Source organism: Ruegeria sp. S263 (genome assembly GCF_056780525.1).
On the sequence record NZ_JBQUVJ010000003.1, the window covers coordinates 114,689 to 172,359 of the forward strand.

58 protein-coding genes (2 of these 58 running past the window's edge) are annotated in these 57,671 nt (G+C 55.5%); 29 read left to right on the forward strand and 29 right to left on the reverse strand.

Features of this window, described 5'->3' with window-relative positions:
* Positions 1-718 carry the 5' portion of an AEC family transporter gene (locus ACT2B1_RS19170; protein ID WP_481669255.1) on the reverse strand. Its footprint begins 212 nt before the window's first position, so 718 of the gene's 930 nt are visible here — the first part of the coding sequence; the start codon lies at positions 716-718; the stop codon falls past the left edge of the window.
* Positions 719-864: 146 nt separating this feature from the next.
* On the opposite strand from ACT2B1_RS19170, the gene ACT2B1_RS19175 reads away from it, so the two are divergent.
* Complete coding sequence (locus ACT2B1_RS19175) at positions 865-1,482, forward strand: TetR/AcrR family transcriptional regulator (RefSeq protein ID WP_171125690.1); 618 nt, start codon at positions 865-867, stop codon at positions 1,480-1,482.
* 133 nt (positions 1,483-1,615) lie between these two features.
* On the forward strand, positions 1,616-3,361 hold the full coding sequence (locus tag ACT2B1_RS19180) for a sugar phosphorylase (protein ID WP_481669173.1): 1,746 nt from the start codon (positions 1,616-1,618) through the stop codon (positions 3,359-3,361).
* Here ACT2B1_RS19180 and ACT2B1_RS19185 read toward each other — a convergent pair.
* A complete protein-coding gene (locus ACT2B1_RS19185) occupies positions 3,345-4,574 on the reverse strand; it encodes a glycosyltransferase family protein (protein WP_171125694.1) in 1,230 nt (409 codons plus the stop codon). The genes ACT2B1_RS19180 and ACT2B1_RS19185 overlap by 17 nt on opposite strands.
* Positions 4,575-4,593: 19 nt before the next feature.
* Positions 4,594-5,355, reverse strand: coding sequence for an HAD-IIB family hydrolase (locus ACT2B1_RS19190; protein WP_481669174.1), 762 nt, complete (start codon positions 5,353-5,355; stop codon positions 4,594-4,596).
* 306 nt (positions 5,356-5,661) lie between these two features.
* Between ACT2B1_RS19190 and ACT2B1_RS19195 the strand changes: the two genes are divergently transcribed.
* Positions 5,662-6,756: a M24 family metallopeptidase gene (locus tag ACT2B1_RS19195; protein WP_481669175.1), complete on the forward strand. Its 1,095-nt coding sequence runs from the start codon at positions 5,662-5,664 to the stop codon at positions 6,754-6,756.
* 82 nt (positions 6,757-6,838) lie between these two features.
* Here ACT2B1_RS19195 and ACT2B1_RS19200 read toward each other — a convergent pair whose 3' ends face one another.
* Positions 6,839-7,516 (reverse strand): GntR family transcriptional regulator, encoded by a 678-nt coding sequence (locus ACT2B1_RS19200; RefSeq protein WP_481669256.1) that lies wholly within the window; start codon positions 7,514-7,516, stop codon positions 6,839-6,841.
* A gap of 343 nt (positions 7,517-7,859) precedes the next feature.
* Between ACT2B1_RS19200 and ACT2B1_RS19205 the strand changes: the two genes are divergently transcribed.
* Together ACT2B1_RS19205 and ACT2B1_RS19210 are read left to right on the forward strand one after the other, a co-directional pair.
* A complete protein-coding gene (locus ACT2B1_RS19205; RefSeq protein WP_171125699.1) occupies positions 7,860-8,723 on the forward strand; it encodes an SGNH/GDSL hydrolase family protein in 864 nt (287 codons plus the stop codon).
* Positions 8,724-8,745: 22 nt separating this feature from the next.
* Positions 8,746-9,630, forward strand: coding sequence for an SGNH/GDSL hydrolase family protein (locus tag ACT2B1_RS19210; RefSeq protein WP_481669176.1), 885 nt, complete (start codon positions 8,746-8,748; stop codon positions 9,628-9,630).
* On the opposite strand, the gene ACT2B1_RS19215 is transcribed toward ACT2B1_RS19210, so the two are convergent.
* From ACT2B1_RS19215 to ACT2B1_RS19235, 5 genes are all read right to left on the reverse strand, one after another.
* Positions 9,627-10,019, reverse strand: coding sequence for a hypothetical protein (locus tag ACT2B1_RS19215; protein ID WP_481669177.1), 393 nt, complete (start codon positions 10,017-10,019; stop codon positions 9,627-9,629). The two genes, ACT2B1_RS19210 and ACT2B1_RS19215, sit on opposite strands and share 4 nt — an antisense overlap.
* Positions 10,020-10,100: 81 nt before the next feature.
* Positions 10,101-10,502, reverse strand: coding sequence for a DM13 domain-containing protein (locus ACT2B1_RS19220; protein ID WP_171125759.1), 402 nt, complete (start codon positions 10,500-10,502; stop codon positions 10,101-10,103).
* A gap of 241 nt (positions 10,503-10,743) precedes the next feature.
* Entirely contained in the window at positions 10,744-11,718 is a 975-nt protein-coding gene (locus ACT2B1_RS19225; RefSeq protein ID WP_481669178.1) for an NADPH:quinone oxidoreductase family protein, read from the reverse strand.
* A 27-nt stretch (positions 11,719-11,745) separates the two neighbouring features.
* Complete coding sequence (locus tag ACT2B1_RS19230) at positions 11,746-12,951, reverse strand: acyl-CoA dehydrogenase family protein (RefSeq protein ID WP_481669179.1); 1,206 nt, start codon at positions 12,949-12,951, stop codon at positions 11,746-11,748.
* A gap of 171 nt (positions 12,952-13,122) precedes the next feature.
* Complete coding sequence (locus ACT2B1_RS19235) at positions 13,123-14,145, reverse strand: AraC family transcriptional regulator (protein ID WP_171126802.1); 1,023 nt, start codon at positions 14,143-14,145, stop codon at positions 13,123-13,125.
* 455 nt (positions 14,146-14,600) lie between these two features.
* Here ACT2B1_RS19235 and ACT2B1_RS19240 point away from each other — a divergent pair, with 455 nt between their 5' ends.
* Both ACT2B1_RS19240 and ACT2B1_RS19245 read left to right on the forward strand, forming a co-directional pair.
* Entirely contained in the window at positions 14,601-15,239 is a 639-nt protein-coding gene (locus ACT2B1_RS19240; protein WP_371808195.1) for a GNAT family N-acetyltransferase, read from the forward strand.
* A gap of 96 nt (positions 15,240-15,335) precedes the next feature.
* Entirely contained in the window at positions 15,336-17,105 is a 1,770-nt protein-coding gene (locus ACT2B1_RS19245; protein WP_371808196.1) for an adenylate/guanylate cyclase domain-containing protein, read from the forward strand.
* A gap of 60 nt (positions 17,106-17,165) precedes the next feature.
* On the opposite strand, the gene ACT2B1_RS19250 is transcribed toward ACT2B1_RS19245, so the two are convergent.
* The 14 genes from ACT2B1_RS19250 to ACT2B1_RS19315 form a co-directional block, all read right to left on the reverse strand.
* Entirely contained in the window at positions 17,166-18,056 is an 891-nt protein-coding gene (locus ACT2B1_RS19250) for a pentapeptide repeat-containing protein (RefSeq protein ID WP_171125711.1), read from the reverse strand.
* Between the two features lie 153 nt (positions 18,057-18,209).
* Positions 18,210-19,505, reverse strand: coding sequence for a gluzincin family metallopeptidase (locus ACT2B1_RS19255; protein ID WP_481669180.1), 1,296 nt, complete (start codon positions 19,503-19,505; stop codon positions 18,210-18,212).
* 41 nt (positions 19,506-19,546) lie between these two features.
* Positions 19,547-20,851, reverse strand: a complete 1,305-nt coding sequence (locus tag ACT2B1_RS19260; RefSeq protein ID WP_481669181.1) for a TfuA-like protein — start codon at positions 20,849-20,851, stop codon at positions 19,547-19,549.
* A complete protein-coding gene (locus ACT2B1_RS19265; RefSeq protein ID WP_481669182.1) occupies positions 20,848-22,053 on the reverse strand; it encodes a YcaO-like family protein in 1,206 nt (401 codons plus the stop codon). The genes ACT2B1_RS19260 and ACT2B1_RS19265 overlap by 4 nt, the downstream gene beginning before the upstream one ends.
* 202 nt (positions 22,054-22,255) lie before the next feature.
* Positions 22,256-24,463 (reverse strand): hybrid sensor histidine kinase/response regulator, encoded by a 2,208-nt coding sequence (locus tag ACT2B1_RS19270; protein ID WP_481669183.1) that lies wholly within the window; start codon positions 24,461-24,463, stop codon positions 22,256-22,258.
* Complete coding sequence (locus ACT2B1_RS19275; protein WP_171241336.1) at positions 24,456-25,634, reverse strand: FIST N-terminal domain-containing protein; 1,179 nt, start codon at positions 25,632-25,634, stop codon at positions 24,456-24,458. The genes ACT2B1_RS19270 and ACT2B1_RS19275 overlap by 8 nt, the downstream gene beginning before the upstream one ends.
* 43 nt (positions 25,635-25,677) lie before the next feature.
* Complete coding sequence (locus ACT2B1_RS19280) at positions 25,678-26,361, reverse strand: response regulator (RefSeq protein WP_171125722.1); 684 nt, start codon at positions 26,359-26,361, stop codon at positions 25,678-25,680.
* Positions 26,362-26,500: 139 nt separating this feature from the next.
* Entirely contained in the window at positions 26,501-28,267 is a 1,767-nt protein-coding gene (locus ACT2B1_RS19285) for a PQQ-dependent methanol/ethanol family dehydrogenase (protein WP_171125724.1), read from the reverse strand.
* A gap of 254 nt (positions 28,268-28,521) precedes the next feature.
* Entirely contained in the window at positions 28,522-29,061 is a 540-nt protein-coding gene (locus tag ACT2B1_RS19290) for an SEL1-like repeat protein (protein ID WP_481669184.1), read from the reverse strand.
* A gap of 76 nt (positions 29,062-29,137) precedes the next feature.
* Positions 29,138-29,929, reverse strand: coding sequence for an ABC transporter permease (locus tag ACT2B1_RS19295; protein ID WP_171125728.1), 792 nt, complete (start codon positions 29,927-29,929; stop codon positions 29,138-29,140).
* The gene (locus ACT2B1_RS19300) at positions 29,926-30,645 is read right to left on the reverse strand and encodes an ABC transporter ATP-binding protein (protein ID WP_171125731.1); all 720 of its coding nucleotides are present in this window, start codon (positions 30,643-30,645) and stop codon (positions 29,926-29,928) included. Before ACT2B1_RS19300 ends, ACT2B1_RS19295 begins: the two co-directional genes overlap by 4 nt.
* The gene (locus ACT2B1_RS19305; protein WP_481669185.1) at positions 30,642-31,094 is read right to left on the reverse strand and encodes a cupredoxin domain-containing protein; all 453 of its coding nucleotides are present in this window, start codon (positions 31,092-31,094) and stop codon (positions 30,642-30,644) included. Before ACT2B1_RS19305 ends, ACT2B1_RS19300 begins: the two co-directional genes overlap by 4 nt.
* 21 nt (positions 31,095-31,115) lie before the next feature.
* Positions 31,116-32,078 (reverse strand): YVTN family beta-propeller repeat protein, encoded by a 963-nt coding sequence (locus ACT2B1_RS19310; protein ID WP_171125734.1) that lies wholly within the window; start codon positions 32,076-32,078, stop codon positions 31,116-31,118.
* A gap of 5 nt (positions 32,079-32,083) precedes the next feature.
* Entirely contained in the window at positions 32,084-33,250 is a 1,167-nt protein-coding gene (locus ACT2B1_RS19315; RefSeq protein ID WP_481669186.1) for an ABC transporter substrate-binding protein, read from the reverse strand.
* Between the two features lie 159 nt (positions 33,251-33,409).
* On the opposite strand from ACT2B1_RS19315, the gene pedF reads away from it, so the two are divergent.
* The 6 genes from pedF (at position 33,410) to ACT2B1_RS19345 (ending at position 39,416) form a co-directional block, all read left to right on the forward strand.
* Complete coding sequence (pedF, locus tag ACT2B1_RS19320) at positions 33,410-34,090, forward strand: cytochrome c-550 PedF (RefSeq protein WP_171241342.1); 681 nt, start codon at positions 33,410-33,412, stop codon at positions 34,088-34,090.
* Between the two features lie 17 nt (positions 34,091-34,107).
* On the forward strand, positions 34,108-35,004 hold the full coding sequence (locus ACT2B1_RS19325) for a substrate-binding periplasmic protein (RefSeq protein ID WP_171241343.1): 897 nt from the start codon (positions 34,108-34,110) through the stop codon (positions 35,002-35,004).
* Positions 35,005-35,075: 71 nt separating this feature from the next.
* Entirely contained in the window at positions 35,076-35,633 is a 558-nt protein-coding gene (locus ACT2B1_RS19330) for an SRPBCC family protein (protein ID WP_171125740.1), read from the forward strand.
* A gap of 24 nt (positions 35,634-35,657) precedes the next feature.
* On the forward strand, positions 35,658-36,143 hold the full coding sequence (locus tag ACT2B1_RS19335; protein WP_481669257.1) for a (2Fe-2S)-binding protein: 486 nt from the start codon (positions 35,658-35,660) through the stop codon (positions 36,141-36,143).
* A 25-nt stretch (positions 36,144-36,168) separates the two neighbouring features.
* Complete coding sequence (locus ACT2B1_RS19340; protein WP_171121281.1) at positions 36,169-38,529, forward strand: xanthine dehydrogenase family protein molybdopterin-binding subunit; 2,361 nt, start codon at positions 36,169-36,171, stop codon at positions 38,527-38,529.
* A 95-nt stretch (positions 38,530-38,624) separates the two neighbouring features.
* Positions 38,625-39,416, forward strand: a complete 792-nt coding sequence (locus ACT2B1_RS19345) for an FAD binding domain-containing protein (RefSeq protein WP_171121282.1) — start codon at positions 38,625-38,627, stop codon at positions 39,414-39,416.
* A gap of 39 nt (positions 39,417-39,455) precedes the next feature.
* On the opposite strand, the gene ACT2B1_RS19350 is transcribed toward ACT2B1_RS19345, so the two are convergent.
* Positions 39,456-40,343 (reverse strand): FAD:protein FMN transferase, encoded by an 888-nt coding sequence (locus ACT2B1_RS19350; protein ID WP_481669187.1) that lies wholly within the window; start codon positions 40,341-40,343, stop codon positions 39,456-39,458.
* Positions 40,343-42,406 carry a 4Fe-4S binding protein gene (locus tag ACT2B1_RS19355; RefSeq protein ID WP_481669188.1) on the reverse strand — a complete coding sequence of 688 codons (2,064 nt, stop codon included), beginning with the start codon at positions 42,404-42,406 and terminating at the stop codon, positions 40,343-40,345. Before ACT2B1_RS19355 ends, ACT2B1_RS19350 begins: the two co-directional genes overlap by 1 nt.
* 198 nt (positions 42,407-42,604) lie before the next feature.
* Between ACT2B1_RS19355 and pqqA the strand changes: the two genes are divergently transcribed.
* From pqqA to pqqE, 5 genes are read left to right on the forward strand one after another with little or no spacing between them, the layout of a single operon-like run.
* Positions 42,605-42,712, forward strand: coding sequence for a pyrroloquinoline quinone precursor peptide PqqA (pqqA, locus tag ACT2B1_RS19360; RefSeq protein WP_170537497.1), 108 nt, complete (start codon positions 42,605-42,607; stop codon positions 42,710-42,712).
* Positions 42,713-42,738: 26 nt separating this feature from the next.
* Complete coding sequence (gene pqqB, locus ACT2B1_RS19365; RefSeq protein ID WP_171124980.1) at positions 42,739-43,626, forward strand: pyrroloquinoline quinone biosynthesis protein PqqB; 888 nt, start codon at positions 42,739-42,741, stop codon at positions 43,624-43,626.
* Positions 43,623-44,351, forward strand: coding sequence for a pyrroloquinoline-quinone synthase PqqC (gene pqqC, locus ACT2B1_RS19370; protein ID WP_171123175.1), 729 nt, complete (start codon positions 43,623-43,625; stop codon positions 44,349-44,351). The genes pqqB and pqqC overlap by 4 nt, the downstream gene beginning before the upstream one ends.
* Complete coding sequence (pqqD, locus tag ACT2B1_RS19375) at positions 44,348-44,635, forward strand: pyrroloquinoline quinone biosynthesis peptide chaperone PqqD (protein WP_171123177.1); 288 nt, start codon at positions 44,348-44,350, stop codon at positions 44,633-44,635. The genes pqqC and pqqD overlap by 4 nt, the downstream gene beginning before the upstream one ends.
* Entirely contained in the window at positions 44,632-45,711 is a 1,080-nt protein-coding gene (gene pqqE, locus ACT2B1_RS19380) for a pyrroloquinoline quinone biosynthesis protein PqqE (RefSeq protein WP_171123179.1), read from the forward strand. Before pqqD ends, pqqE begins: the two co-directional genes overlap by 4 nt.
* Before the next feature lie 21 nt (positions 45,712-45,732).
* On the opposite strand, the gene ACT2B1_RS19385 is transcribed toward pqqE, so the two are convergent.
* Entirely contained in the window at positions 45,733-47,082 is a 1,350-nt protein-coding gene (locus ACT2B1_RS19385) for a tetratricopeptide repeat protein (RefSeq protein ID WP_171124984.1), read from the reverse strand.
* Positions 47,083-47,251: 169 nt separating this feature from the next.
* On the opposite strand from ACT2B1_RS19385, the gene ACT2B1_RS19390 reads away from it, so the two are divergent.
* From ACT2B1_RS19390 to ACT2B1_RS19415, 6 genes are all read left to right on the forward strand, one after another.
* Positions 47,252-47,392 (forward strand): hypothetical protein, encoded by a 141-nt coding sequence (locus tag ACT2B1_RS19390; RefSeq protein WP_481669189.1) that lies wholly within the window; start codon positions 47,252-47,254, stop codon positions 47,390-47,392.
* A gap of 21 nt (positions 47,393-47,413) precedes the next feature.
* Entirely contained in the window at positions 47,414-48,586 is a 1,173-nt protein-coding gene (gene gntH / locus ACT2B1_RS19395) for a guanitoxin biosynthesis MBL fold metallo-hydrolase GntH (protein WP_481669190.1), read from the forward strand.
* A 46-nt stretch (positions 48,587-48,632) separates the two neighbouring features.
* A complete protein-coding gene (locus ACT2B1_RS19400; RefSeq protein ID WP_171124988.1) occupies positions 48,633-48,896 on the forward strand; it encodes a hypothetical protein in 264 nt (87 codons plus the stop codon).
* The gene (locus ACT2B1_RS19405; RefSeq protein ID WP_481669191.1) at positions 48,847-50,625 is read left to right on the forward strand and encodes a hypothetical protein; all 1,779 of its coding nucleotides are present in this window, start codon (positions 48,847-48,849) and stop codon (positions 50,623-50,625) included. Before ACT2B1_RS19400 ends, ACT2B1_RS19405 begins: the two co-directional genes overlap by 50 nt.
* Before the next feature lie 4 nt (positions 50,626-50,629).
* A complete protein-coding gene (locus ACT2B1_RS19410; RefSeq protein WP_481669192.1) occupies positions 50,630-50,803 on the forward strand; it encodes a hypothetical protein in 174 nt (57 codons plus the stop codon).
* A gap of 75 nt (positions 50,804-50,878) precedes the next feature.
* Positions 50,879-51,892: a HupE/UreJ family protein gene (locus ACT2B1_RS19415; protein WP_481669193.1), complete on the forward strand. Its 1,014-nt coding sequence runs from the start codon at positions 50,879-50,881 to the stop codon at positions 51,890-51,892.
* A gap of 2 nt (positions 51,893-51,894) precedes the next feature.
* Here ACT2B1_RS19415 and ACT2B1_RS19420 read toward each other — a convergent pair whose 3' ends face one another.
* The gene (locus ACT2B1_RS19420; RefSeq protein ID WP_171124994.1) at positions 51,895-52,743 is read right to left on the reverse strand and encodes a Rossmann-like and DUF2520 domain-containing protein; all 849 of its coding nucleotides are present in this window, start codon (positions 52,741-52,743) and stop codon (positions 51,895-51,897) included.
* A gap of 210 nt (positions 52,744-52,953) precedes the next feature.
* Between ACT2B1_RS19420 and paaA the strand changes: the two genes are divergently transcribed.
* The 5 genes from paaA to ACT2B1_RS19445 are packed head-to-tail and all read left to right on the forward strand — an operon-like array spanning position 52,954 to position 56,557.
* A complete protein-coding gene (gene paaA, locus ACT2B1_RS19425) occupies positions 52,954-53,949 on the forward strand; it encodes a 1,2-phenylacetyl-CoA epoxidase subunit PaaA (RefSeq protein ID WP_171124996.1) in 996 nt (331 codons plus the stop codon).
* Positions 53,950-53,953: 4 nt separating this feature from the next.
* On the forward strand, positions 53,954-54,244 hold the full coding sequence (gene paaB / locus ACT2B1_RS19430) for a 1,2-phenylacetyl-CoA epoxidase subunit PaaB (RefSeq protein ID WP_171124998.1): 291 nt from the start codon (positions 53,954-53,956) through the stop codon (positions 54,242-54,244).
* The gene (paaC, locus tag ACT2B1_RS19435) at positions 54,244-55,014 is read left to right on the forward strand and encodes a 1,2-phenylacetyl-CoA epoxidase subunit PaaC (protein WP_171134986.1); all 771 of its coding nucleotides are present in this window, start codon (positions 54,244-54,246) and stop codon (positions 55,012-55,014) included. The genes paaB and paaC overlap by 1 nt, the downstream gene beginning before the upstream one ends.
* A gap of 5 nt (positions 55,015-55,019) precedes the next feature.
* Positions 55,020-55,478 carry a 1,2-phenylacetyl-CoA epoxidase subunit PaaD gene (gene paaD / locus ACT2B1_RS19440; protein WP_171125002.1) on the forward strand — a complete coding sequence of 153 codons (459 nt, stop codon included), beginning with the start codon at positions 55,020-55,022 and terminating at the stop codon, positions 55,476-55,478.
* Between the two features lie 11 nt (positions 55,479-55,489).
* Positions 55,490-56,557, forward strand: a complete 1,068-nt coding sequence (locus tag ACT2B1_RS19445) for a ferredoxin--NADP reductase (protein ID WP_171125004.1) — start codon at positions 55,490-55,492, stop codon at positions 56,555-56,557.
* Here the strand turns inward: ACT2B1_RS19445 and ACT2B1_RS19450 are convergent.
* On the reverse strand, positions 56,554-57,162 hold the full coding sequence (locus tag ACT2B1_RS19450; protein WP_481669194.1) for a TetR/AcrR family transcriptional regulator: 609 nt from the start codon (positions 57,160-57,162) through the stop codon (positions 56,554-56,556). The genes ACT2B1_RS19445 and ACT2B1_RS19450 overlap by 4 nt on opposite strands.
* A 4-nt stretch (positions 57,163-57,166) precedes the next feature.
* Positions 57,167-57,671, reverse strand: the final stretch of a protein-coding gene (gene paaK, locus ACT2B1_RS19455; RefSeq protein WP_171125008.1) for a phenylacetate--CoA ligase PaaK. The gene runs 806 nt beyond the window's last position; only the last 505 of its 1,311 coding nucleotides appear in the window; its start codon lies beyond the right edge, outside the window; it ends in the stop codon at positions 57,167-57,169.

A 57,671-nucleotide genomic window follows, 5' to 3' on the forward strand; every position in this document is an offset into this window, starting at 1 on the left:
CACAGGCAGGATGTACCACCAGTTTGCAAAAGCTGAGCCAACCCGCGATTTGCACGCGTTCCGCCGACTTGCTGGCCAATGACGCGCCAATTGCAAACAGGGCTCCGGGCGTCGCGGCACCACCCAAAATTGTCAGAAAGTCGTTCAGTGGTACTGGGACCGGGACTTGAAACGCAGACCACAGCATCCCGGCCGAGATCGAAACGATCATGGGGTTCTTTATCAGCCCAACAGCAATCAACCGAAACGTAGACGGGGTCAGCCGCCCATCCCGCCCTCCGTTGATCAAGATGACGATCAACGACGAAAAGACGACAAGATCCACTGTGAGGACCAACATAACCGGCCCGATTGCGGCCTCGGTGAACAGAAGCGCCAGCATCGGCAGGCCCAAAAAGCCAACATTGCCAATGGCTGCGCACTGCGCTTCGACGGCCGAAGTGGGGATGTCCAGACCTCTGATCCAGGCAACGAATGTTGCCAGCGCATAGACGGCGAAGGTGCCCAGAAGGTATCCCAGCACCAACTTCGCATTGAAGATTTCAGCAAACGGAAGCGTGGCGGCAAATCGAAACAGCATCGCCGACAACGCAAAATAGAAGACAAATTTTGTTAGATACGCTGTTGCATCTTCCGAGAAAAAACGGCTGCGCCCGGCCCAATATCCAAGGCCGATGATCGCAAAGAAAGGAAGTGTGCGCAGAAAGATATCGACCATGGCCAGAGTGTTAGCACGGTTTGAACTGGCGGCAAGCCCGCTTGCCCAAAGCGGGTCCGGTAGTTCACCCAAGGGAGTTTCTGCGAGAATCGTTGAATCTGAACTGAACGGTTTATAAACTTGGAACCTGCAGCCAAGGAGAAACAATGCCCGAGTCAGCCACCATCCTGCGTACAGGTCGCAAATTCGATCAAGTGGTACGCGGTGCCCGTGAAGTATTCATGGCGGATGGTTTCGAAGGCGCAAGTGTGGACGATATCGCACGCGCGGCTGGTGTCTCAAAGGCGACCTTGTACAGCTACTTTCCTGACAAACGCCTTTTGTTCATGGAAGTTGCTCACACCGAATGCAGCCGGATGGCTGAAAACGTCTTGTCGATGATCGACGATTCCAAACCAGTGCGCGAGGTGCTGACTGTAGCTGCAACCCAACTAACTACTTTTCTGGTGTCCGAGTTTGCGCAGCAGGTTTTCCGCATTTGCGTGGCCGAACGCGACAGGTTCCCGGAATTGGGTCAAGCATTTTATGAGGCCGGTCCGCAAAACGGCGTCCGGCACTTGGTGGAATACTTTAGGAAGGCCGTTAATCAAGGCGAGCTTGCCATCGACGATTTGCAGATCGCCGCAGAACAATTCTCAGAGCTTTGTAAAGTGCGCATCTGGGCCCGTGCCGCATTTGGCATTCAGAATAGCTTTTCCCAGTCTGAAATCGACGAAGTGGCGCGGCAGGCAGTTGATATGTTCATGACCCGCTACGCTGTGTGAGCCTTCTGTTACCGGTTACATGTCCAAAAAATGTGCAAGGTGGTGCAGGTTGAGTCAAAGAACCGCCGTTCGGTTTGACAGGCTGACCGTTCTGGAAAACCATCAGGCGGATGCAGCGAAGGGCCTGTGACTCTTGACCAGTGATAATACCAGCTTCTCCCGACGCCTGATTGACCTGCTTGTTCAGATCTACCCTGACCATGATCAATCGGAATTGGCGCGACAGGTATCCGATGCCTTTTGGCCGTCCAATACGCACAGGCGCAAACAAGGCCGCAAGCCCGGCAATAAGTTGTGGTCAGAGAACGACAGCGTCCTGATAACCTATGGTAACTCGATTGAAGATCAGGCGCACAAACCCCTGGACCTGTTACACGATTTTCTCGTTCGACACCTGACCGGGGTGGTCAACGGCGTTCACATCTTGCCGTTTTTTCCCTTCACTTCGGACGACGGGTTCGCTGTTTCCGATTACTATAGCGTCAGCACTCAGCTTGGTGACTGGACGGATATCACGCGTATCGCGGACGATTTTCATCTGATGTCCGATCTCGTGTTGAATCATGTCTCAAGCCAGGGCGCGTGGTTCACCAACTACCTTCAGGGCAAATCCCCGCACGACCGGTTCTTTTTTGAAGCGTCACCCGAAGATGATCTGTCCGAGGTTGTGCGCCCCCGCACCACGCCGTTGCTGCGGCAAGTGGAGACCAGCGAGGGTGAGAAATACGTCTGGTGCACGTTCAGCCACGATCAGGTCGATCTGGATTTCTCGAACCCCGAGGTTTTGGTCGAGATGTTGCGGATTATCCGTCTGCATATCGACAAAGGCGTGCGGATATTGCGACTGGATGCGGTGGCTTTCATCTGGAAGGAAATCGGCACCAACTGCATTCACTTGCCACAAGCCCATGCGATCGTGCAGCTTCTCAGGTTGCTGTGCGACTATGCAACTGAAACACTTGTACTGCTGACCGAAACAAACGTCCCGCGGACCGAGAATCTGAGTTACTTCGGCAACCGGAACGAGGCGCACGCCGTTTACAATTTCCCGCTGCCCCCTTTGATCCTGCACGCAATGCAGTCAGGCACAGCGCAATATCTGAGCGAATGGCAAGCCGCGATGCCTCCGGCCCAGTTGGGCTGCGCGTATCTGAATTTCACCGCCAGCCACGATGGGATCGGGATGCGTCCGGCCGAGGGATTGCTGCCGCCCGACGAAAAAGAGCGCATGATCGACACGGTGCGCCGCATTGGCGGGCTGGTTTCGATGCGCGCGCTGCCTGATGGGCGCGAAGAACCCTATGAGTTGAACTGCGGCTATTTCGAAGCCATGGCCGAGACATTTCAAGGCCCCGATCAATACCATCTGGCGCGGTTCATCTGTTCACAGACCATCGTGATGTCTTTGGAAGGGATACCGGCCTTTTACATCCATTCCCTGCTGGCCACACCCAATGATCACGAGGCTGTTGCGCGGCGGGGCATGAACCGGGCAATCAACCGGCATCGCTGGCATTACCCTGACCTGCTGGCAAGGCTGGCCGATCCGGGGTCAAATCAGGCGCTGGTGCTGTCCGAATTGTCCAAACGTCTGCGCCTGCGGGCGCAACAGGCGGCCTTTCACCCGAACGCCACGCAATTCACCCTGCGGTTGGATGATCGCGTCTTTGGCATCTGGCGGCAAAGTCTGGATCGCAGCCAGTCGATCTTTGCGCTGCATAATGTCTCGGCCGAGCTGGTCCACGTCAGCCCTGCCGAGATCAACATGATTGCCGAGGAAACCTGGACGGACGCCCTGACTGGAGAAATCCTGGCCACCAACGGCCCCGATATTGTGCTGGCCCCGTATCAGTGCCGCTGGATCACGAACGCGGGCTGAATTCGTCCAGGTCGTCGGACACCGCCGCCTTGAGGCGCAGCAGGAATTCAGGATCAGCCGAATGGACCCTGTTCCATGTGGGAATGAACGGCGTCTCGTGCGGGTTGTCCAGAAACACCTGCCCGGCGCGAATGATATTTTCGGCGAACAGTTCGATGGATTTCTCTTCCTTGTGGCGGTCCAATTCCAACCCATTCATCTTGGCGTCGGTGTAATACCCTTCGAGCAAGTCCAGCGCCGAGCGGTAATAGGTCGCCTTGAGTGTACGGAAGGTATTGGGCGTGAACACCGTGCCGTCGGCGGCCAGTTTGCGGAAGATCGCCTTGCAGATATCGGTGGACATGCGCGACAGGCCACGATTTGCGTCCTCGGGGGACAGCTCCTGATGTTTGTGGTCATAATTGTCGGCAATTTCGACCTGACAGACGGACTTCGGGGCCAGATTTCGCCACGCTTCGGACAGCACTCCGATCTCAAGCCCCCAGTCGGAAGGAATGCGCAAATCGGGCAGGGTAGGGGTGCGAATTGCAAACTCACCCGACAGTGGATAGCGGAAGCTGCGCAGATAATCGAGGTAATCCCGGTCCCCGATTACCTTTTTCAACGCGATCAGCAGCGGACTGACCAGAAGACGCGTCACACGACCGTTCAGCTTGCCGGACCCGATACGGGGGTAAAACCCTTTGGCCATCTGAAACGGAAAGGTCGGGTTGACCACCGGATAAACCAGCCGATCCAGCATCTCGCGGTTATACGTGACAATGTCGCAATCGTGAATCGCCATAACGGAACTGTCCGCGCAGGCCAGAAGATAGCCGATACAAGACCAGACATTCTTACCCTTGCCGGGTTCCTGCGGCGCAAGGCCCAAGGCTTTCAGATGTTCCTGAAGATGCGTCAGACGAGGGCTGTCATTCCAGATAACAGCGTGGTTTTGCAGCAAGTCGGCAAAGAACGCACGGGCTTTGCGGTACTGTTCTTCATCCGCTTGGTCCAGGCCGATGATGACGCGGTGAAGATACGGGACCTGCGACAGTTCCTTGAGGATACCAGCGAGGGCCGGCCCCTCCAGCTCGGAATAAAGACACGGAAGGATCAGGGTGATCTTGCGGGTCTGTGCAAAGACCGAAATCTCATGTGACAGGTGACCACTGGGTCTGCTGCGCAAATTGTGCAGCGTCGTTATATTTCCGTTCTGATGGAAGTCTGCCATGTCGTTCGCCTTGTTTTTGTCAGAACTCTGCAGTCAGGGTCAGGATGGCCTCCGACCAACCTTGGGGACCGTTGCTGTCTGTCCTGAATATGCGTCGTTCGATATGAGGTGGAAAAGGCGGAATGCCCGGCCCATCCGGATTTGCAACCACGACGCCTTGATCCGCAGCCATTAGCATTTCGATGTCATTTGGCGCGTCACCCAAGGCGATTGATCGGCTTGGTCTTAGCTGCTGAACAACTTCCCTTAAGGCGTCCGCCTTGGTTTTTCCGAAGGATACGGTCAGGAACCGCCCCCCGCGACGGGCAAAAAGACTCATGTTGCGCGCTTGTGCTACGAAGTGGTCTAACTCGGCCTCCGTGCCCATCCACAGCCCGGGCTCGCTGAATTTCCGCGTTCGAGCACGGGCGGCTTGAACGGGGTTGAGCCCCGTCGCATCTGCCACATCCTGATCGGACATATCGCCAAACCCGACAAATCCCGTGGGCAGTTGGGAAAGCGCCGTGCGCAAGTCCTGATAATGGTCACCTTCAATATCGGGCGCATCGGGCCATAGGATACCCGCCCCATTTTCGACAATTGCCGGCATTCGCGTAACACCAAGTTCCTGCTGCAGCGGTGCAATCTCTGCCGCTGTTTTGCTGCTGGCCAATACAAGCCCCGCGCCGATTTCCGACAAGCGTTGAAGTCCCGACTGAGCAGCCGCCCAACTATAATTGTGATGATCCAGCAGCGTCCCGTCGAGATCAGAGAAAACCAGCAATTTTGGGTCGGCGGTCATGGGGAAGGGCGATCAATTCGTTCTCTCATTGAGTGGAAGTAAAAATCCGTGACCATCGGAAGTAAATCCATTCTGGCCAAATGCGCGTCAAACCCAAATCTTACGCCCAATATTTGGGCAATTGCGTGGCGGTCGCTATCTGGCTCGGTATTGAGTTTTAACCATGGGCACTTTGGGCACGGGTCCAAAACACACCCTCTGGGCAGTTACATCTTCCATGGTGTAAGTGTCCCAACAGTTGCAGATTATTGGCAAGGGCTGCCCGATACGGCGGCTCGGCCTTACTATCTTGGGAGGTCGGCGCACATGCCGAATTTGTCGGAATACAGTAAACTGGCAAGGGAAATGTCAGTAGATGCCATTGCCCTTGTACCGGGCCCTAATTTCACCCGCGCATTGGGCAAACCTTTCATGAGCCACGAACGGCCCTTTGTGGTCATTATCCCGGCTGAGGGCACACCGGCTGCGATTGTGCCCAATCTGGAACTGGGAACGTGGGAATTGGTCGGTTTTGAGGGGGCCGTCTTCGACTGGATGGACCAAAAGGGCTATGACAGCGCCTTTGCTTCATTGGCCGCTCATATGCCCCTGAGGTCACTTGCCGTTGAAGGGCAAGTGATGCGGGTTTTCGTGTCCAAGGCCCTGACCAATGCGATGCCCGACTTGCAAATCGTAGATGCCGAGAGCGAGATTTCCGGTTTGCGGATCATCAAGACCGACGCCGATATTGCCGCTTTGCAGGCTGCAATTGATATCTCGGAACGCGCGCTGGAACGTGTGATTTCAGAGGTTCGCGTCGGGCAAACCGAGAAACAGATCGAACAGGCGTTGATCCAGGCGCTGTTTGCTGAAGGCGCCGCGTCGTTGGCTTTTGCACCGATTGTCGCCGCCGGAGACAACTCGGCTCAACCACACGGCAAAGCCCGCGCGGATTATCAGATCAAACCCGGCGATGCGCTGCTCTTCGACTTTGGCGCGCGCAAAAACGGTTTTGCGGCGGATATCACGCGTACATTCTTTGTTGGCGAGGTTTCGGACGAGGGTAGGGCGGTTTACGACACAGTCCTTCGCGCGAACCTCGAAGGGTTCAAGGCCTGTTGCCCCGGCGCGAGCGCCCATGACATCGACGACGCAGTTACAAATGTGCTCGAGGCTTCGCCCTATGCCAACCGGATTCGCACCAAGACGGGTCATGGTCTGGGTCGCGACGTGCACGAAGCGCCATATATCATGCGCGGGAACCACCAGAAAATCCTGCCGGGCATGGTTTGGACCAACGAACCGGGCCTGTATGATCTGGGCAATTTTGGTGTTCGGATCGAAGATGATGTTCTTGTGACCGAGGATGGTTGTCGGTCGCTGACCAGTTTTCCCAAAGATCTTACAATCATAGGCCGCTGACACTTGACTGGTTCACGAAACGTGTTGGAATGACGGGTCGCTCCAAGTGGCCCGTCAGTGTCCTGTGAGCTGACTATTCAGATTAACTTTCGGCTTTGCGGGTCGCGATGACCATAGCCAGCAACTGTTCCTTGGTGCGCTGGATGTGGTTCGTCAGCAGCGCGCAAGCAGCCTCTGCATTGCGCAACCGCGCCAGTGCCAACAACTGACGGTGCTCCGCTTTGGCTGGCTCTCGCTGTTCCATCACACTCAGGTGCATCCGCACATAACGGTCAGATTGCAGATTGACCCGTTGCAGGAATTCGTTGGTAATCCCGCGCTCAGCGGCGGAATATAACGCCCTGTGATACTCGTAGTTCAGACTGCCCCACCGCCCGACGTCATATGTTTCATAGGACTTTTCCATTTTGTTCAACAACTCTTCGCAGATGACGAAATCCGCCTCTGTCATCTGGGGGATCGCCCGTTTGAAAAGGTCGACTTCCAACAGGATTCTAAGGTCGAAAATCTCTCCGATTTCCGAAAGGGAATGAGTTGTTACACAGGCCCCCCGATTGTTAGTCAGTTGGACCAGGCCCTCGGCATCCAGCCGCTTGAGCGCCTCACGTATCGGCATGCGGGATACGTCATATTCCTCTGCCAACGCTTCTTGCCGAATGGTTTCACCTTCCACCATCTCTCCGCTCAGGATACGCTCGCGCAGGTCGTTTGTGATGACATCAGGCAAACTTTGGCGATGAATCGCGCGGGTTTTTGGCATTGGGATGGTCTCTGGCATTTCCACTTTGTATCCAAAATACGAAAGGACGCCACAATATCCAATAGCCTTTAGTTTCATTGCCTTTGTTATCGAGCGGCTTTGCCCAGAAGCATTGGTAACCATAGAGTTGCAGGCCTTCGTGAATGGCATGGAATATGGGCATGTCCCTTAATCCGACCAATCGGACACCCACCTCCCCCCTCATAGAACCCCAGCCAGATCATCACGGCAGGCGCAGTGGAAATAACCAGGTATTGATTGGTATTACACTGCACAATCCCGCATTCTGGCGCGAATGACCGGGCATGGTCCGGCTGCGGGAACGACTGTTGAAGGTGATTGTGTGACTTTGTTCAGAACATCAGTATTCGGACTTTGGCTGGCCGCCGTTTCAGCCCTAAGCGCACAGCCCGCGGCGGCGCAACCGGATATTCTGATCCTAGGGGACAGCCAGATTTCGTTCGGGGCTGGCAAAGAGTACCTGAGGTTCTTCGATGAGCTGGCGGATCGGTGCAGGATGACGCCTGAACGCAAAAGGGCACTGGGTAATCTCGGCAACCGCGAGACTGCCGCGATTGGCGTCCGCTCGACATCCTTGCAGTCATGGACAACGCCCAAGGGGGCCGCAAAAGGTGCGATTTGCGATGTCGACAAGAAATTCGGGGTCAATGCCGGGGCCTATGGTATCGAAGGCAACCCTGACCGGGTGTTCATTCAGATCGGCAAAGACAACGCCTATCAGTTCTGCAAACCCAATCAGACCGCGTTTCAGGCGATGTTTGACGACGGGTATTACAGCCCCGAATTGCTGGTTCTGACCTTTCTGGGCAATTCATCCGATCGCTGGGCGAATTCTCCTGATTTGGCCCAACAGGATGCCCGCCGCACGCTGGAACAAATTCCGGACGACATTCCATGTATCTTCATCTCAAGCGTGCCGGTCTATCTGAAAAAAACCAACGACAAACGAATGAAGGCCCAAACCGCGATAGCCCGCGCCTTGCGGCAGGCGGGAACGCAATGTGCCGTGGTTGAAGGGTTCAACCGCAAGACACGCGCCGTGATTGAAGGTCAGCCCGCTTATTTCCGGCGCAACGATGCGGGCAAGGTCAAGGACCCGCACCATCCAAGCCGGGCTGCGGTCCGGGCTTTTCTTGACATTAACACGGCCGAAATCTGCAACGCTGTATTTTCGGCCGTGAAGTAGAGGTAAAGACTGCAGGGGGGATATGCAGGTGTTCAAAAAGATGGTCGCAACTGTTTGCGCTTTGGCCTTCACCACTCTGGGGGCAAGCGCAGAGGATTTTACCTCGCCCGAGATTCTGATTATCGGGGACAGCCAGATATCCTTTGGTTCGGGCCCGGCTTTCCTGGAGTTTTTTAGCGATATCAAGGACCACTGCCACCCCAATGCCCGGCAGAAAAAGCACCTTGAACGCCTTGGGGAAATGCGGGTCGGGGTGATAGGTGTCCGGTCCAGTTCAATCGACTCGTGGACCGCCCGGTCGGGGCGGGCAAAGGACACGATCTGCAAGGTAGACCCGAAATGGAACGTGAACGCCGGTGCGTACGGGTTCGTGAACAAGACCGGCAACAAGTATGTGCAGATTGGCAAGGGAAAGGAATATCAGTTCTGCGCGGCCAAAACCTCACCGCTCGAAGAGATGCTGCGGGACGGGTATTATGATCCAAAACTGATCCTGATGTCCTTTCTCGGCAACTCGGCCAAGCGGTGGGCTAACAACCCCGAAGCCGCCGTACGGGATGTTGAACGCCTGCAAGCGCAACTGCCTCCCGACCTGCCGTGCATTTTCATGACCACAGCGCCCGCTTACAAGAAGAAGATCGTAGATTTGCGGCTGCGGGTGCAGAAGAATCTGATGGATGCGTTCAAGGTCACGGGACTGCGGTGCACGTTCGTACCTGGTGCTACCCCCGAAACGGTTGCGGCCAACCAAGGCAACAAGCATTATTTCCGCCTGAACAGGAACGGCATGGTTAAGGACCCATACCATCCAAACGAGGCGGCTGCGAAAAACTTCTTTGCGCTGGAAATGGACCAGATATGTTCAGCCATTTTCGACCAGATCGAACCAACCAGGGAACAGAGCTAACCCTCTGATCGACCCGCTTGCTTGCGTGGCGGGACGGCCGCCAGAATGACCGTCCACCCAAGGATGCCCTGCCCGTGGGCGCTTAGGTTCTGCTCATACGAGAAAATCAGAATTTCCAACGGCTTGAGAGGGTCGCGGGGCGGCCAGATCACCCATTGCAAAGGCAGATCGGGAATGACCAACCGATAATACATGTAATAGATTTGCGGCGACAGCCACACGAACAGCCAAAACAAGAAAAGCGCCCCGAATAATCGCACCCAGATCGGGAAAGGGCGCAAGGCACGACGTGCCAGAAGCACCATCAGCAGAAAAAGAATGGCGCTTAACAACGCCAGTCCGACCTGCCCCCAACCTGACAAATCAAAAAAGGAGTCCTGACGGTACAAACCTGCCCTCGCTGAGTGCTGGGTAAAAGGACGAAAACCGCCCACCTTGGCGGGCGGTTTTACAATGCCTTCAAGGACCGCTTAACTCAGCGGGGCGACCGCCAGGATCACAGTGAACTTCTCACAATAGATATACAACTCGTTGTACTTGGATGTGTCGATCCCGGTCGGGATTTTAAACGAGGCTTCGCCCTTCTTGACGGTCAGCTTGTCGTGAATTTTTGAACCATTGGCATAGGTCTCACCATTGCCGAAGCCGATCTTAATGTCCGGTGGGTTCTTGCTGGGGTCAAAGACATAGTCGCTTTTGAGTGTAACGGTATCACCGGTGACCGAGACCGTCCCTTTCACGTTATAGCCACGACGCCCAGACAGGCTGCCGGTGCGTTCCTTGTCCCCGGCAAATGCAGCAGGAGTTCCAAGTGCGAGTGCGGCTGTTGAAGCAAGTCCCAGCTTCATGAATTGGCGGCGTTTGATCGTCATGGCGCATGTCCTATCCAAATCTAAGATGGAAAGATTCTGAGCAGACTATTTGCGCTCTGCCAACTCACATCGCATCGAGGGAATTTGAGACTCTGAAACAAATCGGATCTGTTACCAAACCGCTCGAACCAAATCCTCGTCCCTGAAGAATTTCTCTTCAATTCGCGATAGATCGTCGACCGAGCGCGACCCATCCGATCCTCGATGTATATTAGCCAAACTTGTAAAGTGGCTGGAACACCTAGATTTGCAGAACAATACGCCCGATCACTTCACGCTCATTGAGAGATCGGAAGGCTTCAGATGCGTCCTCCAACTTCAAAACGCGATCAATAAGTGGGCGCAGTTCACCTTCAGCAATCCAGTTCATTATCTTGTCTGCTGCATCCTTGGCTTCCGACGGGAACTTCTCGGCCCATGCACCTTCGAACACTCCAACCACCGAGAAGCCTTTGAGCAGAGGCAGGTTCATCGGTAGGTTTGGGATTTCCCCGCTCACAAACCCAATTGGCGTGATGCGCCCGCCCCACCGCATGGATCGGGCAATCTTTACAAAGGTGTCTCCGCCTATCATCTCAAAGCAAACATCCAACCCTTTTCCGTCTGTAAGGTCTTGGATCTGTTGGCGCAGGTCGCCTTCGCGCATATTGACGACTGCATCGGCGCCTGCCTCCTGCAGCGCACTCATTTTGGCGGCGTCTCCGGTTCCTGCAAGGACGCGCGCACCAAGCATCCGCCCCATGTCAACGGCAGCAAGTCCAACCCCGCCAGTGGCACCCGTGACCAACAGGTTCTCACCCGGTTGCAGCGCGCATCTTTGGGCCAAAGCGTGATAGGCTGTCATGTAGTTGTGCAAAACGGTCGAAGCGACCGTAAGGTCGACGCTTTCGGGTACTTTCGCGCACTTCCAGTGTTTGGTTGCAGCACGTTCCGCGTAACTGCCGTGCCACATTTGCCCGACGACACGATCACCTGGTTTAAAGTCGGTGACCTCGCTCCCGACCTGTAAGACAATGCCTGCCGCGTCCGTTCCCGGGACATAAGGCAACTCTGGCCTCAGTTGATAACCACCTTCCGCCATGAGCTTATCCATAAAACTCACGGCGGCGGCATGCACCTCGATGAGAACTTCATCGGCTGCTGGAACAGGCTCTGGCGCTTCGCCAAGTTCAAGCGCATCAGCGCCCTCAAATTTCGAACATAGGACAGCGCGCATAGCCCAAACTCCTGTATGTATAGCGTACTATTCCGCCGCTAGGATTGTATCGTTTTTGTCAGTTTCGCCATACCCCTTTGGCACAGGAAGGTCCGGCAGACCAGCCGCACGTTTTTGCAGCGCTCTACCAATCACGACGCGGCTGATTTCGGTTGTTCCGTCAACGATCCGCAGCATCTGCGCCAAGCGTGATAGTCGATCCAGCCCGTAAGGCTGCAAAAGACCCATCCCACCCAGAACCTGGGTGCAAGTGTTCGCAGCTTTTACTGCAGCGTCGGGGACAAAACGTTTGGCATGTGCCGCCATAAGTGGCCCCTCAGGGGTGCCAAGGGCTTCGGCTGCCTTGCGGTAAAGCAGCTTGGACGCTTCGAGATCTGTTGCCACCTCTCCCAGCATCCACTGAATGCCGTCAAGGTCGAGGTTCTTGCCGCCAAACATCTTGCGGTTCTTTGAATAGGACAGCGCAGTATTCAGCGCGGCCTGCATCAGGCCACAACACCCAGAAGCGATCGAAACCCTTGCGATGTCGATCGCCGTCAATGAGCCCTGCAAGCCTTGGCCAATTGGAAGAATGATATTGTCTTCGCTGACCACGACGTTGTCTAAATACATCTCGGAAATCGGCAGGAAGTTATAGGATGGTGTATCATAAATTGGGCCAAAGCTGATACCTGGCGCGTCTGCCGGAATCGCGATCATGGCCATGTCCTTATGACCAGGCTCATCCGAGGTTTTGACAACGGTAAAGTAGATATCGGCCTCAGTCGCCAAGCTGACCCACGCCTTAGCGCCATTGATAGTCCAGGTGCCGTCACTGTTGATTGTTGCACGGGTGTACATCTTCATCGGATCAGACCCGGACTGCGGCTCTGTCAGCGCGAAATTCGCAAGCTTGCGACCTGAAGTCAGATCGCGCGCCCATTCCTCTTTGAACGCGTCGGTCCCGTATCCACAACCTGCAAAAGTACAAATGTTGTGCATGGAAATCGCAAATGCGTAAGCTCCATCGCCTGTTCCCAATTGTTCATAAACCTGAATACCCTCGGACAGCGGCAAACCCTGTCCGCCCCACTCTTTCGGTGCGTAGAGGCCAGTCAGACCAGCCGCACCTGCCTTGTCAGAGGCCGCGCGAGGCCAAGCCCCGTTTTTGTTCCAGGCATCAACATTAGGCAGGATCACTTCACTGGCGTGATCGCGCGCGGCGGACAAGAGAGTTTCAAGATCAGACGACATGGCCTTGGTCCTTTCAGTTGAACGCAAATATCCAATCTCGCCACCACCATTGGGCGAAGCAAATCGGATTTACGCAGTAAGATGTGCTTTGACCGCTAGGTAGCAGCACAATTAACACCTACTCCATCTCGCGCGGTGACAACCGATTGTCCAAAAGTGACAAATCTTTGCCTAGAGTAGAGCCCGCTGCCGATACGAGCTTGGTGTCGCCCCTGTCCACCTGTGAAACGCCTTGTGGAAACTTGCCGCGGAAGAAAAGCCAACGTCCTGAGCAATAACCTCGATACTTGCATCTCCAATTTGCAAGCGGCGAATTGCGATATCCCTGCGCAACCCGTCTTTGATGGCCTGAAAGGACGTTCCGTCAGCGTCCAACTTACGGATCAAAGTGCGCGGCGTCATGCCAAGCGCCTTGGCGGCCCCTGCCAAATGCGCGTCCTGCCAGCTCGATTGGTTCAGATAGGCGCGGACACGCAAAGACTGAGTGTGCTCTTGCGAATGCGTAAAGACCCAGTCGCGCGGCGCATTTTCCAGGAAGCGATCCAGATCATCGGTACTGCGCGTATTCACCGGCCCCAGCGAAGCTTTGGCAAAGCGAATTGATGTGGAATTTGCATCAAACGTGACAGGCGCGGGGAAAATGACGGCATAGTCCTCTTCGAAAGAGGGGCGCTCAAATGCGAAATCGACCCGCTCCACGGCGACCTCACGCCGGGCCAGCCAAGACAGAATCCCATGGGCAAGCTTAAGGATCAGCATATGGCCAAAGCGCTGCGCAAGGGCGTCTGACCGGGGCACAAGGCGCAGTGCTATGGTATCCTCCGCATCGACCAACTCGAACCGGTAGTCATCAAGCAACAGGTTCCAGAATGTCGAAAACCGGTAAAGCGCCGACGACAGCGAGGTTGACTCGCGCACCGATGTCAGCAGGTGTTGCAAGGCACGTGGCCTTATTGGACGCGACCAGAGCCCCATCATCTCATCGCCGGTTTCCACAGCTGCCAGTTGGTACAGGCGAACGATCTGCTCCAGAGTCACTCGACCCAACGGGGCATTGTCGCCATATGAGATGCCGGATCGGGCGAGCAACGAAGCAAATTGATCCGGCTCACAAAGGGCCTGCAACGCCACAAGCCAATCAAGAATGAAGCTGCTTGAGACTGTTGAAAATGAAGGTTTTTGGTCGCTGATTATCACTGAATGACAATAGCAACGAAAGCCAAGGGCTAGAACCAATATCCTTGGCGGCCCAAACCCGCCGTGCACAAATTTGCCCCAAAACGGCACGCACGAGATCACCGGCGTTGCGAAACCGTGCATCCTACCTTTGCATCCGGGCATTCCAGTACCAATAGGCCTTCAGTCCGGTTTTGCGGCAGATGCAAGAATTTCACCTACAACTTGCAGCGTTCCCGACTCGCTAGTTCGCCTCATGGGTACCGTTGGGCATGTCGGTTCGGAATTTGAATTTTCGGAGTCCAATGCAGGGCGCAATAGCCCCGTTGAGTCCGATCAAACAAAGTTTCATCTTGATATCTAAGGACTTTAGGGGCTTCTTACCTGCCACATGTTTCTGCCTTCGTATTTGCAGAATTTTTGTGCTACTGTCGCCAGAGTCATTTTTTGTATTTTATTCAAAGGTTTTTACAGTGCAGGACAAAACGACAGGAACATTCAGGCTGCGCCCAGTTGAAAAGTCCGATCTGGAGGTCATCGCGCCGTGGTTTCAGGACGTAGAAGATTTGGCGCTGTTTGACCGAACATCGCGCATTCCCTTCAACCAGTCGCAAACCGAAGAAATCTGGAAAGATGCCTTTTCCCCTGACAACCGCTGCAAATGCTGGTTCGTGGTGGAATCCAGTGATGGTAAGGCGCTTGGGATGGCGGGGATCGAAGCAATATCAACCGTCAATCGTGACGCGGTCATTGCCATGTTTGTTGAGAAGAACGCCCGACGCCTTGGGATCGGGCTGCGCGCAACAGCCTTGCTGATTGATTTTGCATTTCGGCAGTTAGGTTTGAACCGCCTTACGTCCTACTACCGCGTGGACAATCAAAGCAGTCGGGACTTGGTGGCAAGGGTCGGATGCCAGATCGAAGGAACCATGCGGCAGGCATGGTTCGCAGACGGAAAATTCCACGACATGATCGTGGTAGGAGTCCTGAACCAAGATTGGATGAAACATCGAGAAACACTTGCGCAAGAGTTGAGCAACGACATCGTAGTGACCTTTGGTACAAGCGCACCTGGCGCTTGGTCATGGCCTCCTCAGGGTGCGGGCTCCTGACCAAGGCATCCGAATGACCCAAGCAGTCGAAATATTTGAAATTAGGTATATGTTGAACAAGTGGTTTCAGCAGAACCTACCAAATGAGAAACGCCAGTGGACACCAACAATCTGAACGTTCCCATCACACAAAAGCTCGGGGCTGTCCTGTTCGCCGACGTTGTCGGATATTCTCGCTTGATGAGCGAGAATGAACTGGACACGTATAACGCTTTGAAATCATTGCTCTCCAAGCTCGAAGTCACGTGCGCAAAATATAATGGCCGCGTGATTGAAGTGCGCGGTGACGGCATTCTTGCACTGTTTGAAACGGCCACAAGCGCGGTGGAATTTGGTGTGGAACTGCACCAGATCGCGAGCGAGCATAACCACACGCGATCCGAGAATCAGCGAATCAAATTTCGCGCGGGCGTTCATCTAGGAGAAATCCTTATCGACGAACGCGGGATTCATGGCGATAACGTGAACATTGCGGCCCGACTTCAGGAAATAGCGGAACCAGAGCGTGTTTACGTCAGCTCGGCCGTTTACGATCAGGTGTGCAACCGCCTGCGATATGGGTATGAGTTTCTGGGCCCAAAGCAACTGAAGAACATCGTTTCTCCGATCTCAACCTATTGCGTCCGAAGCGAGGTTGCTGGCGCGACCATGGCAGGAACGATGCGCCCCGAGCTGACGATGGATATTCTGGAGCGGCCGGATACACCGTCGGTGGCTGTCCTGCCATTCACCAGCAATAACGGGGACGAGTCCGACAATTGGATTGCCGAGGGGTTGACCGACGACATTATCATGAACCTTTCCAAGTTCCGGAACTTGTTCATCATCGCCCGGAACTCATCGTTTTTCTTCAAGGCACAGGCGATGCCACCGAAGGAAGCAGCCCAGAGACTGAACGTACGATATATCGCGCGTGGTAGTGTCCGGCGGTCCGCCAGTCGCATTCGGATTACCGCCGAACTTGTGGATGCCAATACTGAACGCACTATCTGGGGCGAGCGGTTCGATCGGAATATCGACGACATCTTCGACATTCTCGACGAAGTTACAGAATGCATTGTTGCCGCCACCGCCGTGATGATCGAATCCCATGAAAAACAACGTATGATTCAGGCAGTGCCCGCCGACCTTGAGGCGTATGGTTCGGTTCTTCAGGGTCAACATCACATCTTCAAGTATACGCGGAACGACAATCGTAAGGCGCAGGATTTCTATCAATCCGCGCTAGAGCGGGACGGGCGCTATGCCCGGGCGGCGGCAGCTTTGTCACGAACGCTGAACATAGACTGGCGGTATTCCTGGGCCGAAGATCCATCTTCCGCGTTGGACAAGGCGCTGTCGCTTGCGCAGCGCGCTATCGAACTGGATCCAACGGATGCCCGCGGTTTTGGCGAGTTGGGGTATGTGCACCTGTACCGAAAGGAACATGACGCCGCGATTCAGTCCTATCAACGTGCCTTGGCACTGAACCCAAATGACGCCGACATGCACTCGGATTTTGCGGATGCGTTGGCACATTACGGAGACAATGAAACGGCGATCACACATATCCAGCAGGCCATGAGGTTGAACCCCTATTTCCCAGATCAGTATCTGTGGCACTTGGGTGGGGCCTACTACAATCTCAGACGGTATGACGATGTGATTGAGACCGTCAACAAGATGAACAACCCAACCGAAGGTCAACGTATGCTGGCTGCAAGCTATGCCCAGCTGGGGCAAACCGACCTGGCGCGTCAGATCACTGACAAGCACCGCGCGGCACATCCCAATTTCTCGCTTACGCGATGGGCCACGGTACAGCCGGATCGGTTGGAAGAGGATACCCAGCATTTTGTAGAAGGCTTGAAAAAAGCTGGGTTTTGATAATCCAGAAAAAAGGGCACGCGCCTGACGTGCCCTTGTTCTGTAGATATTGGCTTGATCTTAGTCGCCGCCGCGCACCTTTGCGCCACTGACTTTGGCACCTGATACCTTTGCACCGCTGACTTTCGCTCCACTCACCTTTGCACCGCTGACTTTGGCGCCAGATACCTTGGCACCGCTGACAGCCGGGCTGTCAAAACCGAAATAAATGTCCAGCAGGACTTGCTCGAACTGGCCGGTCATCACGTCCATACGGATCGTGTAATCAGCCTTGTCGTAATCCCAGACCCTGATGTCGTCCGAGATTTGATAGTCAGCCGAAGCGACACCAGACAGGGATGGATCACTCGGAGCGCGGGATGCTAGGCCACCGGGCCGGTTTCCATCGGTCGGGCTTTCGCCTTTTCCATGGACCAGGAAAATGGTGGGTTCAGGCAGCTCATAATACGTGCCTTCAAACGAGAAGCCGTAGATACGCGCCAATCGGGAGTCTTTACCATACTGATCCTTGAGCTGCTTGTTCGCGCCGATTTTTTCGGACAGTTCTTTGCGGAAAATGAACTCTTGCTTTTCGAAACCCGCAGGGGTGGGCAGCGTCTGCTGCCAGAAGCTGTCTTCGTATTGGTCCCCATGCGTGACCTTCACCAGCGCGTCTTCTTCAATCCTCTCTTGGTTTTCCAGCTTATAGTTCTCGTCAACTACTGTTACTTCGTAAATACCATTCTTTTTGGGACGATTTCCAGTAACCAGAACTAAGTTGCCAGCCGCCACCTCTTCACCGTCGATCGTGCCGTCTACGATGGAGATATTCTTGTTCACCTTCACCTTTTTCGCTGCAACAAGGCGGACTGTTTTATCTGGGGCCGCAATTTTGGATTTCGCGACCTTCAAGTCGTTCAATAAACGCCCAAACAACAACACTTCGGAAAAACTAAGCAAGGATTCAGCCATAATATTCTCTCCCAATTGTGGGGTGGACAGAGCTTAGGCCCTCATCTTTCCCCCTGAATTGAACCCGAACGCATAGTTCGAGAAAATTATTTCCAATAATCATCCCACGTTTGCATGCCATAAAACCACTTCAAAATAAAGGATTTTTGACCGCTATCCGGGAACTTGCGTGCGGACAGAATTGGCGTGGTTGTCTTCGTCAGGATCAGGCAACTGCGGCCCTGCGGTTGCCACGCCAATATCACGCATTCTGAAGTTACCTTGAATGATGCGCTGAAAGGCACCGCCGGTGATTTCCTGATCCACGGCCAGCAAAGCTTTTTCAACCCCGAAGTAGCTGAGCATATCAGCGTCCAGCCGTTCCCACGCATCTGCAAGATAGGTGCCCAAAAAATCCCGCGCCTCAAGCAGCGCGATACGAAACCCATCGGGGTTCTCAGCGTAACGGGTATCAAAAATATCCTGCATCACGGCGCTGTAGTCAGAGGAATCTTCCAACTGATCAGACAGGTCTTCTTCTTCGGGCGTTATCAGGCCGTGCAGCAGCAATCGTTCATGGTAAATATCCACGAAGATATCGAACATAGCTCCGGTCAATGGCTCAGACAGGTCATGCTCACTGGACCAGCCAGACGCAAATTCGGACAGAGACCGGTTATTGGCGGCCGTTCGTATCTGAGCGTTTTCCGAAAGTTCCGCAAATCGGTTTAGCCGATTGAACGTGTAAAGGTTGCCCCGCGTGTTCTTCAGCAACGTGTCCACGACCGATCCAAAATGTAAGGACGCGAGAAGCGCAACCATGTCCGCAGCAGATTCGTGGAATCCGTAATACTCGCCCCCGGCATCGCCATCGGTTGGCATTCCGATCACGCTGTAGATGATTGCGTGACCGATTTCATGAGCGACAACGTCGAAGTTCAGGCTGTATGGGCGATATTCATCCCCATGTTCCCGCGTGCCACCGGTTTCAAGGAACCCCCAGCCGATATGTGCGTTATCCAAACTAGGCAGAAGCGACAATTCCAGCCGATCAAAATCGCGCGCGAAATGCCACGGTATGGGGCGATCGAAATACCCTTGCCAGACGTCCATGGTGAAATGAGCAGACCCAAAGAGATGCGCCGCCTCAAAGGCCGGGTCTGATGGGTCAATATGGATGAAATTCCCAAACTCATCGGGCATCGCGGGGGGATGGAAATATCCATCCCAGGGCGGCAGGTACATGCCCGGTCCGTTTGGTCCGGGGACGATTGCGCCATATGGCGTCGTTTTACCAACCGGATTGACCGTATACATCCTTGGGCTCGATGGGCCCGGTCCGATGCTTCCTTGCGGTGCCGAAATCTCGACCAATTCCAGTTGGGCATCCGGTTCCAGAAACGGAGATTGGGGAAACAGCAAAAACCGGGTGCCGGGTTCTTCGGCGTCGCTGTAGTCTGGCAAATCCATCAAGCGCCCTCCTGTGTCCGGTCGACGACCCCTTAACGGTCTTAGGCCATTGATCCGGTATCACTATGGCAATACAAAAACTCTGCTTCTATCAAATCATAAAGAGCATCCCGCCCGGACAAGCCAAGCGAAACTGCGTAGGATTCAAGATCATCTGGCACATCGCGGTCAAGGTTTGTTTCAAAAAACCAGATCAGCATATGCAACCGATCTGCACTGATCTTGCGATCAGAGGGGGCGACCAGTTGGGTCTTTTTATCGGCACGGTCACGCAAATCCGCATAGCGCCCGCTGCGTTTTAGCTCGGTCAGCAGGGGGGCATTCAGCCGGGTGCTACGGGCTTCGGTCACCGCATCAATCTGTGCAGCTCCGGTTAGCATCGCTTCGTACAGTTCCGGGTTCAGGTCGTTGGTGCGCAGCCACTGCATCAAGTCAGCCTTGCGGGACAGCCCGGCGTTGTTGCGATGGTCCGACATGTGCGTCAGCAAAACCTCACGGTCGGGGCTGTGTTCAATCCGATCGGCCTCTTCCTGCGCCAGAAGTCTCAGAACTGCGCGGGCGCGCAGATCGAAATACAGTTCTGGCGTCAGGCGTAGTTCATCAATCACCGCATCGCCTTCGGTGGCTTCCGCATCAATACGGTTGCGCAGGGTTTTCCAAACCAATGTCCGTTCGGCACGCACGGTTGAGGTCTGCGGGGCAGGGGGATCGCTTAGATAGTCGAACATCATTCTCAGCATGGCTTTGGCGTCTTCCGCTTTGGCGTCAACCTGGCCCTTTGGCAGCCATTTGAAAAAATCTTCGGTCCCGGCGTGTTCCGTAACCGCGTTTTCGATATCAGGCCAATTGCGGTCCCGGTAATGGATGGACTTGGCCGCATCTATGATTCTTGCGGCGGTTTCAGGTTCGATGACCCCAACGGTTTCAGCCCGGGAAACCGAGGCACGGACCGAAACCATAGGTATACTCAGGGACTGGTATCCAAGCTCTGCCGGGCTATGGACAACCGCGACCTCGTCATCATCCTGCAAAACACCTGCGACATAGTCCTCAAAAATCTGGCCAACGCCGATCATCCCGAAGTCAGCAAGTTCGGCAGCCCTAAGAGCGCCCATGCTGGCGCTGCCAAACACCGGAATTCCTTGTTCAAGCGCCCAAAGAATCTCCTTGTGCCAGACCGAGGGGACGCCCTCAAAATACCCATCAATGATACCGATGGCACTTGGGCGGTCTTTGGCGACCCGATAAACGTCGCCTTGCCGGACAGGGGGCAGTATTCTGACCTCGGGAAACTCATCCAGCGCATCACGGGGCAGGGTAGGGCCTACGAAGACGGCGAGACTCATGCCCGGTCTTTCATAGCAGCCACGGCTCTTGCGCCAGGAACATAGTCTGGGTCGTCGTGCGGTGCCTCAAGCCCCGGCACGACAGCACGAACGACAGCGATGTCCAGTTCAGGGCGCGAAAGGTCAACACAGACGGCTTGTGAAAGGCCAACAGAACCCAGTTGACCAAGAATTAACGTGAGGTCTTCGTCAAATGAGCTGGTGGTATAGGACGGACAATCCGCGAACGCCTGACTTGGATCGGCGCGTTCAATAAGGTCCCGCACATATTGGCTGCGATCCGACTGGGCCTGATCCGAGAACTCAACCGGGTCCAGATCATCCCTTGCACCCGAGATATACGTCAGCCTTGTCTGCGCGGCCTCGGTCAATGCGCGCAAAAGGGCGATGGAACTGTCTGGGTGGCACCCGTCGCCAATTCCAATGTGGCCATTCTGCGCACCAGATTCACAGATCACACAACGGAAACTGGCGATCCCAATATCTGACGTCGTATTCCATATTCCAACCTTTAAGCCCGCAGCGGTGAACATTCCAAGGGCACTTTTACAGCGTTTGTCGTCAATCGTTTCGTGATCCAGTCGGTTTTCCGCAGTTTTGTGGTGCCAAAGAGTTGTCGCATCCCGTTCGATCAATTCGCAAATCGCGTGACATGTTGCTTCGGTTACGTTGTTGCCCGACGCCAACCCATTCGTGGTTCGCGGAAACGCACCTTGCCCGGCGCTGGGTGGTGCGGTGTAGTCCGTATCGACCATTTCCAAGGGGACCCAACAGTTGAGCTTGCCGTTCAACTCCTGTCCCTGAACCCATAACATATTGCGGTTTGGGTCAAATTTCCCGCCGGTAACGCGCGGAAGGCGTTCGACATCCACAACAAGATCATCCGCGCACAAATCGGAATAACGCGCCAGACGCTGTGGCAATTGCAGACGCTCGGCATGCCAGGCCTCGATAGCCTCCATTACGCCAGAGGCTTGAGCAGCCTCCAGCGACAGCCCCTTGCCCAGCGAAACGGCGACTGAGCGCGAGTTCGGGCGCGACACCATCACGGTCGGAAGCCCGATCCTGTCCAGCCCCGTCAAATTAGCGATCCGAGTGATCCCCATTTCCTTTAGGTATGGCTTAACAATACCCAGTGTCTGTTGCGGGTCGCGTGAGCGATGCGTGTCCACCAAATACTGTTTCTGCGAGGTTTTTGGCATGTGGCGGACCCTAATCAGAACAACTTTAAGAATGACACATCGCGGAAATCAACGTTAGATCAGGATGGTAGATGAATCCTTTTGGGTCAACCGATGGAAACGTATCGGTGAGCTGAGTAGCCGGGAATTATTTAACATAACCCATATTATGCCTAAAAACATCAGCCAACGCCCCTATCCTCACAATGTAAGGAGACGCGGTTCAAGTATCGCGCGCACTTTCAAGAACTGACTTTAGGCTTAGCGCGTCAATCGGCTTATGGAGCAAAGAATACTCTTCTGCATTGCACACCTGCGTCAATTCCGCTGACCGGTTTGCAGAGATAATACACGCAGGCAAATCTCCGAACTCATTAATCAATGCACGAACGGCGTCAGTTCCCTTCAAGTCGTGATCCAACTGATAGTCCGCCACGATTATGTCCGGTAAAATGCCGATCTCTCGCAGAAGGTTGGTAGCCTGTTGTTCGCTTGCACATTCCAGGACCTGGACGCCCCAAGACTCCATTGTCATCGTCAGGGCACCGCGCAAATTCTCATCGTTCTCGATCAGCAATGTAACGGTGCTAGCCAGGGTATTGGTGTCCGTTGCCTGCTTATTGATCGAGGCATCCGGCGCAGTGCTTTCTGACGTAGCAAGCGGAACCTCTACCGAAAACATGGTGCCTTGTCCGACCTGCGAGGACAACTTGATCGGGTGTTTAAGCAATCCGCAGGCTCTTTCAACTATGGCCAGGCCCAACCCCATCCCTTCGGCGGCACTCGCGTCAGAGTCCAGTCGCTGAAACTCCTGAAAGACAATGTCGCGCTGTTCAGTAGGAATACCAATGCCCGTGTCCCAAACCTCGATCGCAATTGATGTCTTGCGACGGCGCGCACCAACCAAAACCCTCCCCTTCTCGGTGTATCGGATAGCATTTGACAGAAGGTTCTGGAGAATGCGTCGAAGATAGCTGGCGTCACTTCGTACAAGGGCATCGGTATGCACAAAGCGCAACTCCAACCCCTTGGCCTGAGCGACAGGTCTGAATGAGTCTTCAAGCTGTGAGAAAATGTCGTTGACCGAAAGCGTAGACAAATGAACCGTGGCGCGTCCGGAATCCAGCTTTGAGATATCAAGCAATGCCTCAAGGATATGTTCCACACTGCTTAACGCGCTTTCGGCTTTGGCGGCGACGTTCTGGGCGTCATCTTCGCTCAACCCGCTGCCAAGGGTGGCGACGTACAGCTTCGCTGCCGACAAAGGTTGCAACAAGTCATGGCTTGCCGCCGCGACAAACCGCGATTTTGAGGAATTCGCCCGCTCTGCTTCGTTCAGGGCGTCAGCAAGTTCCTCGGTTCGCGATGCAACTCTCTGCTCAAGCAATTCCTTCGCTTCATATAAAGCTTGGGCTGACCTGTGTTCCGCCGTGACATCCGTGAACGATATAACGAACCCACGATCCGGCATTTCCTGCGCAAATACGGACAGGATTTTGAAACGCCCCGAATGCATCTGGAATTTCAGGGGTGGTCGTTCCGTCTCGCGGTTCACCCAAGCCATAAGATCGGTGGCGCTGACTCCGTCTGCGAATTTGATCGTCGCACTCAACCGGTCAAACAGAGTTTTGAACTGCGCACCCATCTGGAACTGGGCGTTGGGTATGGCCAGCAATTCACTGGCACGGTTGTTCCACCCGATCAGGCGTAACTTGCTGTCAAATATACAGACGCCCTGATCAATATGCTCCAGCGTTGCTCGGATCAGACTGGCCTTGTCGTCCAGTATCCGGTCCCTCTCCTGCCGCTCGATCCGCATGATATCCGTGACGTCGGTCTGCAAGATAACGGTTCCACCGTCAGGCGTCCGATGCTCGGAAATCTGCGTCCAACGGTTGCCGTTCAGGCGTACGTTAAAGACGACGTGGTCATCGGCGTGGCGCGTCATGCGCCGCTGAACCCAATCCTGTGGCGAAACCGCTTCGGGCAATGACAGAAATTTGGACTGGCTCGCCAGTTCGACATACTGAGTGAAATGAAGGCCAGGCACCAAATGACCCTGAATGTCGGGCATATGCATACCGAAACGGCTGTTACACAGAACAAGTTCCTCGTCCAGGTTGAACAGCGCGAACCCTTCCTGAACGGTTTCGATTGCATTGGCCAGATCAGCCCGTGCGGCTTCAGTTTCCTGGTTAGCCTGCGCAAGCCGCGCATTGGAATCGTTCAACAACTCCAGAGCGCGCTCCAAATCCAACGTACGCGCCCGGACTTCCTGTTCAAGCGTTGCAGCGCGCTGAAACTGCGCGTAGGCGGCGCCGCTAGCATCGGTCGATTCCTCGACCCGCCGCATCAAGGCGGCTGCTATCTTAAGAAGCTTTTCGTTCTGAAGATCCAACGGATCCTGAGGATTAATCAGGGTTTCAATCATGCTGCGCATCTTCCGGGGGGTAAATGGCCACTCCGGTCAGGGTCTGGTTTACGTGAATCGAATTGAATTGTTCGCCATAGGTGGAAAATCCGACCACACGATTGTCAGACAAAATTTTGGACAAATTGCCCGTCATCTGTTTTTCCTGCGCCTCAAGCCTGCGCAGAAGGCAGTCACACCCAAGTATCGCATCGGGCTGTTCTTGTTGCGTCAATGCCGCAAGCTCCTGCTCGAGATGGGTTGCCATATTCATAGGCTCGGCCATCGTCAGAACAAGCCCCTCATCGATCGCTGAAAAGAACACGAGATCACCGTTTTCATCAACGCGCTGAATGGCGCGCACATGATGCTGGCCGCCAATCTGAACAACAACGGGATGTGCGGCGAACGTAAAAGTATTCAACTGCTCAGGGTCTTTTCCCAATATTCTTGCATATTCACGGGCAGCCGGTTCCGCGTTGATTTCACGAACGATCCGATTGGCAGGGTCCGCATCGGTGACCACCATGCGCTGTGACGTGGGCACAAGGTGATCCGTCTTGAATACCTTGATCGGACAGCTTGTCCGCACCTGGGTCAGAACAGCCGCATTTTCACGCGCAAGGCCGTCCTGCAGAACGAATGTGTTACCAAATTGCGTCCCATCCCCGGCCGACCCGCCAAACAACGGCACCGGCCCCAAACCCACAGCCAACTCAGAGGTCAGGGCATCTTCCTTGGTCGATAATCCGTCGATCAGCAAAAATGTGAATTCGTGATGCCAGTCGGGGTCTGCTTCCGTCATCTCATTTCTGTTTCGGATCATCTCATGAATGATGTCCTGAGCGGAAAAATCGTTGAGATCCGGCACCAGGATCGTTCGAACCGCGAAATGAGACGCAGGCAAGCCAATCGCAACAATCTGTTCTTCCGTATAGCCCTGCCCGGCCAACTCGCCTGCAGTTGTGCAACCAATCACAGGCGCAGGCGCAAAGGCCGAAGCAGCTTCGGCAATTACGGACGCTGCATCTGCTTTTGAAGTCACAAACAGAACAACAAGCGCGTGCTCGCTTCCCCCGAGCGCAGACGCAAGCTGAGTAATCGCATCATCCGCATCATAGTGCGCAAATGCCGTCTTCACGATGCCTGGCTCACGGGTATGGGTCTCGGCCCACCCGACTGCTTGATCCATCGGGCCTCCTCCCTAAAGCACGACGAGATTTGAAGATATTAAGTTAGCCCTGCTCTTGCAAGACGCTGGCAAAAGACGCTTTCTTGGCAATCAGAACCGCCTGGGTTCGGCTTTGAACACCCAATTTCCGCATGATTGCAGTAACATGCGCCTTGACGGTCGTTTCAGCTATGGAAAGGTCATAGGCAATCTGCTTGTTCAACTTACCCTCACAGATCAGTTGAAGGATACGCGATTGCTGATTGGTTAACGTAGCCAGACGACCAACGGCGTCGCTTTGTTCATTCTCGTCGTCCGGATTGATCAGCACACATCCTTCGGGCAGAAACACATTACCTGCGTGCACGGTTTCGAACGCGGTGCGGAAGACATCCCGCTGGCTGTGTTTCGGAACGTAACCCGACGCGCCGGCGTGAATCACTTGGCTGATCACCCTGTTGTCGGTCATTGACGATACGACGATTACAGGCGCATTCGCCACCGCCTTTAGACGAATTAAGCCGTCTAACCCGTCAACATCTGGCAAGTTCAAGTCAAGCAAAACCGCATCCGGCTTTAATCCACCTTTGACAAGCTCCAAAGCTTGTTCAAGCCGGTCGGCTGTATGCACTTCACCGATATGTGCGACGCTTTGCAATGTCATCGAGAGTGCATCGCAAAACAAAGGGTGATCATCGATGATCAAAACGATTTCGAAATCACTCTGTCCAGCGGTATTTGCAAGCATAGGAAATGGCCTTTGCAAAAAGTTGACCCAATTTAGCAAATCCTAGCAACTGAAAGGAAGGTCGCCTACTGGCGGAAGGTCGTAATAAAAAAACGCGCGCCCGGATCAGGCGCGCGTTCAGAATACATCTGGTTTCGGATCAGTTCGCCGACGCCAGTTCTTTAGGCAGTTTGAAGGTCCACAAGGTACCACCCTGGTTCAGATAGTTGACCTTCTTGGCCACCTCGCCGCCCCACAGTGGAACCGCGCCGCCCCAACCGGAAATGATTGAGACATACTGCTCTCCGTCCTGTTCCCAAGTCACTGGCTGGCCAACGATGCCGGACCCGGTCTGGAACGACCACAGCTTCTCGCCGGTTTCGTCATCCAGCGCAATGAACTCGCCTTCGGGGGTGCCGAAGAACACAAGCCCGCCAGCAGTGGTCATCACACCAGACCACAGCGGAGCGTCGTTCTTGTATTCCCACTTCCACTCGCCGGTATCGGGGTCGATCGCCTTGAGCGAGCCGATGTGATCTTCATAGTTCGGCTTGATGGTAAAACCCGCACCCAGATAGGCAGCGCCTTTCTTGTAGGTGATCGGCTCGTTCCAGATATCCATGCCCCATTCGTTCGAAGGCACATAGAAATTGCCGGTATTCTGCGAGAACGCCATCGGCATCCAGTTCTTGCCGCCCAAGAAGGATGGCGAGGCAAAGATCACCTCACCCTTCTTGCCGTCCGCAGCCGAGGCAGGATCACCGGGGCGGTTTTCTTCGACAAAGATCGGACGACCGGTTTCATCCACGCCCGTTGACCAGGTGATGTCCTTGACGAATGGCGTGGCCGAAACAAAAGCGCCGTCTTCACGGTTCAGGACATAGAAATACCCGTTCCGGTCGGCGGTGGCATAGCGCTTGTTCCCCTCACGGTCTGTATAGGCGACGACCTCGTTCACGCCGTCATAGTCCCAACCCTCGCGCGGGGTGGTCTGGAAATGCCATTTGATGTCGCCGGTTTTCGGGTCGATCCCGATGCGGCTGGCAGCATAGAGGTTGTCACCCTTGTTGCCCTCGGTCGGTGTACCTGCATCGCGCAGCCAGCTATTCCACGGGGCCGGGTTGCCTGCGCCAAAGACCAGCGTATCGGTATCCGCGTCATAAGATCCGCCCAGCCAGGTCGCGCCGCCACCGGTCTTCCACATGTCGCCGGGCCATGTCGCGTTCAGCTCACCGGTCATGGTGCTTTCTTCGCCGTTCAGCGTGCCCATGTGACCTTCGATCACTGGACGTTCCCAAACCAGATCGCCGGTATTGACGTCCCGTGCCTGAACCGCGCCAACGATGCCGAACTCACCACCCGAGTTGCCGGTGATGACCAGCCCGTCCACGATCAGCGGAGCCGCCGTATAGGAATAGCCCGCTTTGTAGTCTGCGATCTTGTCGCGCCAGACCACATCGCCCGTGTCTTTGTTCAGCGCCACAATCCGCGCGTCCAGCGTGCCGAAAATGACCTTGTCGCCATAGATGGCAGCACCCCGGTTGACCACGTCGCAGCAGGGCAGAATGCCTTCGGGCAGGCGGGCGTCGTATTGCCAGACCTCTTTGCCGGTCTGCAGATCAATCGCATAAAGGCGCGAGTATGACCCGGTGATATACATCATCCCGTCATAGATCAGCGGCTGTGTCTCTTGGCCGCGCTGCTTTTCGCCGCCGAGGCTGAAGGCCCAGGCCGGAAGCAGGTTCTTGACGTTATCCTTGTTCAAGGTGTCCAGCGGGCTGTAACGCTGCAAATGACGGCCCATGCCGTTGGTTACAACCTGAGTGGTGATCGTTTGATCATTGGCCAGATCGTCTTCGGTAACTTCTGCATAGGCTGCGCCGGTTGCGATAATGCTTGCGGCGGCGGCCATGATAAACCGGTTCATCGGTGTCCTCCCTAGACTTATGTCTTTCCTCAGCGCCGAATCTCCGACAAATCGGGATTGCTGGCGAAGGTATTATTCTCGGGCAGGCGCTTTGGTGAAATTGCACAATGGTCGTAGGGCGCGTTTTGTGGATTTCAACAGGCTCAAAACTTTTCTCATGGGGCAAATGTCTATCTGGAAAAGCTTGAATCAGGCCTCTCCGGGGTTACATTTCTGTGTTTTCTTTAAATTCAATATATTAAACAAAAACATACTTAGAATAGCGGTGCGTATTTCCACTCGTCTGCGTCGGGGGTAACTTCGTTCGGATCATAGCCCGAATTCTGAAGGCGCTTCGCTATTTTCAAACCGTCTTCCGCAGCCTCATCCACGTAAGCGCGGCCCAATTCGGGGTTTTTTGCGACACCGTGACCCCGCAAAAGATTCAGCCCGTAGTTGAACTTGCCAACGGGATCGCCCAAGTCAGCGGCTCGTTTGTCCCAAGCTGCCGCAGCGTCCGGGTCGTAAGGACCACCCAGCCCGTTATTGTGCAACTGCCCCATCCAAGTCATCGCGCTGGTATACCCGGCATTAGCGCAGCTTTCGAACAGCTTGCGCGCCATCTCGTGACGGCCGGATTTGGTGATGTAATAGCCGGTTGCGCAGGTCGTCATATCGGTGACGCCATTGTCAATATTGCTCATGACCCGACCAAAGCCCGTGTCCTGCGGGTTTAGCGTGCCGAACTCATCCTCGACCGTCTGGGCCGAGGCGGCCGCGCCCAGAAACAGCAAAGCAATTGCGATACGGATCATGACAGAACCCTCCGATTGCCGGGCATTATAGCGCATCCCAAAGGTCATTTCACTTGTGTTGTGGTCGTAGAAAACGTCAGCCAGCCTTGCGCTTCATTCCGCGAGATGGGTCATAGCCCCACAGCGCCAGACCCAGAAACACAAGCCCAGCAAGTACAGTCCAGGCAAATGCGGTGGCATTGAATTGTCCATAAAGCGCAAATCTGATCAGTTCAACGGCATGGGTGAAAGGGTTGAGGGCACAGATATCCCTAAGCAAAGCTGAACTTTCAGCCATTTTCCATAGCGGATAGAGAGCGGAAGACAGGAAAAACATCGGAAAGATGACAAAGTTCATCACCCCCGCAAAATTCTCAAGCTGCCGGATTGCCGAAGATAGGGCCAACCCAAGGGCACCCAGCATCAGCCCTCCGACAATCAAAGCCGGAAAGGCATAGATGTATCCATTCCACGGCATGTCGATTCCATAGATCGCGGCCACCGCCAGAAAAGTATAGACCTGCAAGATCGAAATCGTCGTGCTGGCAAGCAACCGGCAGAACAACAACCACCATCGCGGCAACGGGCTGGTCAAAAGCAAACGCATCGAACCCATTTCGCGGTCGTAAACAAGACTCAGAGAGCTTTGCATCCCGTTGAACAGCAGGATCATCCCGCACAAGCCCGGCACGATGTAAATCTCGTAGGTGATGTAGGTCTGATACGGCGGCGTGATCGAAAGCCCCAAAGCCGCGCGAAACCCGGCGGCAAAAACAATCAGCCAGACCAATGGGCGTATCAATGCTGCGATGAACCGGCTGCGCTGTCGAACAAAACGCAAGGCCTCGCGCAACAGGATTGCCCAAAGTGCGATCAAGCCAGCCTTCATGCCACGGCCCCAGTCATCGACAAGAAAACGTCCTTCAAAGGCGCGCCATTCGTAATTTCTTGGCTTGAACCCTGTTGCAAAAGGCGTCCTTTGTGAAGGATGGCGACCTGATCATCCGTGGAAATCTCATCTGTCAGATGCGTGGCCCATAATACGGTCATGCCTTCCTGCGCGGACAGGTCATGAACGTGTTTGGTGATCGCGGTTCGGGCGGCAGCATCCAACCCGACAGTTGGCTCGTCCAACAACAAAACGGATGGCGAATGGATCAGGCACCGGGCGATTTCCAGCCTTCGGCGGTGCCCCCCGTTAAGATCGCGCGCACGTTCCCCAATGCGTTCTGCCATGTCCAGTCGCTCTAACGCGGCTTCGATACGGCTTTCGGCTTCTCGGCCTGATAACCCATGAAGAGCCGCAAAATAGCTGAGGTTTCGGCGGACGGTCAGATCCAAATCCAGAGTGGGCTGCTGAAAGACTACACCAACCTGAGCCAAAGCTTGACGCGGGTGTTTCGAAATGTCGAAACCCGCAATCTCGATCATCCCGCCACTTGTGGTCATCAAACGCGTCAAAAGGGAAAACAAGGTTGATTTCCCAGCACCGTTTGGCCCCAGTAACGCACAAAACGCGCCTAGGGGAACGTGAAAGCTCACATCATCCAAAGCGTGCTTTTCGCCATAGGCGTAGCTGACATTTCGGACCGAAAGCCCCGTCACTTAATGGTAATCTCCAACCTCTGTGTTTCGCCGGTGCTGCCCGGCACTTTCAGATAGTAGCTGCCAGGTTTGATAGCGACAAAACCTATTTCCATCTCACCGGCTTCGTCAAACTCGATTGAATCAACACCAAACGGTCGGATCTCAAGCCCCTCGACCACGATTTCGTCGACCCAGATTGCCCTAAAGAACTCGGGCCCGACAATAGCCAGTTCCTGACTGCCGTCGCCTTGAATTTCAAACTCGTAATAGGTGCCTGATTTCAGCTCCCAAGGGGCGTCTGCCAAAGGTTCCCCGGCCGACAAGATAATTGGTGGCAGGTCTTCCTTGTTCTTTGCCGAAAGCAAACCGGCAAGACCAAAGCCGTTATCGTCATCTTCATCGTCGGCCAAGGCTGTTGTCGGCAACGCCAAAGCAAGCAGGGCTGCCACATGTACCAGTCGCTTCATTTCAATTTCTCCTACAATTGTTCAGTTGGTTGGGCGGAAAGCAGCGCCCCAGGGGAACCGACCAACCTTGATCGTTTTGACAGGCTCGCGCTTGGCGACATCGATCACTGTTACATCCCCTGACACACCATTCGTTGTGAACAGCAGCGACTTGTCGGCATTGAAGTCCATGTGCCAGACACGGCGGCCGACAAGGATGTAATCCTCGACTTCATAAGTTTCGGCATTAACAGCCGCGACATGGTTTGACGGCCCCAGCGCGACAAAAGCCGTTTCATCACCTTCGGACAATTCAAACCCCACGGGTTGAACGCGGTCCGGGTGGACACCTTCAACCTCGAATTTGATCTTGGCTTTTTCGGTTTGGGTTTCGACGTCAAACACGGTGATAGTGCCGCCAATCTCTGAACTCACCCACAGCTCGGTTCCGTCCTTGACGAATTCCGCGTGGCGGGGGCGTGAATCAACCAGAGTATTGGCGAAAAGCTCCTGCGTTTCGGTGTCAATCCAATGGGCCATATTGGTCGTTTCCGAGGTGGTAATTGCGATCTTCCCGTCCGGTGACACTGCCATTCCTTCGGGCTCAATCCCTACATCAATCTGTGCAATGACCTCACGGGATTCCGTATCGACAACCGTTGTAATCGCGTCATCTTCGTTTGCGATGTAAAGATGACGGTCGTTCGGATGCAGTACAAACTGTTCCGGGTCCTCACCCGAGGGCAGGTCGTGCAATATTTCACCGGTTTCCGGATCCATGACCTGTACTGCATCACTGTCAGAGGCGCAGATGTACAAAACCGAAAAATCCTTGGAGAACGTAATCCCCCGCGGACGCTCTCCGGTTTCGATGGTGCGAATTACCTCAAGCGTGTCGATATCAATAACACTGAGCGTGTCGTCCTTCTCGTTGCTGATCCAGATCTCATCCGCTGCAACAGGGGTGCAGATGGTTAGTGCGGCGGCAATTGCAGTCAGTCTCATAGAATTTACTCCTTAAACGCCTGGCACTGGCTTTCGCCCTGATCGATTCCCAGCGTGTCTAGTTCGGTGCGCTGGTGAAGGAACCCCTCGAGCGGCGCCATTGCAACCACGGCGCGATCCGTCACCAGGGGGATGGGTTGGCGCAACTGACCATTCCATGCCCGAAAGTTCATCGGGCGTCCCTTGAAACCCGCCAATTCAAAGTCATCCGACAACAAATATGACCGCAAAACAGCGGGATCAGTCGAGTTGGTACGCGTTATCGCCTCTCCCAGGGACCGGAACGCCGCCCATGCGGCATAGTCCTTGGGCATCATTGACCGTCCCGATTGATCAACAAATCTGTTCTGCATCTGGACCGCGCCCCATTGCTCGACCACGCGTGACCACGTCACTGGCTTCAGCCCTTCGGAACCAGCAACTGGTCTGGGTTCCCACGTGTTAAACGGAATATAACGGCCAAAATCGTTCAGCTCATCGGCAACCAGCAATACGTCATAATCACCGAAATCCTGCGTAAACAGGGGCACTTCTTGCGACGCATTACGCCGAAGGTCGGCATCAAAAGCCCACGTTTTTTCCGCCTTCAGCTCAAGGCGGAACTTCTGCAATGATCGCTTTAAAGCGGCCGCAAAGTCCAGATCACCAGGATGTTCACCTGTAATCAAAGCCAGATCGTCCCATCGGCGCTTTACCAGAAATTGCGCCAATGCATCGGTTCGCATCACGTCAGAAGGCAGCGTGTGCAATAGATTTGCGCGGCACTCCTCCTCTCTGATCAACACATCCGGTGCAGAAGCGTTGAATAATATGGCCGATGACGCTTCGGGCAAATCCGCGACGTCCATTTGCGCCTGCGCAGGCGCATCCAGAATCACAAAAGGTGTTTCATTCAGTGCAGTCCGCGCGGCACCCAGCCAGTCTTCGCCTTCAGGCACGGCCACGACTGTAAGTTCATACTTATGGCCGAGAAACTTCGCTGTTGTCAGATTGTCAGCCAAGCCCAGTTCAGCACCGGCCATACCCAGATCGTCAGGCAGCGGGTCGAGGTTTGACAAAACCGGCGGGCGCGGAACTTGAAGCTGCAGGTAAGTAACTGAGATTGCAATCTCGGCCAAAACCGCGCCCGGCAACATTATCAATGCCGCGACAACACTCAGACAAGTCTTCATTACCATGCCTCCTCCCAGGCAGTTCAAATAAAAAACGCCGATTTGCCTCGGTACCATTGGACCTTAGTCGCAACATTGGCCTGATCTGCAACCAAGGTCGAATTTCCCGCTGATTCCCGCTGCGCTATGACCGGGAAAAGCATCGTAAAGGAGGATAGGATGCGTCTAGTTTTCTTTAGTGCCGTTCTGGGCGCCGTCGCCGCTGGGGGCATGGCACTGGCTCATGGCGATGTCGCCCCGCAACCCGTCAACACCGACGCCCTGCCCGAGGTGGGTGACGAATGGCTGATCGAAAACCCTTACCGCGACAAGGGAGAAGAGGTGTGGCAAGCGGCGATCGCAATCGGTGATTCCGGATACAATCAGAACTGTGCGCGCTGTCACGGTCTTGGAGTGGTTTCCGGCGGTCTGGCCCCTGATCTGCGCTATCTGGAGGCCGAAGAATACGGTGACGAATGGTACGTCGAACGCTTCCGCGACGGTTACACCCAAAACGGGATCACAAAGATGCCCGCGTTCGGTGAACTACTGGGGCAGAAAGCAGCCTGGGCCATACGGACTTATATTGAAACTCGCCCCGACGACGGCGCGCTGGAAGATCACGCCGAGCGCCTGAAGGAAATCCGCGACACTCTCACCAATATGGCAGGTGGCGGAGAAGGCGACGCAGAGGCGTTGAAGTCCGAACTCAATGAGATCGCTGAAACGATCGAAACGGGTTCGGGTGCTCCGGTCGCTGACAGCGTCGCTTTGCGGGCTGCGGTTCTGATCTCGGGCGAAAACCCGGATTTTGCCGAAGCTGCCGAACAATTGACTATCGGATTGTCTGCCGCGCAATAGCGCAGCAAAGTGGGCACATGATCAAACACCTTTTCGTTTTCTCCCTGTTGGCCGCAACCCTTTCCGCCGGAACGGTATCGGCCAGGTGTGAAGATCATGTGCCCCAACCTAAACCTCAGAATGCAAGCCGGGACATTGTCGGGGCCGATCTCGATACGATTGTCGAGCGCGGATATATCGAGTTCGCAGCTTACGAAGACTTTGCGCCTTGGTCCTTTGAGAAAGACGGCCAGATACAGGGCGTTGATATTGATATCGGCAAACTGATTGCCGATGACTTGGGGGTCGAGGCCAGGTTCAATCTAGTCGCCGCCGGGGAAAACCTTGAGGCCGATCTACGCAACTGGATCTGGAAAGGTCCCCTGATCAACGGGCGCGTGGCTAATGTGATGCTGCACATTCCTTACGACAGCGAATTTGCCTGCCGCGTGGAACAGGTTGTGTTCACCGGTCAGTATCACGACGAAGAAATAGCCATCGCCTATCGCAAGGATGCGTATCCTGATGACCCGCCGGTCCCTGCCTATTTCCGTTTTGACACAGTCGCGGTCGAAAATGACTCGATTGCCGATTTCTTTCTATCGGCCTTTCCGGGCGGTCAGCTTGCGCAGAATGTGCGCCGCTTTCCAACAGCAGGTCTTGCGATGGAGGCATTGGCAGCAGGCGAAACCATGGCGGCCATGGGACCACGCGCCCAGCTTGAGGCTGGTTTGACACCCGAATTGGATGTTCACACCCCGCCCCTGCCCGGCTTTGCGGTCAGCACCTGGACCAGCGGCGTGGCAGTTCACTTCGCTTATCGCGGTCTCAGCTACGCAGTGGATGACGCGATTTATGCGGCGCTTCAGGATGGCCGGATCAAGCAGATTTTTGCGGCGCACGGCCTGACGCATTCGCCACCGAAACTTCGGTGACTACACCCAAGGTCTTATAGGCACCAAGTGGATCACCGCTTAACTTAACGAAAAATACTGGAGGGAATGACATGGAACTTCATGACAGTCGCGTCATCGCGGCACCACGTTCCAAGGTCTGGGAATCTTTGTTGTCAGCCGATGTTCTGAAAGAATGTGTCCCCGGCTGCAAAGAAATGTCGGGAACGGCAGAGGATGGCTTTGCCGCTACGGTGGTACAGAAAGTCGGCCCGGTAAAGGCGACTTTCAAGGGTGAAGTGACCCTGTCTGACATGGTCAATCAGGAAAGCGTCAAGTTGTCGGGTGAAGGCAAAGGAGGGGCCGCCGGTTTTGCCAAGGGCGCCGCAGACGTCACTCTGTCCGACGTGCCGGAAGGCACGTTGCTGTCTTACAATGTCGATGCGCGTGTGGGTGGAAAGCTTGCCCAGTTAGGTGGGCGGGTCATCGACGGCGTGGCCAAGAAAATGGCCGACCAGTTCTTTGAGAACTTCCAGAATGTGGTTGAAGAAGAGCCTCAGCTCGAAACAGCAGACGCTGCGCCGCAACCCGCGGCCACGCCTGAGCCTGCTCAAGCTGACGCGCAAACCGAAGAGAAGAAAGGATGGCTCAAGCGCCTGATCGGTGGTTGAGCTGAGTATTACAGGGAGGAAAATCTGATGAAGATTTCGATGACTGTGAATGGCGTAGCTGTGAGCGGTGAGGTTGAGGGTCGGACGTTGTTGTCTGGTTTTTTGCGCGAGCATTTGTCTTTGACTGGTACGCATGTTGGGTGTGACACGGCGCAATGTGGTGCGTGTGTTGTGCATGTGGATGGTCAGGCTGTGAAGTCGTGCAACATGTTGGCTTTGGAGGCGGATGGAGCCGATGTTGGCACGATTGAGGGTCAGGCCAATGCGGATGGGTCGTTGAACGTGATTCAGCAGGCGTTTCAGGATCATCACGGTCTTCAGTGCGGCTTTTGCACGCCGGGGATGGTGATGAGCGCGGCGGCTTTGCTGAAAGAGAACCCGCGCCCGACGGAAGGAGAGATCCGGCATTACTTGGAGGGCAACCTGTGCCGGTGCACGGGCTATCATAACATCGTCAAGGCGATCATGGCCGCATCTGGTCAGGACGTGAGCAACATCGCCGCCGAATAAGCGGCCCGAGGGAGGAGAACAAGCAATGCCCAAAGACAGTGGCATCGGAGCCAGTTCCAAGCGGCGCGAGGACGTGCGCTTTCTGACCGGAGCAGGCAATTACACCGACGACATCAACGTGGCCGGACAGGCCTATGTGTATTTTCTGCGCTCGGATATCGCGCATGGTAAGATCAACAGCATCGACACCTCGGCGGCCGAGGCCATGCCGGGTGTGGTCAAGGTGTTTACCGGCAAGGATTTCGAAGGGGTGGGCGGCATCCCCTGCGGCTGGGAAGTGACCGACAAGCACGGCGCACCCATGCAGGAACCGGCGCATCCCATTCTGGCACAGGGCAAGGTGCGCCATGTGGGCGATCCCATCGCCGCCGTGGTGGCCGACAGCCTGGCCCAGGCCCGCGATGCGGCCGAGGCGATTGACGTCGACCTCGAGGAACTGCCTGCCGTGATCGACATGAAGGCGGCGGTGCAGGATGGCGCGACGCTGGTCCATGACGATCTGAAGAACAATGTCTGCTATGACTGGCAGTTGGGCGAGACCGACGATGCCAAGGTCAACGAGGTGTTCGCCAATGCGGCCCATGTGACCACGCTGGATCTGGTGAACAACCGTCTGGTTGCCAACCCGATGGAGCCGCGCGTGGCGGTGGCGGAATACAGCCGCGGGACCGAGGATTATACGCTCTATACCACCTCGCAGAACCCGCATGTGATCCGGCTGCTGATGTGTGCCTTTGTGTTGGGCCTGCCCGAGCATAAGGTGCGCGTGGTGGCCCCGGATGTGGGCGGTGGCTTTGGCACCAAGATCTTCCACTATGCGGAAGAGGCATTTGTGACCTTTGCCGCCAAGGCCTGCAACCGGCCCGTCAAATGGTCGGCCAGCCGGTCCGAGGCGTTCATGTCCGATGCCCATGGCCGCGATCACGTGACCACGATCGAACTGGCGCTGGATGCGGAGAACAACTTTGTCGGGCTGCGCACCAATACGCTGGCCAATATGGGGGCTTATCTGTCGACCTTTGCCAGCTCGGTACCCACATGGCTGCATGGCACGCTGGCGGCGGGCAATTACACCACGCCGGTCATTCAGGTGAACGTCAAGGCGACCTTCACCAACACGGTTCCGGTGGATGCCTATCGCGGCGCGGGCCGGCCCGAGGCGACGTACCAACTGGAGCGCGTGATCGACAAGGCCGCGCGCGAGCTGGGGGTCGACCCGATTGCCCTGCGGCGTCAGAACTTCATCACCCAGTTCCCCTATGACACGCCGGTCGCGCTGACCTATGACACCGGGGACTATAACGGGACCATGGACAAGCTTGAGGCTGCCGCCGATCTGGCGGGCTTTGCCGCGCGGCGTGCGGAAAGCGAAGCCAGGGGCAAGCTGCGGGGCCTGGGCATCAACTGCTATATTGAGGCGTGCGGCATTGCGCCCTCGAACATCGTGGGGATGCTGGGCGCGCGTGCGGGTCTGTATGATGCCGCCACCGTGCGGGTGAATGCCACCGGCTCGATCAGTGTCATGGTGGGCGCGCACAGCCATGGGCAAGGGCATGAGACCGCCTTCCCGCAGATTGTGGCCGACATGATCGGCATCGACGAGTCGATGGTCGAGATCGTGCATGGCGATACGTCCAAGATCCCGTTCGGCATGGGCACCTATGGCTCGCGCAGCCTCGCGGTCTGTGGCTCGGCCATGGTCAAGGCCACCGAGAAGGTGATCGACAAGGCCAAGAAGATCGCAGCCCACCTGCTCGAGGCCTCCGAGGCGGATATCGAGCTGAAGGACGGTCAGTTCAGCGTCGCGGGCACCGACAAGTCGGTGGCCTGGGGCGATGTGACCCTGACGGCTTATGTGCCGCATAACTACCCGCTGGAAGTCGAGCCGGGGCTGGAGGAGACCGCGTTTTACGACCCGGCCAACTTTACCTTCCCCTCGGGCGCCTATGCCTGCGAGGTCGAGCTGGACCCTGAGACCGGCAAGGTCACCATCGAGGCGTTCACCGCGGCCGATGACTTTGGCAACATCGTCAACCCGATGATCGTGGATGGCCAGGTGCATGGCGGTATCGGTCAGGGCATCGGTCAGGCGCTGCTGGAGAACTGCGCCTATGACGAGAACGGTCAACTGCTGAGTGCGTCCTATATGGACTACGCCATGCCGCGGGCCGATGACGTGCCTTTCTATGGCGTGGATCATTCCAGCCAGACGCCGTGTACGCATAACCCGCTGGGTGTGAAGGGCTGTGGTGAGGCCGGGGCCATCGGCTCGCCCCCCGCTGTGGTCAATGCGGTTCTGGATGCGATGCATTCGGGTGGCAAGGCTGTCGATCACATCGACATGCCGGTGAGCCCGTCGCGCGTCTGGGCGGCGATGAACAGTTGAGAGGTTGGGGTGCGAGGGGCCAGCCCCTCGCGCTCCCCGGGATATTTATAGCCAGATGAAGAACGGATCCGTGTTCTTCGGAAAGGAAATGCGAAATGTACAGTTTCGAGTTTGAGAAGCCTTCGACCATTGCCGATGCGGTTGCCGCGTTGGGGGCCGAGGACGCACAGGCGTTGGGCGGGGGGCAGACGCTGATCCCGACGCTGAAGCAGCGGTTGGCGGCCCCTTCGGCGCTGGTATCGCTGGGTGGGATTGCCGAGATGCAGGGCGTGTGCGTCGAGGATGACGGCTCGGTCTCGATCGGCGGGGCCACGCCCCATGCGGTGGTGGCGCGCGAGGCGGCGGGGTCCTATCCTGGGCTGGCGGCTTTGGCCGGGCAAATCGGTGATCCGGCGGTGCGCAATCGCGGCACCATTGGTGGCTCGGTGGCCAACAATGATCCGGCGGCCTGTTATCCGGCGGGCGTGCTGGGATCGGGCGCGACCATTGTGACCAACGCGCGGCAGATCGCGGCGGATGACTTTTTTCAGGGCATGTTCACAACGGCGTTGGACGAGGGCGAGATCATCACCCAGATCCGCTTTCCCGTGCCGCAGGCCGCGAGCTATCAGAAGTTCCTGCAACCTGCGTCGCGCTTTGCGTTGGTCGGCGTCTATCTGGCGCGGTTCGCAGATGGCGTGCGCGTGGCTGTCACCGGCGCCAGCGAGGATGGCGTGTTCCGTTGGTCCGAGGCTGAACAAGCGCTCAACACCGAGTTCCGCCCCGACGCCCTGACCGGCCTGAGCATCAACCCCGCAAACATGATCGGCGACCTGCACGGCAGCAAGGACTACCGCGCCCACCTCGTCAGCGTCATGACTAAACGCGCAATCAATGCCTGCTCGTAACACACCAATAAACCAAGGCCCGGAAACAAAGGGCCTTGGTTACACGGTCAAATATCTGACCCTACCGTCAGGAAGCACGCAATAGGCGGACGGGTATCCGTTTGTTTTCGCAAGTGTCCGTTCGATTTCATCCACACTCAGGTAACAAAACGCTGTGGACAGTGCATCGGCGGTTGTTGCATTCGAAGCTTCAACGCTGACCGTCGACCACACCGGCGCGCCGTGATTTCTGGGATCAAGAATATGGGTGTGCTCTGCGCTCAACCTCATCGCTTGCGGGCTGGATGTTGCGATCGCTCTGTCCTTCAGTTGGACAGTCTGAACGATGCCATGACGAGGGTCGGAAATACCCAAAGTCCATACCTTACCACCGGCGTGAAACTCTCCGACATTGACCAGAACTTTGGTCCAGCCTGACTGTTTGAGGACACCGGCAACCATATCTGTCGCATAGCCCTGCGCGATGCCGTTCAGTGTCAATTTCTGACCACGGCCAAGAATAATTCTGTCTGGAGAAATCTTCACACGGTCCCAGCCAATTAAGCCTTTTGCCGCGTCAAGATCTCTGCCCTTGGCCAATGCTTCCCACAACGGTTGAACCGTTGGATCAAATTGGCCACCTGTCAAAATGTACGCCTCTTGGCAGGCCAGAAGTAGCTGAAGAAATTGCGGTGATGGGTTGCGCAGGCTGCCTTGGCTGTTCAACTGCGACAAGGCTGAACTGGGGCGATACAGGCTGAATTGGTCCTCACAATCTTGCAGCAACGCGGTCACTTTTTCTATGGCTGCGGCGGCAGTGGTGGGGTCTCCCTCAAAGGTCAGGCTGACTTCGGCACCCAAAGCGTATCCGCGCCAGGTCGTTGTCTGAGCGCCAGCGGGGGCGGCAATTGCAGCGGCAGAGATTGCTAGAAAACGGCGGCGTTTCATCACTTGGCAGCAACCTTTCGTTCCTGACGGCGGGCGGCAATGATCAATGGGACGCAACGCTGACGGTCGTCGTGAATTGCGACGCAGTCCAAACATTGGAAGCATTCATTGTACTGGATTTCCCCAGTCTTTTTGATTGCACCATATTTACACTTTACCCGGCAAAGTTGGCATGGCGAACCACATTCAGCCTTGCGGTCGATCCAATCGCGTCCGCGTATAAGCCCTCCGATTGCCAAAAACGCGCCCAACGGGCAGACATAGCGGCAAAACCCTTTGAACATGACCATGCCCAGGAAAAGCCAGAAGGCGGCATAAACGGCATAGTACCATTCGCGCACGAAGAAAGTGGTGATAGCGGTTTTGAAAGGTTCCACCTCGGCGGCTTTGTCGATCTGATCGGGGATCGTAAAAACGACAACGACAAGACCCGCGAGCACCACGTATTTCAACCATTTCAAACGCTGGTCCCATTTGTCGGACGGTTCTATTTGCGGAATCCGCAAAGCCCTTCCTACATGGTGCGCAAATTCCTGCAGCGCGCCAAATGGGCAGAGCCAGCCGCAAAACAGCCCCCTGCCCCACGCGACAAGACCAACAATCGAAACCGCCCAAATCAGGAGCGAAAAGGGATCATAGAGAAGAAACGCAAAGCTGCCTCCCTCGAGTGCGGCGCGAAGGGTGCCGAGAACCGTCACGATTGACAATTGCCCCTGACCCCACCACCCGACAAATCCAACGACAACAGCCAGAATGCCAAGGCGGTACGGAGTGAACATTGGCTGGGCGGCAAGTGAATTCATTCGGAATCCAAGCACGGACACCAGCCCAACCAAAAATACCGACAGGATAATCATGTCGGATTGGCGGCTTCTCAGAGCTTCCAACCACGGGGGTGCAGGTTTGATCTGAACGGGTCGGGAAAAGAAGCGATCAGGGGTTGAGTGTGAGATTTCGAGTGTTACCGACCCGGTTTCCGGCTGGAACATGCCATGTTCCCGCACGGCCAATACCTTTAGAATCCAGTCCCGCGAAGGATCAAAACCCAATCGCCGGTCTGTCCGCAGGATCATGGCAGTGCCATCTGGCGCGCCATCTGCCAGTTCAACAAGCAGGTCGGCATCGCGCAGGGCCACTGGCAATCCATCCTGTTCGGCTGAAATCCAATCAGGCGCTGTGTTTCGAACGAATTCATCACTAACAAGGCCGTGTCGGGCGGTTTCGATCAGAAGGATCGGCTCATCATTGTCCGAAATCTCCATAAAACCCTGCAGTTCTTCGAAACTGCCGGTCGAAAGCGCAGCACGGGCAATTGATTTAGGCCCCAAGTCCACGATCCACAGGTCGAGATACGGCTCATCCGGGTAATCCCGTGCCTCGGGGTCGTCATCTTCCCACAAAGTGCCAGCAAAAAGTGCGTCCACTTCGGAATTTGACAGCGTTTTGTGGGTTGCGATCCCGGTGGCGATCAAGTCATCCCAAGTCAGGTTTTCGTCATGATCCGGGTTCGGGAAGGCGGGCGGTGACGTCGCCAAGCCCTGCATCTTTTCCCGCGCCACCGCAAGAGCAGCGCCCATGACCGATTCATGCGCGATGCGGACACTGGCAGTGGCCTTGGTAACGCCGTCGAGGTAAACAAGCTGTGATCCCGATGCGGCGTCGCCGTACTGTGTGCCGACTACGATTGAGTCCGAGATCGAATGTCCCCCATACTGCTCAAAGAACTTGTGAAAGGGCGCTTGTCCCAAACCTGAGACAAAGATCGGTTCATTATGCTCAATCAGTTGGACGTCCATGAACCGCCCTTCCAGGTCCAATACAACCAACATGTTGATCGGCGCTCCGGAAAAACCCGGCAAGGGCGCTAAGGGCTCAGTTTCAAAAACAAATCCGGCCTCGATACCGCCCGAATTCAGGAGCGCATAGACCCCTTTGTCGTTCAGGGCGTCCCCAAGGGAAAACGGCGCACGAATAAAGTCCTCGAGTTTTTCCCGCGGCAGCGGTTCAGCTTCAGCCATCAGGCTGCCGAATAGCAGGATAATCATTGCAACCAGCGTGCGCATGGGCTGAACACTATATTTCCCATCACACGCAGGACATTCGACGAAAGTCCTAAAACGCAGTTTGCCTATCTCGGGCCATTGACGATGCGCGTAATGGATCAGACAATGAGATTACAGTCTTACGACCAAAGCAGCATTTTCCCGATAAGGTGCCGGTTGTAGGTTTTTTGCTGTAGTCACCCAGCTGTGGAGGAATCAATGACCTGGAGCACGCCTAAACTGAAGGAAGTGAATTGCGGCATGGAGATCAATATGTATTCTCCGTCCGAGGACGAAGGCCGCGAGCACGAGCGCGACCTGTTCTAATCACTTAAGCTCAGCGGAGGCCCGAGGTGCGATTTTTGGTTCTTGGGGCTTCTGCTGGTGGCGGACTGCCGCAATGGAATTGCGGCTGCCGGAATTGCCGGGACGCACGTAGCGGGGTTATCCCTCCATCGGGTCAGTCTTCATTGGCTGTGTCACCTGACGGTGAAAACTGGAGCATTCTGAACGCTTCACCAGACATCCGGCAGCAGATGCTGGACAATCCTCAACTGCATCCCCGATCAATTCGCGACACACCTGTTGCGTCGGTTCTGCTGACGAATGGGGACATCGACCACATTGCGGGCCTTCTCAGCCTGCGCGAGCAGACACCGTTTTCGCTGTTTGCCACCGGAGATATTCTTGATGTTCTGGCAGCAAACAAAATTTTTGACGCCGTGAACCGAGAAAAAGTAACACGTTCCCGCATCGCCTTGGACAAAGACTTTGCCCTACAGGATGGTCTGCAGGCACGGTTGTTCGCTGTTCCGGGAAAGGTTCCCTTGTTCATGGAAGGCGAGGCCGTAGACACCAACCTGATGGGCGAACAAACCGTTGGAGTGCGCCTTTCGACTGGTACCAGAGTGGCTTATTACATTCCCGGCTGCGCACGGGTAACGCCAAAGCTGCTGGATCAGCTTCGTGACGCGGATCAGCTCTTCTTTGACGGAACATTGTATGAAGACGACGAGATGATCCGTACGAGCACCGGGGTGAAAACAGGTCGGCGTATGGGTCATATCTCGGTCAACGGGCCTGAGGGGTCGATCGCGCAACTGGCCGGAGTAACGGCTGCCAAGACGTTCATCCATATCAATAATACAAACCCGATGTTGCAACCAAACAGCCCCGAGCGCGCTGCCGTTGAAAAGGCTGGCTGGTCAATCGCGTTTGATGGGCAGGAGATCGCAATATGAGCCGAGAGACCTTGGAAGCCCGTCTGCGGCAGATCGGACAAGAACGGTATCACGACAAACACCCCTTTCATCACCGTCTTCACAGCGGGCAGTGTTCACCGGATCAAGTGCGCGCCTGGGTGATCAATCGCTGGGCATATCAAGCCGCAATCCCTTTGAAAGACGCAGCTTTCATGTCGCGTTGCGCGGACCCGGACATTCGCCGTGAATGGCGCTCGCGCATCGAAGATCATGACGGCGGCGTTGAAGAAGGTGGCGGCATCCGACGTTGGTTGAAACTGGCCGAAGCCGTGGGGCTGGACCCCGACTACGTTGCATCGGGCCGTGGAGTGCTGCCCGCAACTCAGTTCGCTGTCGATGCCTATGTCCATTATGTTCGTGAACGCCCGATGCTTCAGGCCGTCGCGTCATCTCTGACCGAGTTGTTTGCGCCCAAAATCCACGAGCAACGGATCGAAGGACTGTTAGCTCACTATGATTTCGCAAACGCGGATAGCCTGTCTTATTTCCGTAAGCGCCTGACTCAGGCACCCAAAGACGTGGCCTTTGGCCTCAACTGGGTGTTGGATCATGCGGATACAGCCGAAAAAGAGGATATGGCCTGCGACGCGCTGATATTCAAAACCAACGTGCTTTGGGCCCAGTTAGACGCGTTGTGGTCAGCTTATGTCACGCCGGGCGCGGTCCCTCCCGGCGCATGGAAGCCCGGAGAAGGCATGGCATGACCCTGGCGCTGCGCAAAACCGACCGTCCTTACCTGCCCCGCGGGGTCCGCGTACAACGCGACGAGAAACGCAACCGAACCGTTTTGATGGCGCCCGAAAAAGTAATCGAGCTGGACGATATCGGAGTTGCGATCCTGTCACGGATCGACGGCATGACCAGACTTGAAGACTTGGTTCAGGATTTGGCCACCACCTACAACGCGCCAGCCGAACAGGTAGAACCTGATGTCCAGCGATTTCTGCAAGCCTTGCGCGGCCGGCTTTACGTAATGGTGAAGGAATGACCCCATCTGCGCCAATAGCCCTGCTTGCAGAGCTGACACATCGCTGTCCGCTTAGTTGTCCCTATTGCAGCAACCCGGTCGAGTTGGAGCGTAAAGAGACCGAACTGGACACGGAAACGTGGAAAGAGGTCCTGGGACAAGCGCGCGACCTTGGTGTTTTGCAAGTGCATCTGTCCGGCGGAGAGCCTGCTTCGCGCCGCGACCTCGAAGAACTTACGGAACACTCGGCTGGGCTTGGACTTTATACTAACCTGATCACATCAGGCATTGGATTGACACCCAAGCGTCTGGACAATCTGGAAGCCGCAGGACTGGATCACATCCAATTGTCGCTTCAGGGCACAAACGCCAACCTTGCAGATTTTATCGGCGGGTATCGCGGTGGGTTCGATCGCAAAATGAGCGTTGCCAAAGACATCCGGGAAAGGGGCATTCCGCTCACGCTGAACGCGGTAATGCACCGGAAGAATCTGGATGATCTGGACCGAACCATTGAAATGGCCGTCGAACTTGGCGCGCGACGGCTCGAAGTTGCCTGTGTCCAGTTTCACGGCTGGGCGCTGCAGAACCGCGCCGCCCTGCTGCCGACTCGGGAACAGACCCAGGCTGTGAAGGAAACAGTGGCCCAGGCCGCCCGTCGGTTACAGGGGGTTCTGGCCTTTGATTTCGTCCCGCCAGATTACTATTCCGATTTTCCCAAGGCGTGCATGGGTGGGTGGGGATCAACCGGTTTGAACATTACGCCCAACGGTACGGTACTGCCCTGCCACGCAGCCCAGACACTGACCCATCTCAGGTTTGAAAACGTCCGCGACACCGGGCTTGAAGATATCTGGTACAAAAGCCAAGCCTTCAACGCCTATCGCGGAACAGATTGGATGCCCGAACCTTGTCAGAGCTGCGACCGAAAAGATCTGGATTTTGGCGGCTGTCGGTGTCAAGCCCTTGCATTGGCTGGCGACGCCGGAGCAACGGATCCCATATGCAGGAAATCGCCACTTCACGCGAAAGTCACTGAGATTTTGCATCAGGAACCAAACGCGCAGGAAAGCGACCTAGTTTACCGAAGACTTTGACCCTTGATAATTGGCGGGCCTTTATTGCGACGCCGCTGTTTCTTGCGACGGTCCAGTCCACCCTAATGCGACCAGCCTATCAATAACCGCCGCTGCATGTGCGTCATTCCTGTAGATACTTTTCAACATCGCATCGACCGGCACTTCCGGCCAGGCAAGCTCCAGCTCTGCCAGTTTCGCGCGCGCCTCTGGCTTGCGTCCCAAAGCCGCTAACGAAGCGGTCACATAAGCCAATGACGGCGCGCTGAGAGGGTCGCCCAGCTCCTTCGCCTCTTCAAACCTTGCAATCGTCGTTTCAAATTCACCTAGATGAAAATGTGCCGCTCCAGAGATGTTGCGATTGGCAAACCGTTGATTGCTGGACTCCAGCAAAGACAGACGATCCGCAATTTCGACAGCTTCTTCGAAGTCACCCGAAAACAGGGCAACAGCACCCAGAAAATCCAGAATGGCGCCGTCTGCCGGGTCAAGCTGGGATGCACGCCGCCCAAGCGTCAAAGCCGTCTCATAATCCCCATTGGCAAAATAAGCCCAGCTTTTTGCCGACTGGCTCCACCCATGCTCGGGCGCCAGTTGCATCGCTTCGTTTGCGAAATCCATAGCAGCCGTCGCGTAGTCAGATTTCTCCTGCAACTCAGGGGTCAGGATGGACAGCGTCGCCAGAGTCTGTGCCGCTCCTGCGTACCCTCCGAAATAGGTTGCATCCATTTCGATGACCCGTTCAAACACCGAAAGGACCAGTATCTGTCTTTGCAAATCAAAAATCGGGAAAGTCATCACGCGCGCCTGTTGCGCAAGGTTGTAGGCCTGCAAAGCAGACGGAGACTTTTCATAAATCGCGGCGTTACGCAGCAAGTCGGGCTTTCCCACCGCAACATTATCAGGCTTTGAACCGGAACCCCGCTCCGACGTTACAGGCAAAAAGCTGACCGCCAAGACCGCGCCCAAAAACACACCTGCGGAGAACGTCGTAAGTGGCAACCAAAATATTTTTTCTGACTTACGGGGTTCGGGCTGAATACTCTTCGTCGCAGGCTCAAATCGTGGGCGATACCCTCCTGTGTCGATGTGCAATCGAACGGGGTCAAACTTACCAACGCCCTCGTAATACAGTTCCAAAAGCTGCCGAAGTCGCCGTGCGTCTACGCGGACGACGTTTTCCGGGTCTATGCCTTCTGACGTGTCGCGGTCATAGACATCCTGCGCGACCGTCTTTCCGCGAATATCGGCCCCCCGACCTGCGATCTCTTCCTCAACCACATAGTTTAGAAAAGAACGCAACCTATCCGCGCCATCGAAATGCGTATCGTCCAACACATTGGCAAGCGCACGGCGCTTGTCTTGTTCTGAGATTCCATCTGAAGCGGCCATCACATTCAGATACTTGCAATTAATTCGACGTGAGTCACCCGGATTTTCACCGTGAGTCACTTACGCGAAGTGCCATCACGGTGCAGAATTAAAAGGGTACACCCCGCAGGTAAGCCTAACTGGTCTGCGATCCGAATTGCATTGTCATTTGATCACAAAGGGGAAATCCATGTCACGGCGCACACGTTTTTCACATCTCGGCAAACACTTTTCGATCGGGCTGGTCTTTGGCGCGTGGGCTATAGCGCCCCAGACCTTCACCAACACCATAGAGGCTTTGTTCGTACCAAATGCCGCCTATGCACAATAAACCCAGGAGGTTTCGCCAACAATGGTGCGCGACCGCCCCCGTGACGTTTATTACCCGAACACCGAAGATCTGGCTGAAGACGAGATGCGGGTCATCGCCTGCGGCACCGGGATGCCAACCACGCGTGCAGCACAGGCTGCGGCGTGTTTCCTTGTTGAATTGGGAAACGGCGACAAGTTCCTGTTCGACATCGGATCAGGTTCAGCGGAACGAATTTCATCATTGCAAATCCCCTACAACTATTTGGACAAGGTCTTTGTCGGGCACCTCCACACTGACCATTTCGGGGCCTTGCATGACCTCTTTATCGGCGGTGCATTGATGGGGCGAAACGTGCCATTGCGCGTGTGGGGGCCAAGCGGCCCAGTGGAGGAACTCGGCACGGCATATGCGTTGGAGAACATGCGCAGGATGCTGACATGGGACCTTGCAGCAAGGGCGGGAAACACAGATTTCCGGGGCTATAACCTCGAGATAAACGAGTTTGACTACACCGGTGAGAACCAGATTGTTTATGAAAGCAACGGTGTTACCATCCGTTCCTTTCCGGCAATTCACGCCATTGATGGGTCAGTTAGCTATGCATTGGAATGGAACGGTCTGAAATTTGTTTTTAGCTCTGACACGTATCCTAACAAATGGTTCAAGGAACACGCGCAAAATGCCGATCTAGCGATCCATGAGTGTTTTATTGCGGTGCCGGAATTGGTCACTAAAATGAAATTTACACCCGAATCCGCCCTTCTGGTGGGAACACAGGTTCACACGGCCCCAGAAGCCTTTGGAAAAGTCATGAGCGACATAAAACCCCGCATGGCCGTCGCCTATCACTTTTTCAATGACTTCGACACGGCCAACGGTGTCTATGAAAGAATACGCTCCACTTATGACGGACCACTGACCCTTGCAGACGATTTCATGGTCTGGAACGTCACCAAGGATGACATCTCAGTCCGCATGGCGGTCACAGAAGAACACACATGGGCGCCGCCACTGGCCGCACCCGCACAGGCGCCCGATATGCAAGACCGTATCGATTTCTCGGAAAAAGCAGGCGTACCACAAGAGGTCATGACGTTTTCACAGTTCACTCTGGACGGGATCGACGATGTGGATGATGTGCTCCGCCCAATCTACGAAGAAGCGTCAGAAGTGTTGGGGCAAACGTTCCCCTACCCCGGAGATGAGCAGTAATTCGACATCGCCGGAACCGGGTCGGGTAGGACATTGGGCTGAACCGATGGTTGCCATTCGCCGCGTGTCAGACATAAATGAAAGGTGGAACTTCGCGGCCCGAGGTGAACTGATCAGTTTCGGCCTGAACGGGGATGATCAGCGATACCTCGTTCTGGCCGGGTTTGACTGGAAAAGTTGGGAGAACACATCACTGCGCTTTGGGTATCAGTTCTATGTCATCGACTTTTCGACAGATCAGCCTGACGGAGAGTTTGATTATGACGTCAGTAAAAACGGTCTTTATGCGGCTATCACTTTTCGTTTCTAAGACGCTCGCACGGTCGGTGAACTGGTGTTTTTGGGCATTGTTTTTGGCCTGCGTGTTGATCAGGCCCAAGGATAGTGCCGCAGACCTCGTATCCCCTTATGGCGGCGAGACCGCTCCCAATTTTGCAGAGCTGTTGGTCGAAGACGGCCGCGTTCGCGTCGCGCTGGAAATAGACCTTGGCGACTATCCGTTTTTTGTTGCGCCCGATGATGGAACAGGGCGCGCGTTGGCGGCCCGGACGGGGCGAACCTTTGGTGTGGCGGCAGATGGCAAAACTCTGACCCCAGTGGTCCGGTCGATAGATGTTCGCCGCAGAACACCCAGACTGACCGCCGCTAGCAAAGTGATAGCTCCGCGGCCCCGAAGCGAAGACGTTGTATTTGTTGAAATGGAATTCCAATTCCAAGGCCAGCCGACACAGATCACGTTTACGCCGCCACTAAATGAAAACGGCATTCCTTTAGCCTCAATTGGTATGGTCGCCGAACATCTCGGGGTGCCCGTAACCGATTACCGATACCTGTCCCGCCCGGAAACAATGCTGCCCAACTGGGAAGACCCCTGGTTTACCACGTTTGAAAACCCGAATCTGACGCGCCATCACAAGTCCCCTCTCATGTCGTTCCTGTCGATGGAGCCCCGGGAAGTTCGCCATGAAATAATCTTTCGGCTGAAGGACTTTGAAGCATGGGCAGACCTGAATTTGGGTCCGGCGGAACGCCTTTCACCGGATCAGGTGGCGCGGGTGAAGTCGGAAGCTGCATCCTTTTTTGAACAGCACAACCCCCTGTCAATCAACGGTACAAACGTATCGCCCCGCGACGTTCAGGTCTCGCGGATCGCGGTCGGTGCGGACGGGTTGCGCGTATTACCCGACGAGGCCGAGGCGCAACGGACAACCATGTTGATGGGCGCTGTATTGTCCTATCCAAACGCTACGCTGGCCGATCGCGTAGATATGACATGGCAACTTTTCCCCGACGGGACCGATATTATTCCGGTCACCCTAAGCGACCCTGCTGGGGCCGTACCCTCGCAAATCTACAAATCGGACCCGACCGTGGTTTGGAACAATCATCTGACGTCTTGGGAAAACCCCATAACGCAACCCGTTGTCGTAAAGTCCGCCGGTTTGGTCTCCCTCCCGATGCTTTCGATCGGGTTTGGCTTGGCGGCCCTCATTTGCGCGGGACTCGCACTGCGCACGAACACCAGTCGAAGAACCGTTTTTGCCGTGATGCTTGGAGCCTTCACGACAGCGGCGCTGCTGACCATTCCAATCCGCAATGCCCTGCCAATGATGACCGCCGCTGCACCGGATGAAGTAACCACTCACCAAGTTGTTCAGGGACTGCTTGGCAACCTGAGCGTCGCGATGCTGGAACCCGATATAAAAGGTGTGGAAGCGGCGTTAGAGCCGTTTGTCACACCCGACAATCGCGATCAAATTCGCGATGAGCTGCGTCGAGGCCTATCCGTAAGCCTACCCTCGGGGGCTTTGGCGAAGACCGACAAGATCGTCGATCTGCGGATTGAGGGGCTGTCGTCCGGCGAAGACAGAAACTCGCACCAGATTATCGCGAATTGGACAGCACGGGTCAGCGGCGGCCATTGGGGACATCTGCATCAGCAATCCGTGCTGTTTCGCGGTTTGATGAACGTGTCGCGACATGGCGACCAATGGCATCTGGATGGCTTGACCGTCCTGAACGCGCAGAAGCAAGGATGACATAATGCGATTTGCAATACGTTTTGCGGTACTGGTTTTATCATATCTGTCTGTCGCAGGTGGGGCCTGGGCGCATTTCAACCTGAACCAGAATGTTCGCATATTTCATATCGTCCGTAACGACAGCGGACTAAATGTGATGCTGCGCACGCCGATGGCTTATGTTCTGGCGGATTAAGTTGGGCCTGCCGGGACCGACGGCCTGCCCCGCCCTGCACCTTTCACAACCAATGAATTGCAAGACGGTGTTGTCATGCACTTGGTCGATGTTGAGGCGCTCAGGCGCGCGCCATTTGCCCTTGCGGATATTGTCCTCAACGAGCTTGTAATCGAGCAGGCCGATGGCAGGCTCCAAGGTCATATCGTCAATCTGAAAGTCTATCCCATCGGTCAAGAGCCGGGCTTTGCGACTAAAGCCGAGGCAACAGAAGCCTTGGCAGCGACTGCCATCAACATAGGCAGCGATCAGCAAGTTTACGTGGGTGATACCGTCGTTGATATATGGCTGACGTTCGGTGATGCGTCAGATGCCGCCTATGCGCTGTCGATGTTGTCCAACCCCGGTCTGGCGGGCCAGGACGAAACTGCCAACCTTATTCTGAATTATCACAACGGCGAAACGCAAACCTACCGCGCCAAGGGGTTGCTGGCCGAACCTATCGAAATCACTGGAACTGCATCCTCTGCCGCTGCGACTTTTGTCGTTGAAGGCGTCCGGCACATAATTGAGGGCATTGATCATGTTCTGTTTGTCCTGTGCATGGTGATCGGATCGCTGAACTTAAAGGCCCTGCTTGCGCGGGTGACAGGTTTCACGCTGGGCCACAGCGTGACTTTGATCATGGGGTTTTTCGGTCTGGCACCTTCAGCGCCTTGGTTCATTCCGGCCGTTGAAACGGCAATCGCCATGACCATCATACTCGCGGCCGCCGACGCCGTGTTTCAAAGATCGGGGGGCAAACACTCTTACCTTGTTGCGGCTGGCGTAACGGCTGGTGTCGGGCTTTTGCACGGGTTTGGGTTCTCGTTCATGCTGCGCGAAATTCTGAAGGTTGACGCGGACAATGTCTGGCAAAGCCTTCTGGCCTTTAATGTCGGCGTCGAGATCGGACAGTTGATGATCGTTCTGGTGACATGGCCGTTGGTCGTTATCCTCAGGCGAATGCCGACATCCGTTTGGATCGGGGCGCGGGCTTTCATTGCCGCCTCGATTTCGGTTGTTGCATTGATCTGGGTCGTCGAGCGCTTTTCCCTGCTGATCACATAAAATCAGTCCCCTGCTGAGCGTGTTTTTCCACCTTCGCTCAGGGACTTTGCCAACGCGCTCAGATCGCTGTAAATGCGCCCAGCCACAGGATGCCAGTCACCGACATCCCGGCCTTGTGTTTCAACCACAAAATTATCGCCCCTTGCCGCCGGACCTGTCAAAGCGGCCTTGGGTCCTTGCGCGCAAACATTATCGCACGTCCCACGAAGCAGCGTTTCGTTCAACTGTTGGGCGACGTCATCCGGAACACCGGCTGCGTCCCATGCTTCACGTGCAATAGCTTGCAAAACGACCGTGAAGTTGTTCGAAATGACCGCCGCTGCGTGGTACAGGCTTTTGCCTTCTGACTTAATTGGAAAGCACTTGGCACCAAGCGCTTCGAACATAGTTGTGGCCACTTCCGTCGCTTCTGGATCACCTTCAACACCGCAAAGCACCCCATTGAACTGACGCGCGGCGGTCAGAGGATCGGCAAAAGACAGAACCGGGTGAACACTGGCCAGCCGCCAGTTCAAGGATCGCAGTGGTGCCATCTGATCGGCAGGAAAGAATCCGCTACAATGCAAGGCCACCGAAGGCGTCGGGCTGGCTGAATAAGCCTCGGCAATCTGCTCGGCAACGCGATGAATCTGAGTATCCGGTACGGTCAGCATCCAAACATCCGCCGGACGCAACTCAGCAAAATTATCAACGGCCCTGCCCTGACCGATCAGCTCAACAAAATCCTGCGCAGATTGCATACGCGCATTCAAAACATCCTGAAGAATATAGCCGTCTTTGCCCTGCAGAAGCCGAGCAATCGTTTGACCCACCCGCCCGGCACCAATGATATTCACCGTTGAACTGTGCATGCCGGTCACCTCCTGTTCTGGTCGGATACTTTATTGATTAGGCGTGGAAATATCTCAAGCAAACCCGCGGAGAATTTAATGTTACAAAAACATTGTAACTTTAGTATTTCCGTAACATAATAAAGTCAACAAGACCCAATTCTGATCCAAAAACAGGATCAGACGCGGCCTCCGCATATGCGGGTTTTTGCGTTTGAGGAGGACGCAAGCATGTATGCACAGATGGTCAAGTCCACCGGAAAGGGTGTTCAATCACGGGACGACATGAGCCCCGAGGACAAAGCCTTTCAGGATCGTATCGACCGGGGGGAAAAGATTGAGCCAAAGGACTATATGCCCGAGGCCTATCGCAAGACGCTGATCCGGCAGATCGGTCAGCACGCCCATTCCGAAATCGTCGGCCAACTGCCCGAGGGCAATTGGATCACCCGCGCACCCACGCTTGAACGTAAGGCCAATCTGCTGGCCAAAGTACAGGATGAGGCGGGACACGGGCTTTACCTGTATTGTGCGGCTGAAACGCTTGGCGTCAGCCGGGATGAGCTGGTGGAAATGCTTCATTCCGAGCGGATGAAGTATTCGTCCATCTTCAACTACCCCACCCTTACTTGGGCGGATATGGGTGCGGTCGGTTGGCTGGTCGATGGGGCTGCAATCATGAATCAGGTGCCGCTGCAGCGTACGTCCTATGGGCCATATGCGCGCGCAATGGTTCGCATCTGCAAGGAAGAGAGCTTTCACCAGCGTCAAGGCTATCACATCATGATAAAAATGGCGAAAGAAGGCACCGCTGATCAAAAACGCATGGCACAGGATGCGTTGAACCGGTTCTGGTATCCTGCGTTGATGATGTTCGGTCCGTCGGACAAGGACAGCGTGCATTCCGCGCAATCGATGGCCTGGAAAATCAAGATCAACACCAACGACGAGTTACGCCAGAAATTCGTCGATGAAACCGTTCCGCAGGCCGATTTTCTGGGCCTGACGATCCCCGATGAAAACCTGCGCTGGATAGACGAGACCGGCCATTACGAGTTCAGCGAACCAGACTGGTCGGAATTCTTCGAAGTGATATCCGGCAATGGCCCCTGCAACGCCGAGCGTCTGAACACACGTCGCAAGGCGTGGGATGATGGCGCGTGGGTGCGCGAGGCAATGCTTGCCCATGCGCGCAAATCCCAGAAACGCTCTCAAGCTGCGGAGTAACCCAATGACACATGAAAACGAATGGCCCCTGTGGGAGGTCTTTATCCGCGGACAGCACGGCATGAGCCACCGCCATGTCGGATCGTTGCACGCCGCAGATGCCGAGCATGCAATTCGCAACGCGCGCGACGTTTACACGCGCCGCAACGAAGGCGTCAGCATCTGGGTTATCGAAGCCGAAAAGATCACAGCCTCCAACCCCTCGGACAAAGGACCGTTATTCGATCCGGCCCGTGACAAGGTCTATCGGCACCCGACATTCTACGACATCCCGGAAGAAGTTGGGAAAATGTGATGACAGTCTCTGCTGCTGAAAGCCCTCTGTTCGAGTTCCTTCTCAGGCAGGGGGACAATGCCCTGGTGCTGGGTCATCGTACTTCGGAATGGTGCGGGGTCGCTCCGGTATTAGAAGAAGATATCGCGCTGGCGAACATGGCTCTGGATTTGATCGGCCAGACCCAGTTGTGGCTGGGATATGCCGGTGAGGTCGAAGGTGCCGGGCGAACCGCCGATGATCTGGCCTTTCTGCGCGAAGTTTACGATTATCGAAACCTTCTGATGCTGGAGGTGCCGAATGGCGACTTTGGGAGGACGCAAATGCGCCAGTTCCTGTTTGATGCCTTTCAGGTACCGTGGCTGACACGCTTACAGGACTCGAAAAACACGCGCGTGGCCGAGATCGCAGCCAAGTGCTTGAAAGAGGCGCTATATCACCTCGACCGATCCTCTCACACGGTGATTGCTTTGGGGGATGGGACAGAAGAAAGCAACCGCCGCATGACGGACGCGCTGACGTTCCTTTGGCCTTATAGCGGAGAGGTTTTCAAGGACGATGCCACCGATAACGCCATGGCCGAAGCGGGGGTCGCGCCGTTGCCCTCGGATCTACACTCCGTCTGGCTGGAAACGGTTGAACGCGTGTTGACTGAAGCTTGCCTGACATTGCCCGAGGGAGCATTTGCCCAATCAGGTGGGCGCACCGGGTTTCGGCACACCGAGCATCTGGGACACATGCTGGCGGTTATGCAAACCCTCCAACGCTCTTACCCCGGAGCGACTTGGTAGCCGCAATGCCTGTGACCGAAGCACAGATTTGGGACTGGCTCGAAGGCGTCCCCGACCCCGAAATCCCGGTGATCTCGGTGGTCGATCTTGGGGTGATCCGGGATGTTTCCGTGTCCGGCGACGCAGTGACGGTGACCGTTACACCCACTTATTCCGGCTGCCCTGCGATGGCGGTGATATCAATGGACATAGAAACGGCTCTGGCCACAAACGGGATTGAAAACCTGCAGATCCAAACCCGTATTGCGCCACCCTGGACGACCGACTGGCTATCGGAAAAAGCCCGCACCCGGTTAGAGGAGTTCGGCATTGCTCCGCCGCAACCCGCGGGCGGTCCAACGCGGTGCCCGCACTGCAAATCCGACAGGCTTGAAAAGATCAGCCAATTCGGTTCGACCCCCTGCAAAGCGCAATGGCGCTGCCAGGACTGTCTGGAACCCTTCGACTATTTCAAATGTATCTGAGGTCTTGAGTTATGGCGACGTTTCACCCCCTGACCGTGACGGACATCCAAAAAACGATCCGCGACGCAGTTATTGTGACCCTGAAACCCGAAAGCCCGGACAGATTTACCTTTGCACCGGGCCAATACCTGACGTTCAAACGAGACTTTGACGGTGAGGAATTGCGGCGCTCCTACTCTATCTGCGCGGCACCACATGAAGGTGTTTTGCAGGTTGGGATCAAAAGCGTTGATGGCGGCGCGTTTTCCAACTGGGCCAACACAGAACTGCAAGTGGGCGATGTTATGACCGCCATGCCGCCCATGGGTAATTTTCACGCGGCGGTGGATACCGATGCCCCGCACTATCTGGGATTTGCGGGGGGATCGGGCATCACACCGGTATTGTCGATCCTGAAAACCGCCCTGTCCGAAGACCCCTCTGCCCGGTTTACACTTGTCTACGCGAACCGAACCCCAAACACGATCATGTTCCGGGAAGAGCTAGAGGACCTGAAAAACCGGTACCTGCACCGATTGAACATCGTTCACATACTTGAAGATGACAGTCAGGAGATTGACCTGTTCCGGGGGAGGGTCGACGGTGAAAAATGCGCGGCTCTGTTTCGGCATTGGATCGACATAGGCTCTGTCTCGATGGCGTATATCTGCGGGCCGGAGCCTATGATGCTGGCGATTTCGCAATCGCTCAAGGATCACGGTTTGACAAAGGATCAGATCCGGTTCGAGTTGTTCGCCTCTTCCCAACCGGGCCGAGCCAAAACCCGCCCAACCTCAAAAGCCATTGACGATGCAGGCATCAAGGGGCGGGTTACACTGGGCGGCGTGAGCCGCAGCCTGACCATTCCAAAGGATACCAGCCTGTTGGAAGCCGCGCTTGCTGAGAACCTTGACGCGCCTCACGCCTGCAAAGCAGGAGTGTGTTCCACGTGCAAAGCACGGGTTGTAGAAGGCGAAGTCGAAATGGTGGCAAACCACGCACTGGAAGATTACGAAGTGGAAGCTGGTTTTGTTCTGACCTGTCAGTGTTTCCCAGTCTCAGACAAAGTGATGTGGGATTACGATGAGGCAGGCCACTAACTGTCGGCCTGAACCCCGGGCAGACCTGCAACAGTAAATTGCGTGATAGTTCTTGCATAACCTTCGCGATCTGATCGCGTCGCCTTTGGGTGCCACATGTAATACCAATTCAACATGCCAAAAACCGACATCGTCAATTCGCGCAACAACCTGGGCTGCGAACTCAACTTGCCGCCGCTCACCGCATCCAGAATACCACTCATCTGAGTGACCATATCCTTTTGATAGGCTTTCAGCACCGTCTGCATGGCGTCGGGCAGCAGTGAGACCCCTTCGCTCTGAATGTTGTGTTCAAAATCCATCCCTTCATAAGCCAGAAGGTATTCTCGCAAGACCAGATGCAACTGTTCTTCGGGCGGTTTGCCTTCCAATTCGACCGAAGAGACCCGGTCGTTCAACTCGGAAAGATAGGAATCCAGTATATCGAACAGCAACGCCTCTTTACTGTCATAGTAGTGATAGATGTTGGCTTTCGATATGCCCGCGCTTTTCGCCACCTGGTTCATCGAGGCACGTGCAATCCCTTCGCGGGCAAAAACACTGGCCGCAACCGAAAGGATGCTCTGCCGTTTTTTATCGTGGTCTTTTGCGATCGTGCGCGCCACGGGCTCACTCCTTTGGTCTGTTGTCGATAACACGTCGGGCCTTGCCCTGACTGCGTTCGACAGTGCCGGGCACACCGACACTTACTGTGGTTCCGATCCCTATCGTATCTTTGATCTTCTTAGACAAGGCCCCGGCCGCGGCATCCCGTGCTGCATCAGCTGCCGCATCAGGCGCGGCTTCGACATGTACGGTCATCGCGTCCATCCGGCCCGAGCGAGTCAGTTCAATCTGGAAATACGGCGCGAGTTCGGGGGTCGCCAGAACTAGTTCTTCGATTTGGGTCGGAAAGACATTCACGCCGCGCATGATGATCATGTCATCAGAACGTCCGGTAATCTTCTCCATCCGCCGCATCGACCGCGCCGTTCCGGGCAACAGACGTGTCAGGTCGCGCGTGCGGTATCGTACCATCGGCAGCCCTTCTTTGGTTAGCGTTGTAAAGACCAACTCTCCGATCTCACCGTCTGGCAAGACCTCGCCGGTCTCGGGGTCGATGACCTCGGGGTAG

Coding starts and splice junctions, on each gene's coding strand:
- ACT2B1_RS19175 (WP_171125690.1), top strand. CDS start 865: ATGCCCGAGTCAGCCACCATCCTGCGTACAGGTCGCAAATTCGATCAA.
- ACT2B1_RS19185 (WP_171125694.1), bottom strand. CDS start 4,574: ATGGCAGACTTCCATCAGAACGGAAATATAACGACGCTGCACAATTTG.
- ACT2B1_RS19190 (WP_481669174.1), bottom strand. CDS start 5,355: ATGACCGCCGACCCAAAATTGCTGGTTTTCTCTGATCTCGACGGGACG.
- ACT2B1_RS19195 (WP_481669175.1), top strand. CDS start 5,662: ATGCCGAATTTGTCGGAATACAGTAAACTGGCAAGGGAAATGTCAGTA.
- ACT2B1_RS19200 (WP_481669256.1), bottom strand. CDS start 7,516: ATGCCAAAAACCCGCGCGATTCATCGCCAAAGTTTGCCTGATGTCATC.
- ACT2B1_RS19210 (WP_481669176.1), top strand. CDS start 8,746: ATGCAGGTGTTCAAAAAGATGGTCGCAACTGTTTGCGCTTTGGCCTTC.
- ACT2B1_RS19220 (WP_171125759.1), bottom strand. CDS start 10,502: ATGACGATCAAACGCCGCCAATTCATGAAGCTGGGACTTGCTTCAACA.
- ACT2B1_RS19225 (WP_481669178.1), bottom strand. CDS start 11,718: ATGCGCGCTGTCCTATGTTCGAAATTTGAGGGCGCTGATGCGCTTGAA.
- ACT2B1_RS19230 (WP_481669179.1), bottom strand. CDS start 12,951: ATGTCGTCTGATCTTGAAACTCTCTTGTCCGCCGCGCGCGATCACGCC.
- ACT2B1_RS19250 (WP_171125711.1), bottom strand. CDS start 18,056: ATGGCTGAATCCTTGCTTAGTTTTTCCGAAGTGTTGTTGTTTGGGCGT.
- ACT2B1_RS19255 (WP_481669180.1), bottom strand. CDS start 19,505: ATGGATTTGCCAGACTACAGCGACGCCGAAGAACCCGGCACCCGGTTT.
- ACT2B1_RS19260 (WP_481669181.1), bottom strand. CDS start 20,851: ATGAGTCTCGCCGTCTTCGTAGGCCCTACCCTGCCCCGTGATGCGCTG.
- ACT2B1_RS19265 (WP_481669182.1), bottom strand. CDS start 22,053: ATGCCAAAAACCTCGCAGAAACAGTATTTGGTGGACACGCATCGCTCA.
- ACT2B1_RS19270 (WP_481669183.1), bottom strand. CDS start 24,463: ATGATTGAAACCCTGATTAATCCTCAGGATCCGTTGGATCTTCAGAAC.
- ACT2B1_RS19275 (WP_171241336.1), bottom strand. CDS start 25,634: ATGGATCAAGCAGTCGGGTGGGCCGAGACCCATACCCGTGAGCCAGGC.
- ACT2B1_RS19280 (WP_171125722.1), bottom strand. CDS start 26,361: ATGCTTGCAAATACCGCTGGACAGAGTGATTTCGAAATCGTTTTGATC.
- ACT2B1_RS19285 (WP_171125724.1), bottom strand. CDS start 28,267: ATGAACCGGTTTATCATGGCCGCCGCCGCAAGCATTATCGCAACCGGC.
- ACT2B1_RS19290 (WP_481669184.1), bottom strand. CDS start 29,061: ATGATCCGTATCGCAATTGCTTTGCTGTTTCTGGGCGCGGCCGCCTCG.
- ACT2B1_RS19295 (WP_171125728.1), bottom strand. CDS start 29,929: ATGAAGGCTGGCTTGATCGCACTTTGGGCAATCCTGTTGCGCGAGGCC.
- ACT2B1_RS19305 (WP_481669185.1), bottom strand. CDS start 31,094: ATGAAGCGACTGGTACATGTGGCAGCCCTGCTTGCTTTGGCGTTGCCG.
- ACT2B1_RS19310 (WP_171125734.1), bottom strand. CDS start 32,078: ATGAGACTGACTGCAATTGCCGCCGCACTAACCATCTGCACCCCTGTT.
- ACT2B1_RS19315 (WP_481669186.1), bottom strand. CDS start 33,250: ATGAAGACTTGTCTGAGTGTTGTCGCGGCATTGATAATGTTGCCGGGC.
- pedF (WP_171241342.1), top strand. CDS start 33,410: ATGCGTCTAGTTTTCTTTAGTGCCGTTCTGGGCGCCGTCGCCGCTGGG.
- ACT2B1_RS19325 (WP_171241343.1), top strand. CDS start 34,108: ATGATCAAACACCTTTTCGTTTTCTCCCTGTTGGCCGCAACCCTTTCC.
- ACT2B1_RS19330 (WP_171125740.1), top strand. CDS start 35,076: ATGGAACTTCATGACAGTCGCGTCATCGCGGCACCACGTTCCAAGGTC.
- ACT2B1_RS19340 (WP_171121281.1), top strand. CDS start 36,169: ATGCCCAAAGACAGTGGCATCGGAGCCAGTTCCAAGCGGCGCGAGGAC.
- ACT2B1_RS19345 (WP_171121282.1), top strand. CDS start 38,625: ATGTACAGTTTCGAGTTTGAGAAGCCTTCGACCATTGCCGATGCGGTT.
- ACT2B1_RS19350 (WP_481669187.1), bottom strand. CDS start 40,343: ATGAAACGCCGCCGTTTTCTAGCAATCTCTGCCGCTGCAATTGCCGCC.
- ACT2B1_RS19355 (WP_481669188.1), bottom strand. CDS start 42,406: ATGCGCACGCTGGTTGCAATGATTATCCTGCTATTCGGCAGCCTGATG.
- pqqA (WP_170537497.1), top strand. CDS start 42,605: ATGACCTGGAGCACGCCTAAACTGAAGGAAGTGAATTGCGGCATGGAG.
- pqqC (WP_171123175.1), top strand. CDS start 43,623: ATGAGCCGAGAGACCTTGGAAGCCCGTCTGCGGCAGATCGGACAAGAA.
- pqqD (WP_171123177.1), top strand. CDS start 44,348: ATGACCCTGGCGCTGCGCAAAACCGACCGTCCTTACCTGCCCCGCGGG.
- pqqE (WP_171123179.1), top strand. CDS start 44,632: ATGACCCCATCTGCGCCAATAGCCCTGCTTGCAGAGCTGACACATCGC.
- ACT2B1_RS19385 (WP_171124984.1), bottom strand. CDS start 47,082: ATGGCCGCTTCAGATGGAATCTCAGAACAAGACAAGCGCCGTGCGCTT.
- ACT2B1_RS19390 (WP_481669189.1), top strand. CDS start 47,252: ATGTCACGGCGCACACGTTTTTCACATCTCGGCAAACACTTTTCGATC.
- gntH (WP_481669190.1), top strand. CDS start 47,414: ATGGTGCGCGACCGCCCCCGTGACGTTTATTACCCGAACACCGAAGAT.
- ACT2B1_RS19400 (WP_171124988.1), top strand. CDS start 48,633: ATGGTTGCCATTCGCCGCGTGTCAGACATAAATGAAAGGTGGAACTTC.
- ACT2B1_RS19405 (WP_481669191.1), top strand. CDS start 48,847: ATGACGTCAGTAAAAACGGTCTTTATGCGGCTATCACTTTTCGTTTCT.
- ACT2B1_RS19410 (WP_481669192.1), top strand. CDS start 50,630: ATGCGATTTGCAATACGTTTTGCGGTACTGGTTTTATCATATCTGTCT.
- ACT2B1_RS19415 (WP_481669193.1), top strand. CDS start 50,879: ATGCACTTGGTCGATGTTGAGGCGCTCAGGCGCGCGCCATTTGCCCTT.
- ACT2B1_RS19420 (WP_171124994.1), bottom strand. CDS start 52,743: ATGCACAGTTCAACGGTGAATATCATTGGTGCCGGGCGGGTGGGTCAA.
- paaA (WP_171124996.1), top strand. CDS start 52,954: ATGTATGCACAGATGGTCAAGTCCACCGGAAAGGGTGTTCAATCACGG.
- paaB (WP_171124998.1), top strand. CDS start 53,954: ATGACACATGAAAACGAATGGCCCCTGTGGGAGGTCTTTATCCGCGGA.
- paaC (WP_171134986.1), top strand. CDS start 54,244: ATGACAGTCTCTGCTGCTGAAAGCCCTCTGTTCGAGTTCCTTCTCAGG.
- paaD (WP_171125002.1), top strand. CDS start 55,020: ATGCCTGTGACCGAAGCACAGATTTGGGACTGGCTCGAAGGCGTCCCC.
- ACT2B1_RS19445 (WP_171125004.1), top strand. CDS start 55,490: ATGGCGACGTTTCACCCCCTGACCGTGACGGACATCCAAAAAACGATC.